This window comes from Phascolarctobacterium sp. (assembly GCF_045124115.1).
GTDB lineage: Bacteria > Bacillota > Negativicutes > Acidaminococcales > Acidaminococcaceae > Phascolarctobacterium_A.
In genome coordinates this window covers 1-57,671 of the sequence record NZ_JBGVLF010000022.1, presented here as the reverse complement: position 1 = coordinate 57,671, position 57,671 = coordinate 1, and the positions used below count along the sequence as shown (strand labels likewise).

Below are 57,671 nucleotides of genomic sequence, written 5' to 3'. Positions count from 1 at the left end.
ATGTTGGATAGATTGATTAAGCATCCGACTCCGGAAAAATTTATAGAAGGTTTGGTGGGCAAAACTATCAGCCATGTCGGTCGCAAAGGCAAGTATTTGGTACTGGAAACTGCACCTAACCAACAGCTAATCGTTCATTTGCGGATGACAGGGGCGCTTATAGCTCAAAGCAGTGAGCAGCCTGCACCTGCCTATGCCAAGATTAGGTTTGATTTGACCGATGGTGTTACCATGTGGTTCACGGATATCCGCACCTTTGGTACCCTATATCTGGTGACGGATCATGATGCGTATATCGAAGGCTACGAAACTTTGGGCCCTGAACCTTTAAGTGCAGGTTTAACTCTTGCTTATCTAGCACCTTTGGCTGCTAAAAGCCGTAAGCCTATTAAAACCTTTATTTTGGATCAACACATTATTGCAGGTTTAGGCAATATTTATGCTGATGAATGTTTAGCGCTTAGCGGCATTCTGCCAACACGTCAGGCAAATACTTTGACGCAGGTGGAGCTGGTAGCGCTGATTGATGCAATCAACGCAGTTATTGCCCAAGGCATTAAGAACCGCGGTACTACCTTCCGCGATTATAAGGATGGCGAAGGTAATAAGGGTGATAACCAAAATCATCTGCTGGTCTACGGCCGTGGCGGCGAGCCCTGCAAAAAATGCGGTGCTAAGCTGTGCACTACTAAAGTTGGCGGCAGAGGTACCGTGTATTGCGAACATTGTCAAAAATAGGAGTTAAGATATGATAGTTATAGGATTAACGGGAGGCATTGCTTCCGGCAAAAGTACCGTTTCTGCAGAGTTGCGCCGTTTGGGACTGCCTATTTTCGATGCGGACCAAGAAGCACGTGATGCGGTGGCTAAAGGTAGCAAGGGACTGGCACTAGTAGCGGAAACCTTTGGACAGGAGTACCTTACCGCAGAAGGAGAAATGGACAGAGCGAAAGTTTCCCAATTGGTGTTTAATGATAAAGATGCTTTGAAAAAATTGGAAGGCATTCTTCATAAAATTGTTTGGGAGCAGGCAAAAAACTTTTTAGAACGCTGTCATAGCGTAGGGCATCCGGCTGTAGTATTGGATGTGCCCCTGCTCATCGAAACAGGCTGGTACCACGAAGTGGACAAAGTATGGCTGGTAGCAGTAAGCCGCGATCAGCAGGTTAAGCGTGCCATGATTCGCAGCGGTATGAGTGCGGAAGAAGTAGAAGCACGTATTGAGGCGCAAATGTCCTTGGCAGAGAAGAAAAAATATGCTGATGTGGTTTTGGACAACAGCGGTAATCTAGAAGATACTTTGGCAGCAGTCCATGCAGAGCTGAAGAAGCTTTTGGGTGAAGACTGTGGCTGCTAAAAAAATTACTCGCAGTAGAAGGCGCAAAAAAGCCGGTGGCTGGAAAAAGTGGCTGCTGGTTTTGGCTGTGCTTTTGGCAGTGGTTGGCGCAGGCTGGCGCCTGTGGCTTAGCGATGCAGTACAGATGCGTTTTGTCTACATGTGGGACCATCAGCAGGATATTATTACCTATAGTAAGAAAAATAATATTGACCCGTTTCTTATTGCGGCAATTATCAAAAATGAGAGCAATTTTGAGCATAGGGCTGTTTCTAAAGCAGGGGCAGTGGGGCTGATGCAGATTATGCCGGACACCGGGCGTTGGATTGCAGAGCAAATGGGTTTAAAGGGCTACCAGGACAGCGATTTGTACCAAACGAAGACCAATATCCGCATGGGCTGTTGGTATATTGGCGAGCTGGAGCATGAATTTAAAGGCAACCTTGTTTTGATTATGATTGCCTATAATGCAGGGCGGGGACAGACCCACCAGTGGATGCAGCAATATGGTTGGGATTATGATTTCAACGATATTAAGGCTATTCCCTTTCCTGACACTAGGGAATACGTTGCCAAGGTATTGCAGGATAGGGATAAATATTATTTATATTACCGCGACCGGGTGCAGTAAAGTTTTTGTAAAAAAGTTATTGACAAATGCTGGTAGCTGTGCTATTATATCTATGTTGCTTATGACAGCAACAACTGAATAGGAAATGCGGTAGTGGCGGAACGGCAGACGCGCTAGCCTCAGGAGCTAGTGGGGGCAACCCCGTGGAGGTTCAAATCCTCTCTACCGCACCATTTTTATATTCGGATTTAATACCTCTCCGCGGTTGTGGTGGAACGGCAGACACGCTACTTTGAGGGGGTAGTGAGGGAGACCTCGTATGGGTTCAAATCCCATCAACCGCACCAAATGATAATGCAGACGTTAAGCTAAGGCTTGACGTCTTTTTTATTTACATAAGTAAAAGCCTAGCTCGCTGTAACAAGCGGGTTAGGCTTTTTGTGTTAATAGAGATAGTAATCGCCGGTCTGGTCGTATAGTACACTAGCGATTATTTCAATATCATAAATTCCTTCTTCAATGCACCAAGAGATGATTTTGTCTTTAATGGAAGCATCGGATAGATGGTAGCCCAAGGTCTCCAGCATTTCCTGTGTTTGTTGGATGGTAAGTTCCAACGCTAGACATAGACGGATAATTGTAGCTTTACTGGGCTTATAGCCTGTTTTACTCATGGAACGGATTTTAGAGAAACTGGCTCTAGTGATACCTGCTTTTTGGTAGAGCTCGACTTCTTTCAAATTTTTTTCATTGCAATAGTTGATGATTGCCGGATAGATATCCGGTTCCGTCTTTTCAAATTTTGGCAGCCTAAGGATAATAGATCCTAAATCCGGTGGACGACACACTGAGCCAATTCCGTCCACAAATATGCTTTCTAATATTGATTTTTTTATATATTCTGGGATTTTATATGTTGTGCTGATGAAGTCAAGATGTGTCTTTATATATTCCATTGTAGTCATGACAAGTTCCTTCTTTCTCAAATGATTCTTTCTGAGAAACCTATTTTGCTTGCACTTATTATATCATAGAAGCAGGGTGAAAAAGTGCAGATGCTGTTGCGCTTCATTTTATATTTATTGATAATTATAAAACTACACTATCAGTATAAAAACTAATACCACTGGTGAAAATAAGCTGAATGGAAAAGGAGTACAATAAAGCTAAAAGAGATTGTAATTAAGAATGCAAGAGGTGAAGAGAGTTGTTCGCTGTTGATATGAAGCGCATGGGTGCGAAGATAGTTTATTATAGAAAATTGCAGGGCGTTACCCAAAGTCAGCTGGCGGAAAAAGTGAGCATCAGTCCAAGCTATATGTCCAAAATAGAGCGGGGTGCTTCTGTACAGGGCGTACCTTTTACCATGTATCTGAAGATTGCTAAAGAATTGGGCGTTACGTTGGACGATTTGCTGAAGGGGTAGGAAGGCTTTTATCAACTACTTAGGTTTTTCATTATTGCTTTATAGATCTAAAGGAGGAATAGGCGATGTTTGACTTAAAGAAGAACTTGCAAAAAGCGGTGGAAGGAATTACTAGCAATGCTTCTCAGGAAATTTTGAAAAATGTATTGGCAGAAGCTACAGAATCAGTAAGTAGTATAGTTAATGATGTTTCAAAGGAATGCCAATTTCAAGCTGCTGATACCTCGAATGATACTAAACCTAGAAAAAAATCCAAAATGGACTTGAAATCTTTCCGTGAAGATAAATTGAAAATAAAAACGCAAGAAGAGTTTGCGGAATTTCTCGGTGTTTCTGTAGCTGATGTAGCAAGGTGGGAGAGTGCTCCAGACACTATTCCTTGGCAAGGAATACAATTAATTCTTGAAAAAACAGGCGTATCTATGGAAGAACTTACTGGGTGGGAGAAGCCTGTTCTTGAAGCATTAGAACCTAATGACACTTGGGAAGAAACAGAATTTACTAGAAGAACATTTACTGAATGCATTGCAAGTGCTTTAGAAAAAACGGAAATTCCGGACGAGTTCAAAAAAGTATATTTGAAAGAATTACAAGACAAAGTTATGGAAAAATTTGCTAAACCTAAGCTTGCTGTTGTGGGACGTTCTGATACAGGTAAGAGTACTCTTATCAACACGCTGCTTGGAGCAGATAAAATGCCAACTTCTTGGACTCCGACTACGTCTATAGCTGTTTACGTTAAGCATATTGATGATAAGCCTGCTTTTATTAAAGAAGATGCTTGGGTATTCACCAATAGAGTTAGGGAAGAAGTGTTGTGGGATGAAAAGAGACTACACGACGAAGAATATTGCAAAGCATGGAAGATTGCTGCAGGTGGAGTAGATATTTTGCGCTCTTTTGGTACTAGACAAGGTAATAACTATGATAAAGAGGCAGGCGCAGCTGTTTTATTTGTGGATTCTCCAATTTTGAAAAATTGTGATATTGTGGATTTGCCAGGTTTTGGCACCGAGACGGCAAGTGATGACAGTATTACTTACGCTACAGCTACTAAAGCTGATGTTATTATTTATTTATCTCAAGCAAATGGGTTTATGCGTATAGAAGACATTACCTATTTAAAAGGTAATATTGCAGGACTTGATGTATGGGAAGAGAAAGGGGAAAATGGCTTAAAGCCGCTTTCGAATCTTTTTGTAGTAGCTTCCCAAGCTCAGACTGTTAATAATGGTAATAGGGAACAACTAAAAACTATAATGGATGCGCAGTGCAAGAATTTTATAAAAACACTGCCGCCGGAGTATTGGGAGTATAGACAGGAAAAATCTGGGTATAAATACAGTGAAAATGGCTATGATGAACTTAGAGCACGCTTTTTCGCTTATACAACAGATATTCCGGATCTTTGCGAGCCCTTTAATAATGCTTTGAAAGAAGTGTTGGAGGCATTGCCTAAAATAATCGATAAGAAGGCAAAAGAATTTATTAAAGGTTATTTGAATAGTGGCAAGGAATATATTACAAAAGAGATCGTCCAATATAATGATATTATCTTAAATTGCGAGAAATACAAAAAACTGATTATTTCGATTGAAGAGAATGAACTTGCTAGGACAACTGATAATGAAAAGCGCAAGGATGATATACGTAATTATCTTGATGGATTGAAACAAGAATCATTAAGCGAGATTGGTGAGTTTTACACAAAAACAATCAATACAGATAACTTGGTAAACCTTATGGAAGAAAAGGAGACTCCGCTTGAGCAAGAAGGTATAGAATTGTTTGTAGGTCAGTTGCAAACCGAGTTCCAACTATACTGCGAGAATATTCTTCTTCAGAAATCTGATCTGCTTTCAGAAAGAATAAAATCATATATTGATTCCTATAAAGAAAGCATTGGTGTACAGTTTAGGGATGCTGGTGCTAAAATGAATTTTGACGGTGATTGGGCATATGATTTAGCTTTTTGGGGAGCGGCGACTGTATTGAGTTCTATTAGTTTTTTCATGTTCTCTCCTCTTATCGCAGTTATTATATATATAACGGGACTTGCATCTATTGGGGCTATTATAGATAATCAACTAAGGAAAAGTATTGCAAGAAAGATAGTTAAGGCTTTTGAGAAAAATCATTTTAGAGAAGAAATTTGCAAAGGCATCAGGGAATATTGGCAGAAGCGCGAAACCGAATTTAATGAAGCTGCGGATAATCTGGATAAAGAATGGGAAGACTATGTTTCTAATCTGCGTAAAACTGTAAATGAATGCGATGTTCAAGACATCAACAATAAAATTTCCGCATTAACATATTTGAATAACTTCTATGATGTTCTTCAGAAAAAAGTATTGAAGTAATCATGGTTATACAGGAGGGTTAAGCATGCTTAGTTTATTTGAGAAGTATAAAAACGAAAATAAAATTAGAGAAGCATTGTTAGTAGGACAAAATTTGTGTAACCAAAATCCTGCTGACGGAAAATGCTTTAGTGCGTATTTCTCTTATCTGTGTGATTTAGCTGAAAAGTTACCTTCTTTTGCAGATAGAGAAGGTTTTGCAGAACGTGCGAGTGTTGCTCTTGCGTTTTACTCGGAAAATGCTGTACTCACCAGTGAACAAGATGTAGATTCCATTTCTGATTATCAACGAAGACTGGGGACAATCCTTGATGAGCTAAATGACGAAAAAATGGATGAAATAGCTAAGCAGAAAGAAGCTATTAGGACGCAAAATATCCAAAATTTAAGTAGTTTGTATAGTCTTAAGAGCAAGATTAGAACATCTGCAACGCAAGAAACTTTTGAAAAGGTGATGCTTCAAATAGAAGATATTGATAATCAGCTTACTAAGGATTATTTTACCGAGGAGCAAAAAAAGAGTTACGAGTCTTTAACCAAAGAAATAACAGATATTACTACTCTGAAAATGCGAGAATTAGAGTACGCAAAAAATCTTGAATACAATAAAAAAGCAGCAGAGGCATTTGCAAAGGCGTTTAAAGAATTTAAGAGTGATGAAAGCAACTATAAGAATCAAACGCAGTTGTTTAATCTAGTTTCTAAAACACTTTTTGCCTTTGATGCATCACGCTTGTTCAATGAAACACTGATTTACTATAGCCATGTTTATTCCTACATCTTCAGTAAATTGGATGATGATGGCAAACTTGCACTGACTAGGTATTCATTTGAGTGTGAAAGAAAGCTGAAGTGATATTATGCTTACAAGTATAAAAAATAGGCGAAGCTTAACCTTTTACCAACATGGCCCAGTTGGAATTAATCATGTTAATGTTGGTAGTGTAGGAGCTGTAGCTGCTGTATCACTTACAGAAGTTGCTTTTGGTACAGCAATGACTACTGGTACATATAACTCTGATTTTCATAGTCGCTTAAGTAGATTAAATGATTTTAGAGTTAAAGATATTCAAAATTATGATTTAACTGTACCAAATAAAAATGCTCGTGATATGGGGGTTACTAGAAAATGGATGTATGAGCAAGCTGATATAGAAATGGGAGGGAGTGGTTCTGGAAATTGGACTGATGCACAGATAGAAGAAATAAGAAAATATGGAAAAGTTAATGGTGCAGAAGGGCATCATATAAATAATGTTGCTGATCATCCAGAATTACAGGCAAATCCTGATAATATAAAACTTTACGGTACTAGGGCTGAGCATCTTAAAGAAGGGCACAATGGGGATTATCGAAATGAAAGTAATGGCGCTTTGTTTGATAATAATAAAATGCTTGATAATACTAATTTCCGGCGTGTTTTCAGAAATGAAATGCTAGGCATTAGCAAAGCAGCTTTGATTGGTGCTGGGATAGGTTTTGCTATAGGATTTATAACTAGTCTCGCAAGAAACGGCATTTCACCAAAAACAGTGATGAGTGCTGCAGTTGAAGGTGCTGAACGGGGGGTTGAGTCATCAGCTATGTCAGTTGTAGGCTATGGCGTTAGTAGGATTACTACAACTGTAACTTCTAATGTTTTGGTTAGTACAGCTATTGTTGGGGTGTCTACAATTTTGCTTTTCTCAGCATATCAATTTTATAAACTGAAATGCAGTGGTGTTGATACTAGGGATGCTTTGTTACAGGTTGGTAAGCAAGCAGGATTTTCGCTATCGGTTTTAGCTGTATCAATGGCTGCAACGAATTATTTTGGCTTAATCGTTCCTCCGATAGTTACTGGGGTGATAGGAATAATTATGGTGACTTATATCTGGATGGATTATAAACAGCAACGAGAATTTGCAGACAAGGTTCGTGCATACACTATAGAGAAGTGTTATCCATCTTTTGCTGTATGATAACGTAGCGGTTCTTTGCTTAGTGTATGACTTAATATGCTAGATTTATCTTTAAAGTCTACTATGACAACAAATCATAGTAGACCTTTTCTTTTGGCAACATTTTCACTCTTTCTGTAAACAGCTTTTACGATTGTCTTATATTTGTCATAAATTTATCACGTAAAGTATATTTGACAAAACGGATGTTATAAAGTACAATAAAGGTAAAGGAGGCGATATCGTGAAGCTTAAATTTGTAGATTCTATGCTAGCAAACAGCTTGTCCGGCGGTCTTACTACGCTGGCGGAAACTGCAGCTAACGTCATAAATGAAGGTATCAAAGCACATAAGCCGGTAAAGAAATACGATAAGAATAGAGTAATTGCAACTTTTCAAAGTAATTTAGGCAATATCAGAATCATCGGTGACATCAAAATAGAAGCGCTGACCGATATTTTTGAGGTAAGTAGACAATCCATTTGGAATATCGAAACCGGCAAAACCAAGATGAATATGGCGCAGTTTTTGGCTTGGTACAGCGTATTTAACCAAAATCTAGAGGAATTAGAGAAGAATGGCGATCCCATTGCTAAAATTTTCAAAAGATGCCTGGAAATCTGCATCGACGAAAATGGCTCTTATTCTGACGAAGAGCTGGAAAAATACAGACTTATCATTGACCAAATTGCTAGATTGAAGAAGGCTGGTGTTGATCAGGATATCATCGACACCATAGCTAAAAACTTATTTGATTAAAATTAAATACTGATAGTGCTTTTTAGGAGACGTGCATTGCATGCCTCCTTTTTTTGATGTTTACTACAGCAATAGAAATCTTTTTAAATTTACTTTATAAATTTATGTAAAGAATACTTGACAAAGTAAATATAACGGTGTACAATAAAGACAATTCAAAGAGATGTTACAAAAATCAAACGAGTAAACTGAATGGCGACAATTCAGACGCTATTCGCTACTAAATAAATAGCTTATAAAAACACTAATTGTTTGGAGGTAATGAAATGGCTATCCCGATGTTATCTAAATCTTCTGTTCTTCTCAGACCCAAAGCAATCTTAATAGAAACTGTTATTGGAACTACAGCAACTGTAATTATTTCAGTAGCTAAAGAAAATGTTCTTCCCAATGCATCTTGGCAAAGAAAGGCTCCTGTAGCCGGTGATCATATTAGAGTTAAACGTTATGGCGGTGTCTATTGTCACCACGGCATCTACGTAGGCAATAACAAAGTTGTACATTTAGCTCCCATGTCCGGTAGCGAGGTGAAAGATAATCACCAATCCGTAGTTCATGAAACCACCTTAGAGAATTTCCTCAGAGGCGGGCAGCTGGAAGTACGTTGCTACAGCGAGGAAGAGCTCAAAGTAAAACATTCTGCTGATAGAATTGTTAAAGATGCATATAGATGCATAGGTATTAAAAATTACAGCTTTGTCTTCAACAACTGCGAGCACTTCGCTAGCTGGTGCGTAACCGGTAAGGCGCAAAGCCGACAAGTAGAGGTAGTTAAAACTTCTTTAAAACCCTGTTTTGCATAATATAAACTTAGATAATTTTTAAATGACGTAGTAAAAGAAAGAGGTAATTATCATGGCTGAAAAAAATATGACTATTGAACAGGAAAACCAATGCGAAATGGTTATTCATGCTGCAGCAGCTAGCTGTGCAGCAATCGGTGTTTCCCCTATCCCAGGATCTGATGCTCCACTGCTTATAGCAGCTCAAGTAACAATGCTTGTCGCGCTTAGCAGAGTATTTGATATTTCATTAAGTAAGAGTGTTGCAGAAAGTATGGCAAAGACAGCATTTGCAAGTAATATTGGTAAGGTTGCTGCTGGGCAATTTGCCAAAATGATACCGTTCTTCGGCAGTGTAATTAATGCAGGTGTAGCGTTTTCCATTACTGAGATGATTGGTTGGGATGCAGCAAGAGAGTTTGCAAAGCAGGCACAACAAGAGAATCTGTTAAGTGTAAATGTGTAAGTATCACAAAAGATGAAATAAGCAAATATAACTAATACAAGGGATATATAAATCTTATGTATAAATCAACCCCCAGTGGCTCTCACTATGAGAACCTACTGGGGGTTAATTCATTCTTGTTCAATTTCTTTTACAATATCACCAAAAGTGACAAGTACTACGTTGCCAAGCTCTTTAGCACGTTCTTTACAGCCATTTGTGAAACCTGTTTTAGCAAATAAATAAAGAGTTGTATGGTGATAATGAAATAGCTTGCTGCGATGAAGCAAGGTTTCCAAAACACCTAAATCAACTGCTTCGTTTGTCCATTTGCATTCGCCAAAGAGTGCAGTATCGTTGTCTTGTTCTCCCATAATGTCTATTTCGGTTTGACTCCTAGTAGTTGGATCTGTACCCCACCAACGTCCTAAATCGACAAAATCAACATGACTTTTTCCGGTTAATAACAAATGCCAAAGATATTGGGTACAGATTTCTTCAAAAATCTTGCCCATGTGATCGCTAATAAAGGGCTCGATACGTTTGTAGGCTAAATCAGCAGCACCGCGGGCAATGATGGAGGCGTATTTGGGGATGAAACGATACCAGAAGAGGAACATATTATCTGCAAGAGAATAAACAGATTTACGAGAGTTCTTTTCTCCGTAGGGAACTTCTTTTTTTACCAACCCAAGAGTAATGAGATTTTTTAAATAAGATGTGCAGATACTGGTATCTTCTCCTACTTTGGAAGCTATATCTGCCATGCGTGAGGAACCTGTAGCGATAGCTGTGATAATAGCATTGTATAGTGCAGGTTCTCGAACTTCCTGTTTAAGTAGATTTTCCGGTTCTTCATAGAGGGCAGAGGATGGATTTAGAAAAGTATTTTTTATATTATCTTCAATACTGAGGCTGTCATTTATCTGTAGCAAGTACTGAGGTGTTCCTCCTGTAATGCCGTAAATAATAGCTTTCTCTTCATTTGTGAAATGCGTAAAATATTTAAAAGTTGTAGCAAAATCAAATGGCAGTACTTTTATTTGCGCAGTCCTCCTGCCGTAGAGTGGTGCTTTGTAAGCTAATACATGATCCTCCATGTAGGACATAGAAGAACCGCAGAGAATTAGCATTAGTTTAGACTCTTCTTTATATTTATCTATTAATAGCTGCAGTGTGGATGCAAGACTTTTAGTAGAGCGGGCAACATAGGGATATTCGTCAATAACGAGTATAATACGTTCTGTTTTAGCAAGTTGAAAAGTATAGTCTAAAGCTGTTTGAAAAGATTCAAAAATACCTTCTGTTGGCAGATTTGTGGAATATTCTAAAATATTCTTGCTGAGATTTACAAGATTTTGTTTGGCGTTGCTTTCCACACCCATAAAGTAAATTGCTTTTTTCTCTTTTATGAAGTGAGTTAAGAGCGCAGTTTTGCCAACGCGGCGACGTCCATAAACTACTGCAAACTCAAATTTGTTAGAAGTATATAGTTTTTCTAATGCTGCCAATTCTTGCTGTCTGCCAATGAACATGATTTTGGCTCCTTTCTGCCCTAAATGACTACGTAACTTTACTATATCATGCTCATTATATTTAGTCAATCGTAAATTACTAAAGTATACATTACTAAATTACGATAGACTAAACCGTAATTCACTAAATAGCGTTTGGTGTTGCATATAAGCAAAAGCACCTCATTTGCTAAATTTTTGTGAAGCGCTTGTAATTTTATTGCCTAGCGGTTACAATACTTTTGAAAAGGCAAAAAGTCAAACAATAATGGTCTAGATGATTTATAGATAAGTGGTGAAAGGAAGAAGAATATGGCAGCACAAGAAGTTGAAAGTAAAGAATTGCAAAAGTACGAAGCACATTACAGCGAAAAAGGGCTAGGCGAAAAGGTGTTGAAGTATGCAAAAACCGCCGGCAAAGAAGTAGTATACAAGGTATTCCAACTGTGGTTCGTCCTGCAGAAACCGGAAGTTCCTACCAAAGTTAAAGCGGTAATCATGGGTACCTTGGGCTATTTTATCGCGCCTTTGGATTTGATTCCTGACGTGGCAGCAGGCGTTGGTTATACGGATGATGCTTCCGTCATCGCTTTCGCTTTAGTATATGCATCTATGTATATTGATGACGAAGTTAATGCTAAAGCTCAACAAAAGGTGGATAGTATTTTTGGTAACTAAATATTTACGCTAGACGTCGGATGTTCTGCCGACGTCTTTTTTATTAGCTGCTGTATAGTAACTATATAAGGCGATAAAATTTTTCGGTAGGTGTATTGTAACAATACAGTGAATTTCGTGATACAATAGGATTAAAGTATGTGAGCGGAATATTCAATTGGGAGGGGTAATAATGGATAATTTGATTGCAATCAGCGAAATGGCAAAACTGTATGGCATTACTAGGCAGACGTTAATTTATTATGATGAAATCGGTCTATTTAAGCCTGTGCAAGTTGATGAAAAAGGTTATCGTTACTACAGTGTCAGACAGGTACCTTATTTGCGAGAGATATGTTTTCTTAAATCAATTGGCGTAGGGTTAAAGGATATAGTGGAGCATTTTCGGGAGCGAAGCGCAAGTAAGGAAATGCAGCTTTTATTGGAGCAAAGAACGAAGATTCTACAGGAGCTCTCGCGTTTAAATAAGTTGCGCAACTCTATAAGCCAACGCATTAGGCTTTATGAGCAGTCTGTTGAGGCAGAAGCAGGTAAACTTCGGGAACCGTTTATGCATACCAGAACTCCGAAAAGAGTGCTTTTTAAGGAATATGTGCAACCAATAAATAGGGAAAACCTACACATTACAGTTATGACCTTGTGGCGACAGGTCTTTCAAAAGGAACTGGTACCATGCAGTGGTTTTGGTTCGCTCTTTCGCAAAGATGATGTGTTAAATCATCAGGCTTTAGCTAGTGCCGGTAGCTGCTTATTTCTACCTGTTTGGAATAACGATTATCCAGAGAGCTTTGTACTGGAACCCTGTGAATGTGCGTGCATGTATAAATACGGAATGCCCTATGATACGGAAAGCATAGAGATACTTATGGACTGGATTGATATGAACGGGTATGAGTTGTGTGGTGATATTTTAGATACTTGTTTGCTTGATACTACATTTTATAAAGATGAGACGACAATGGATTACTGCTTGCTGGAGGCACCTGTACGACCAAAAAGCTTGTAATGTAACCATAAGGGAGGACTGCTGCGGCAGTCCTTTTTATTTTCTCGCTAGTTACAATATAGAAACTTTACTTGATGTTTACACTTTTTCTCTAAAGTTAGCGCAAATGATGATGGTGAAACTATTGACTGTAAAGTTGCTTTACAGGATAGGCTATGACCATAGGAAGCGCAACCTAAGAATTAAAGAGAATTTCTAGTAACCAATCTAGTAAAGGAGGCCAAATAAAATGGCAAAAGAAATTATTGATTTAAGAACTGCGTTAGAAGCATTGGAAGAAATTCCCGGTCAATTAGTAAGTACTGATGTAGAAGTTGATCCCTCTGCTGAATTGGCTGGAGTTTATCGTCATGTTGGTGCAGGCGGAACTGTTGCTCGCCCGACTAAAACTGGTCCGGCCATGATGTTTAATAATGTTAAAGGTCATCCCGGTGCTAAAGTTGTAATCGGTATGTTGGCTGACCGCAAGCGTGTAGCAACTCTACTGAACACCAAACCGGAAAAGCTTGGCTTCCTGCTTCGTGATTCTGTGAAGAATACTATTGATCCTGTGGTTGTAGGTGCTGACAAAGCTAAATGTCAAGAAGTAGTTTATCGTGCTGAAGATGAAGGCTTTGATATCCGTAAGCTGATTCCTGCTCCGACCAATACTCCTGAAGATGCAGGCCCGTATGTAACTTTGGGTATGTGCTACGCTCATGATGTAGAAACCGGTGAATCCGATGTAACCATCCACCGTCTGTGCCTGCAAAGTAAGGACGAAATTTCTATGTTCTTTACTCCCGGCGCGCGTCATTTAGGCGCTATGCGTGAAAAAGCTGAGGCAATGGGCAAACCCTTGCCGATTTCCATTAGCATCGGTGTTGATCCTGCTATCGAAATTGCTGCTTGCTTTGAACCGCCTACCACTCCCTTTGGTTTTAACGAACTTTCCATTGCCGGTGCTATTCGCGGCAAAGCAGTGGAACTGGCTCCTTGCTTGACTATTGATGAAAATTGCATCGCAAATGCGGAATACGTAATTGAGGGCGAATTGCTGCCTAACGTGCGTGTACGTGAGGACCAAAACAGCAATACTGGCAAAGCAATGCCTGAATTCCCCGGTTACACCGGTCCTGCAGTACAAGAACTGCCTGTTATTAAAGTAAAATGTGTAACCACTCGTAAAAATCCCATTATGCAAACTTGCATTGGTCCTTCCGAGGAGCATGTAAATATGGCTGGTATTCCTACTGAAGCTTCCATTATTGATATGGTGGAACGCGCAATGCCCGGTCGTCTGCAGAACGTATATGCAGCTTCTCCCGGTGGCGGTAAATTCTTAGCTGTTATGCAATTCAAAAAGAGCGTTCCTTCTGACGAAGGCCGTCAACGTCAAGCTGCTTTGTTAGCCTTCTCTGCTTTCTCTGAGTTAAAACAAGTCATCTTAGTTGACGAAGACGTTGATATTTTCGACATGAATGATGTTATGTGGGCTATGACTACCCGTATGCAGGCTGATGTAGATGTAATTACCATTCCCGGTGTACGTTGCCATCCTTTGGATCCTTCTAATGATCCTAGTTGCAGTTGGACTATTCGTGACCACGGTATCGCTTGCAAAACTATCTATGATGCTACTGTTCCCTTTAAAGAAAAACATCGTTTCCACAGAGCTAAATTTATGGAAGTGGATCCCAAACATTGGCTCCCTGATTTCGAAGCGTAAGCGAGGTAGCAATCGATGGGAAAAAATAAAGGTATTATCGGTTTCGTGTTGGGGATCATCGTTGCCGTTGCCCTTTACTTCACTAATATCCCCGGTTTGAGTCATGAAGGTCATTTATGTTTGACCTTCTCTCTGATGACAGTAATATTTTGGGCTTTTGGTATTGCCCAACCGGGTTATACTTCCGGTCTGTACTTATTGCTTTTGGCGGTGTTCAAGGTAGCAGAGCCTACCTTGATTTTCTCCACTTGGACAACATCTATGATGTACTTAATCATAGGTGCATACCTGATAGCTGTAGCGGTAAAAGAATCTGGTTTGGGTGAACGCATTGCCTATTGGTATATCGGTAAGTATGTAACCAATTTTAAGAGCATTATTGTTTCAATTTTTGCTCTGACATTTATTTTGGCTTTGTTGATTCCGCATCCTTGGCCTCGTGCTTTTCTGATTATGTCCGTTATGGCTGTAGTTGTGAAAAGTGCTAATATTCCCCATGAAGATGCTGTAAAGATTGGCTTTAGCGTATTCACCGCTTCCATCCCTGTATCAATGATTTTCTTGACAGGTGATGCATCTATCAACCCCTTAGCTGCAGCAAGCTGTGCTCCTGAACCGGTTGGTTGGATGACTTGGTTTAAGGTTATGGGCGTACCTATGGCAGTAACCAGTCTGATTACCATGGTTATGATAATGTATCTCTTTAAACCTTCTAAAGAAGTATCCGTTAATAAGGCAGATATCGCTGCTAAACAAGCTGAAATGGGTCCTATGAGCGGTAAAGAAAAACGTACTGCATTCTGGGTTGTGTTGGCGATTATTTTGTGGATGACAGATACTATTCATGGTGTAGATATTGGTTGGGTAACGTTGTTTATTGCAGTTATGATGGCTATGCCTAAGGTTGGCGGCATCCTTACTCCGGGAAGCTGGGGCGGTGTACCTGTACAAACACTGTTATTCCTTACCGCTGCAGTAGCTGTTGGTCGTGTAGGCGGTGCTACCGGTATGAACGCATGGATTGCGAAAACCTTGCTTCCTGGCAGTGTTCCTGAGAATATGTTTGTACTGGCAGGCTTTATTACCCTGATTTCCATTGTCATCCATATGTGCTTTGGCAGCGTAATCGCAGTTATGGGTATCGTTATTCCGGCTATGCTGGCATTCACCCAACCTATGGGAATGACCACGATTATTCCGGTGATGATTGCCTATACTGCTATCAACTGTCACTTCATCCTTCCTTTCCACAATCTTGCGATTTTGGTTGGTATGGGCGAAGAAAATGGCATGTATTCTGAAAAAGAGTGTATTCGTTTTGGCGTTCCCTTTACAGTAGTTCTATTTATCTTGACCTGTATAATTGAAATTCCTTGGTGGAAGATTATCGGGTTGTGGTAAATTTTCCAAAGAGAAAGGAGCAGTTATATGCGTCTGATTGTAGGAATTTCCGGTGCCAGTGGTGTTGTGCTGGGCTATGAGATGCTCAAAGTATTGCGTCAGTTGCCTGATATTGAAATTCATTTAGTAGTTTCAGAAGGTGCAATTAAAAACTTTAAATGCGAAACAGACCTGCAGCTGGCGCAGGTGACTGCTCTGGCTCATTATGTACACGATAATAAAAATATGGCAGCCTCCATCTCCAGTGGGTCGTTTAAAACAGATGGTATGATTGTCATTCCCTGCAGTATGAAAACTGTGGCCGGTATTGCCGCTGGTTATGCAGATAATTTATTGCAGAGAGCAGTGGATGTCTGCTTGAAGGAAGGACGCAAAGTAGTGCTTGTCCCTCGGGAGATGCCTTTAAGCAGGATCCATCTGCGCAATATGAAGGAAGCAGCCGATTATGGCTGTATTATGGTCCCGCCTATGCTTACTTTTTATAATGGCGCAAATTCTGTAGAGAAGCAGGTGCAGCATATCGTCGGCAAAGTATTGATGCAGTTTGGTATTGATTATAAAGAGTTTGTGGCTTGGCAGGGGGCGGAATAAAATGAAAACCTACAGCTTTAGTAGCGGTACAGGTTCCCATAAAGTAGAGGGTCAGTTAACTTTATGCGGAAATGACATCTGCTTAAATATTGGTGGTGGGACATTGCACCATATTGGAGCAGTTGCTGTAGCAGAACCGCGAGAAAGTTTGAAAGGCAATGGCGAGCTTTCAGCTAGCTGTAGTACCTTGTGCATGCTGGGGCACAAAGACGATATGTTAGCTAGGGAGTGTGCTCTAAGTTTGGCAGCTTATACAGGTTGCCGTACAGTGGTTACTGTTGGACTGCATGTTGATAAGGCAGAGCAACAAGATATACAAATGCTTACAGAAAAATTTTGGCAGTTAGTAGATGAATGCAAACAGCTGTTGAAATAAAAATCCTCCTTTTTATGACGTCGGACGTTGAGGTGCCGACGTCTTTTTTTATTTATAGCCTTCGTAATGTAACGAGTGTTACAAAGAAAAGCTTTTTGCACGCTATGGAAAAAGAAAATTATGGCAGTTAGGCTATCTTTGTTTACATATCACCATAAACAGAGTAGAATAAAATAGAAGTAGTATTCATGAAATGCAAAGAAAAGCTTGCTTTAGAATAACCTATTAACGTAATGGGGAGAGATGTGTATGAAGCTAAAGGATGTACAGAAGCTGCTGGATGCTAAGGTACTGACAGGTGAAGATTTGTTAGAGCGCCCTGTTGAGTCCTGCTGTGGCAGCGATATGATGAGTGATGTACTGGCCTTTACCAAAAGTAATACCTTGCTGTGTACGGGACTAACCAATATGCAGGTAGTACGTACTGCCGAAATGACGGAGCTGAGCGCTTTAGTTTTTGTACGTGGTAAAGTTCCTGATGAAGATATTGTGGCAGAGGCTGCCGAAAATGGCTTTCCGGTATTGGTAACAGAGCACACTCTCTTTGAAGCGTGCGGTATTTTATACGCTGCAGGCATCAAAGGGTGCAGTAAACGAGGTAAATAACATGAGTGATACAAATTCTGTGAAATTGGCTTTTGACTGTGTGGGCGGAGATTTTGAGCGTGCAGGTGAAGCGTCCTCTAAAATCAAAAAAATGCTCCAACGCTTGGGTATTCCTGCGGACTGCGTCCGCCGTATTGCCATTGGTACTTACGAAGCGGAGATGAATGTTATTATCCATGCAGGCGGTGGTAATGTGGCAGCGGAAGTTTTCCCTGATAAGACAGTCATCACTGTTAGCGACCACGGCCCCGGTATCCCTGATATTAATAAAGCATTGCAGGAAGGTTGGTCCACTGCGCCTGATTATGTGCGCCAAATGGGTTTTGGCGCCGGCATGGGCTTGCCTAATATGCAAAAATGTTCCGATGATTTTGATATCCAGTCCCAAGTTGGTGAAGGCACGACCATCGTGATGAAATTCAATCACCAAAGTGAGGATTTATAATAGAGAGTGAGGTGATACGCATTGGCACCTGCAAAATATTATCATTCAGTACAGCTACAAAGCGATAAATGTCAGGGCTGCGTATCCTGCGTTAAATTATGTCCTACAGAGGCTATTAGGGTGCGGAACGGCAAAGCAGAAATTTTAGGGGATCGCTGTATTGACTGCGGTGCCTGCGCTGCAGGCTGTCCTTACCATGCCTTTACTGTGCAGACGGATACTTTGGAAGGTTTGGCACAATATGCTTATAATATTGTTTTGCCCGCTCCTTCCCTGTATTCTCAATTTCCTGCCAATGTGCCTTTAGAGGATATTTGGCAAGGGTTGCACAATTTGGGCTTTGACGAAATATTTGATGTTTCCTTGGCTTCTGAATATATTGCTAAAGAAATAGAAACGTATTTAAAAAATTATACAGGCGGACGTAAACCCTTGATTTCCAGCACCTGTCCTGCGGTAATGCGCTTGATTCAGGTCAAATTCCCGGAGCTTATTAAGCAGGTTGTGCCTGTGCTGGCACCGGCGGAGGCAGCAGCGGTTTACGTAAAAAGAGAGGCGGCAGCCCGCAAACATTTGCCGGAAGGATTGATTGGCGTTTGGTTCATTTCTCCCTGTCCCTCGAAAGAAACCAATATCCGCCAGTCCGTAGACGTACAGCAAACTGCTCTTAATGGTAGCTTCAGCTTGAGCGAAATTTACGGCTTGCTATTGAAAAATATGGGTGGCGACAAGGATCTTAATGTACGCACCGGTTCTTCCTATGGTTTAGGTTGGGGTGCCTATGGTGGCGAGCTTGCTTCCGCAGGTATTACCAACGGCCTTGCTGTTCATGGCATTGCTAATGTTTATGAAATTCTAGAGCAGATTTCCATGAACAAAATGCCCCAGCTGGACTATGTAGAATGTCACGCCTGCCAAGGTGGTTGCTTGGGCGGTATTTTGGCAGCGGAAAACAAATTTGTGGCAGAGTGCAATCTGCGCCAACGGATTACGAATTTGCGTAACCAAGAGCCTGCGTCCCGTCAGGAGACTATGGCTAAAACTATGGTTTTGGCAGATTTCCCTGCTTCCGCAGCTTATCGCAAAAAGCTAGTACCGCGTCCTATGATGCAGCTTGATGATGACATTATGGAAGCGATGAAGAAGTTTGAACGCATGGAAGAAGTGCTCTGCGCTCTCCCGGGATTGGACTGCGGTGCCTGCGGTGCGCCAAGCTGTCAAGGTTTGGCAGAGGATATAGTCCAAGGCAAGGCCCACGAAATTGATTGTATTTTTAAACTGCGCGCCAGCGTACATAAGCTTTCCCAAGGTATGTTGGAGTTGGCTAAGCAGATACCCATATACCACGAACCTAAGATTTTGAATAATACGGAGGATGATGATTATGAAGGTTAAAGAGATGATTGATGCTTTAAATTTAAAGCTGTTGACGAAGGATGTTTCTGAAGATGCACTGTATGCTGATGTGGAAGGCGGTTATGCTTCCGATTTGTTGAGCAATGCTATGGGCCAAGCAAAGCCCGGCGAAGTATGGGTAACCATGCAAGGTCATCAAAATGTGGCTGCAGTTGCTTCCCTGATCGGTTTGTCTGCCGTTATTGTTGCCGGTGACGGTCCCGTTGCTGAAGACACTCTGCACAAGGCTAATATGAATGATGTAGTAGTTTTAGCTACGGAAGAACCTGCTTTCAGCGTTATTGGCAAGTTGTATGATTTGGGCGTAGGCAAATAAAATGTTGCAGGTGTTGGCGGATTTTCATGTGCACACCTTGCTTTCACCCTGTGCTGAGGTGGAAATGACGCCCCATCATATATTATTGCGGGCAGCGGAGTTTGGCATTGGCGCTGTGGCCATTACGGACCACAATGCCAGCGCCAATGTTGCTGCAGCTATAGAGCTCAGTGAGCAGTATGGTGTTAAAGTTTTTCCCGGTATGGAGGTAGAGTGTGCCGAAGAAGCCCATCTGGTGGTGCTTTTCGATACGTTGGAGCAGCTTGCGTCTTGGCAGGCTGTGGTGGACAAGCACATGAACGGCATGATGAATGATGCTGATAAATTTGGTGCCCAATACGTGGTGGATGCTGAGGACGAATTAGTACGAGTAGAGGAGCGGATGCTGCTTGCTCCTTTGTGTCTTACGGCGGCTCAAGTAGTGGAAAAAGTCACTGCTTTGGGCGGATTGGTGCTTGCTGCCCATGTTGATAAGCCTGCCTATAGTTTGGTGGGGCAGCTGGGCTTTATTGAACCCGATTCCGGTTTAGCGGCAGCGGAGATTTCTACTGCAGGTTGGCAAAAGGGCTGCCAAGCACGTTGGCAGCGGTTGACAGGTTTTCTGCCTTTCGTTACCGATTCCGATGCCCATAATATTTTAGATTTTATTCAAGGCCCCAAAAATCTTTTGGCGGTGGAAGAGCTGACTATTGCAGAAGTACGCAAGGCTTTGCAGAGCAGCGAAGGAAGAAGTCTAACAGCAGGAAAATTTTCAGACTACTTAGAAGAATTGTTATAATAGTATATACTAAATATATTAAAACCACGTAAATAATGTTGTTTAAAATGTAATGTGATGTTATAATCTTTCTAGAAACCATATTCCTAGTTTGTTATGAGGAGGAACATTATGACTACAGATACCAATCGTTTGGAGCGTAAATGCAGCTGCTGTGGCGGAGATAATCCGGAAAAAGTGCGCATTGATGCTATTTTAGACAAGTACAAAGATGTTAAAGGGCCGTTGATTCCTATTCTGCAGGATGTACAGAACTTGTACAATTATTTGCCCAAGGATGTATTGGAGTACATTGCTAAGAAAACAGGGACGCCTATTTCTGAAATCTATGGCGTAGTAACCTTCTATTCTTTGTTCCACCTTAACCCCAGAGGTCGCAACATTATCCGCGTGTGTCAAGGTACTGCCTGCCACGTTCGTGGAGGCAAAACGATTCTGCAGGCGTTGGAAAAGCAGCTGGGTATTAAGGCTGGCCACACCACTGATGACCTGCGCTTTACTTTGGAAACAGTAGCCTGCATTGGTGCCTGCGGTTTGGCGCCTGTTATGCAGATTAACGAAGATACCCATGGCCGCTTGACTACGGATAAATTGGCAGGCATTTTGGAAAGGTATAAATAAAATGCGGGAACTGTCACTGCACATTCTAGACATTGCGCAAAATTCCGTCAGGGCGGGTGCCAAGCATATAACCATCAGCATCAATGAAAACGAGGGAGGCTTCTTCGTCTTCCGTATTCTTGATGATGGCTGTGGTATGGATGCAGATATGCTGCGTAAGGTGCGGGATCCTTTTGTAACTACGCGCACTACCCGTAAGATAGGTTTGGGGATTCCCTTTGTGGACATGGTTACGCAACAGTGCGATGGCCATTTGGATATAGCTTCCGCTATAGGCAAGGGGACGGAGATAGCTGCTTATTTTACAGCGGGGCATTTGGATATTCCTCCTATGGGGGATTTAGGCTCCAGCATGGCTGTGCTGTTGGCGGGAGCACCGAACATCGACTTGCGTTTTAGCTACACTTCGCCTGTAGGAAGTTTTACCTTTACTACGGAAGAAGTGCGGGAAGTTTTAGGCAGTGACTGCGATTTTGCCAATCCGGAGATTTTTACTTGGGTAGGTCAATATTTAAACCAACAGCTGCAGGCTGTGGCAAGGGGAGGAACAGAGTTATGAAAAGCTTAGCTGATTTGCACGCTTTGCGCGATAAATTAAAAGCAGATATTAAGCTGCGGAAAAATTCCGGTACGAAGATTATCGTAGGCATGGGTACATGCGGTATTGCAGCCGGTGCCAGAGAAGTTATGAAGGCTATATTAGAGGAACTGTCCAAGCGCCATTTGATTGATGTACAGGTACAGCAGACCGGGTGCATTGGTATGTGCGAAAAGGAAGTTCTGGTGGATGTAGTTCGTCCCGGCGAAGCACGCATTACCTACGGTAAGGTTAAACCGGAAGATGTGCCTAAAATTATTGCTGACCATGTGGTAAACGGCCGCATTGTGGAAGAATTGGTTGTAGGCAAAATCGAGCAGGAAGACTGACGGGAGATAGAGGAGGAGAATCATGCATCATATTAGAGCCCATGTACTGGTTTGCGGTGGCACAGGCTGTAAGGCTAACGGTTCCAAGGAAATCCAGTTGGTTTTTGCAAGGGAGCTGCAGCAAAAAGGTTTGTTGGATGAAGTTATGGTGGTAGAAACAGGTTGCCATGGCTTTTGTGAAAACGGTCCTTTAGTAATTGTTTATCCGGAAGGTACTTTCTATTGCAACGTTAAGCCTGAAGATGTACCGGAGATTGTAGAAGAGCATCTGTATAAAGGGCGTATCGTCCAACGTTTGCTGTACAAAGAACCATTAAGCCAGGATCAAATACCACGTTATGATGAGATTGGTTTTTATAAAAAGCAGCATCGTCTGGTTTTAGCCAACTGCGGTGCAATTAACCCTGAAGCTATTGAAGAATACATTGCTGTAGGCGGCTATGAAGCTTTGGCTAAAGCTGTTACGGAGATGACTCCTGAGCAGGTTGTGGATGAAGTTAAGAAGTCCGGTCTCCGCGGCCGTGGTGGCGGCGGTTTCCCCACCGGCATGAAATGGCAGTTTGCTGCTGCTTCCGTCAGCGACAAGAAATATGTCATCTGTAACGCTGACGAAGGCGACCCGGGCGCGTTTATGGATCGTAGCGTTTTGGAAGGCGATCCCCATCGCGTACTGGAGGGTATGGCTGTCTGCGGTTACGCTATTGGTGCGGATGAAGGCTATATTTACGTACGTGCGGAGTATCCTTTGGCTATTAAACGTTTACGTATTGCTATCGCCCAAGCGGAAGAAATGGGGCTCTTAGGCAAGAATATTTTTGGCAGCGGTTTTAGCTTTACTATCCACATTAAAGAAGGCGCAGGCGCATTCGTCTGCGGCGAAGAAACTGCTTTGATGGCTTCCATCGAAGGCAAGCGCGGTATGCCACGTCCCCGTCCGCCTTTCCCTGCGGTTTCCGGATTATGGGGCAAGCCCACTAACATCAACAACGTAGAGACTTTTGCCAATGTAGCCCAAATTATCGTTAATGGTGCAGATTGGTACTGCCAATTCGGTACGGAAAAATCCAAAGGCACGAAAGTTTTCGCCCTTACAGGCAAGATTAATAACACTGGTTTGGCAGAGGTGCCTATGGGTATTACCATGCGTGAGATTATTTACGATATCGGTGGCGGCATCACTAATGGCAAAAAGTTCAAGGCTGTCCAGATTGGCGGTCCTTCCGGTGGCTGTCTGCCTGAAAATATGCTTGATCTGCCGGTTGATTACGATTCCTTGATTGCTGCAGGCGCTATGATGGGCAGTGGCGGTTTGGTAGTTATGGATGAGGATACCTGTATGGTGGATGTAGCTAAGTTCTTCTTGAACTTTACCCAATCCGAATCCTGCGGCAAGTGTACTCCCTGTCGTGAAGGTACCAAGCGTATGTTGGAAATCCTGACGCGAATTACAGAAGGTCAAGGGCGCGAAGGAGATATTGAGCTTTTGGAAAACTTGGCGAAAAACATCAAAGAAACTGCTTTGTGCGGTTTAGGGCAGACTGCGCCTAACCCTGTATTGTCTACTTTGAAATACTTCCGCCATGAATATGAGGCGCATATTAAAGAAAAACGCTGTCCCGCAGGTGTTTGCGAAAAGATGGCAAAATATACTATCTCCGACGCTTGCCGTGGTTGCGGTCTTTGTGCACGCAACTGCCCTGTTCAAGCTATCAGCGGCAAAGTTAAGGAAAAACACGTTATTGATGAAACCAAATGCATTAAGTGTGGTGCCTGCATGGCAGCGTGTCCGTTTAAGGCAATTGTAAAAGGTTAAGGAGGGTCTGAAGATGAAAATGGTAAATTTAACAATTGATGGCCGTCAGATTCAGGCTCCGGCAGGCAGCTCTGTTTTAGAGGCAGCCCGCGCTGCAGGCATTTATATTCCTACTTTGTGCTACCATCCTGATCTGCGTCCTGAAGGCGCTTGCCGTTTGTGCATGGTAGAAGCCAGTGGTGCCTGTACTTTGGTGGCTTCCTGCGTATATCCCGTCAGCGAAGGCATGGTAGTAAAGACTAATACTAATAAAGTACGCGAAGCACGTAAAACCGTCATTGAGCTTTTGCTCACCAACCATCCCAAGGATTGCCTTTGCTGCCAAAAGAGCGGTGATTGCGAACTGCAAAAGATTGCTGCTGATTTGGGCGTACGCAAACTACGCTTTGAGGGCGGTGAAAGCAAGACACGTACCATTGACAACAGCAATCCTTCCTTAGTACGCGACCAAGAGAAGTGTATTCTTTGCGGCCGTTGCATCCGCGTTTGCCGCGATGTCCAAGGGATGAATGTCTATAGCTTTGCAGGACGCGGCTTTAACACTATTGTTTCTACAGCTTTTGAGCATGACTTGCTCAATTCCCAATGCAGCTATTGTGGCCAATGTGCCAGCGTTTGTCCTACAGGCGCCATTGTGGAGAAGGATGACACGGATAAGGTTTGGAATGCCATTAACGATGATAGCAAAGTTGTTATTGTCCAAACTGCGCCTGCAGTACGTGTAGCCTTGGGCGAAGAATTGGGTCTGCCTGCAGGCTCCATCGTTACCGGTAAAATGGTAACTGCACTGCGCCAACTGGGCTTTGACAAAGTATTCGATACTAATTTCTCCGCGGATTTGACCATTATGGAAGAAGGGCATGAGTTCCTCCAGCGTTTGCAAAATGGCGGGGTACTGCCTATGATTACTTCCTGCAGCCCCGGTTGGGTCAATATGATTGAGATGAAGTATCCTGAGTTGTTGCCACATCTTTCTACTGCTAAATCACCCCAGCAGATGTTTGGCGCTGTAGCAAAAACTTATTATGCTGAACATGCAGATATTGATCCTGCCAAGATTTTTAGTGTATCCGTAATGCCATGTACAGCGAAAAAGGCGGAAGCTGCTAGGGAAGAAATGTGCGCTAGCGGTTATCGCGATGTGGACGTGGTTATTACTACCCGCGAGCTGGGGCGTATGATTCGCGAAGCAGGTATTGATTTTGCTTCTTTACCCGAAAGTCAATATGATTCTCCTTTAGGCACAGGTACCGGTGCAGCAGTGATTTTTGGCACCACTGGTGGTGTAATGGAAGCAGCGTTGCGTACAGTGGCAGATGTAGTTAGCGGGGAAGACCTGCCTAAGCTGGAATATCACGAAGTGCGCGGTATGGAGCAGACTCGTGAAGCTGTGGTGGATGTAGCAGGTACTCAAGTAAAATTAGCAATCTGCCACACTCTTGGCGCAGCCAAAAAGATGTTGGACCGTATCAAAGCAGGTACTGCCGACTACCATTTTATTGAGGTAATGGCTTGTCCGGGCGGCTGTATTGGTGGTGGCGGCCAACCGATTCCGGTAGACGCATCCATCAGAAAACAGCGCCGTGAAGCCCTGCTTACCTGCGATAGTACAAGCGAATTACGAAAATCGCACGAAAACCCCGAAATAAAAACTCTTTATGATACTTGGCTTGGCGAACCTCTCTCTGAGAAATCACATCGTTTACTCCATACGCACTATAAGCCGCAAAATCGCGATTAGTCCTGCCTATACAAGACAAAAAAACGAAGAAATAAAGGGTAAACTAGAGAGAAATAAAAAAATTGTAAAGAAAAAGCTTGCCACGTTACAATTTTATTGGTATTATATATCTCGTTGGGCGTTGTCCTCCGACGTATACCTTGGCCTTGCCGAGCTGGCAAGTAGGAATTTTTTTCCGAAAACTGGTGAATTTGTTGACAAAATGTGTTATAATTGTAGCAGAAAGGCAAGGAAAAATAATAAAAATAATTCCTCAGATAGCAGGAGATTTTCTTGCTATGTCGAAAAGACTATATAGTCAAGTATGAAGCTTTTGTGAAATGCTTGGCGCAAGGCAATACCTTGTCTGGGGTTTCTGAACGGGAACTGCAGGCGAGTTATACGCAAAGGGGAAACCCTTATAAAACAATGTCCTAATTATAAGGAGGAAGGTAAAAATGATCGACATTAAAGATCGCATTTGTGACGCAGTAGCTGGTCTGGTTACTACCGCTGAAGCTGCTGCAGAATTAGTAAAAGATGGTGACAACGTAGGTACTTCCGGCTTTACTCCGTCCGGCTATCCGAAAGCTGTTCCTCTGGCACTGGCTGAAAAAGGCAAAAAAACTCCTTTCAAAATCAACGTTTGGACCGGCGCATCTGTAGGCCCCGAAATGGACACCGCAATGACCCAAGCAGGCATCGTTGACCGTCGTATGCCCTATCAAACCAACAACGATATGCGTAAAGCTATCAATGCTGGCCAAGTAAAATACACCGACTTGCACTTGAGCCATGTTGCTCAATTGACTCGTTATGGCTTCATGGCTAACCGTCGCGACGTTGATGTTGCAATCGTAGAAGTTTGCAAAATCATCGACTTGGGCGAAGGCAAAGTTGGTCTGATCCCGACCACCTCCATGGGCAACAGCTCTTCCTATGTTCAATCCGCTAAGACTGTTATCGTAGAAGTTAACACCACTCAACCGGTTGCTCTGGAAGGCATGCATGACTCCTATGTTCCTCTGGATCCTCCGAACCGTCAACCTATTCCTCTGACTCGTCCGGAAGATATCATCGGCACTCCGTACATCCCCTGCGAAATCGCTAAGATTGGTGCAGTTGTTCCTTGCGACATCACCGATAAAGTTCGTCCTCTGGGCGAAATCGATGAAGACGCTCAAAAGATGGGCAAAAACCTGGTAGAATTCTTCAAAGCTGAAGTTGCTGCCGGCCGTCTGCCGAAAAACCTGCTGCCGTTGCAATCCGGCGTAGGCTCCGTTGCTAACGCTGTTATCAATGGCCTGGTTAACTCCGATTTCGAAGACCTGACCGTATTCACCGAAGTTATCCAAGACGGTATGTTTGACCTGATCGACTGCGGCAAACTGCGTGTATGCTCCGGCACCGCACTGAGCCCGTCTCCTGAATGCCTGAAGAAATTCTACGCAAACGTAGACAAATACAAAAAATACATCATCCTGCGTCCGCAAGAAATCGCTAACAGCCCGGAATTGGCTCGTCGTATCGGCGTTATCGCTATGAACACCGCTATCGAAGTTGATATCTATGGCAACGTTAACTCCACCCATATCTGCGGCACCAAACTGATGAATGGTATCGGCGGCTCCGGCGACTATGCTCGTAACGGCTTCCTGACCGTATTCTTCACCACTTCCTTGGCAAAAGGCGGCAAGATCTCCTCTGTTGTTCCGTTCTGCAGCCATATCGACCACACCGAACATGACGTTGACGTTATCGTTTCCGAACGTGGCGTAGCTGACCTGCGTGGTCTGTCCCCGAAAGAACGTGCTCTGGTTATCATTGATAAGATCGCTAACCCGAAATATCAACCGATGCTGCTGGATTACTTCCATCGTGCATGCGAAGCTTGCGGCAACAGCCAAACTCCGCATATCCTGAGCGAAGCTTTCTCCTTCCATACCCGTTTCAACGAAACCGGTACCATGGAAAAATAATTCAAAAACTTGCAAATTAACACTTGAGAAGTTTTTGAAAATAGGTTAAACTATGTTATGTGCTTGGCGGTAGGTGTGAGTCCTATCGCCAAGTATAATAAAAATGTTGACGAAGCCGCAAGGCTTTGCCATATACCGTCTAATGACGGACACTCTCACCGTAATTTCGGATCCGTCCAATCCGGAATATGCAAACCAAATATTTAAGGAGGATTTGAGAATGGCATTTGAAGAAATTAAAGCTGGTTTAGCACAATATCATGCTGACGTAGAAGCTAAACTGGTAAAAAACCCTGAACGCGCAAACTTGGTTCCTAACAGACTGTACACCCCGGTTGATCTTGGTGAAGATTTTGACTACATGACCAAATTGGGCTTCCCCGGTGAATATCCTTACACTCGTGGCGTACAACCCACCATGTATCGTGGCCGTTTCTGGACCATGCGTATGTATGCTGGTTTCTCCACCGCTGAAGAATCCAACAAACGTTATCGTTACCTGCTGGCTAACGGTGGTTCCGGCCTGTCCTGCGCATTCGACCTGCCGACCCAAATCGGTTATGACTCCACCGATCCTATGGCTGAAGGCGAAGTTGGTAAAGTAGGCGTTGCTATCGACTCTCTGGCAGATATGGAAATCCTGTTTGACCAAATCTCTTTGGACAAAGTTTCCACTTCTATGACCATCAACGCTCCTGCATCCGTACTGCTGGCTATGTACATTGCAGTAGCAGAAAAACAAGGCGTTTCCGCTGACAAACTGCGTGGTACCATCCAAAACGATATTCTGAAAGAATATGCTGCTCGTGGCACCTACATTTTCCCGCCGAAACCCTCCATGCGTTTGATCACCAATATTTTCGAATATTGCTCCAAAAACGTACCCCTGTGGAACACCATCTCCATTTCCGGTTACCACATCCGTGAAGCTGGTTCCACCGCTTCTCAAGAAATCGCATTCACCATCGCTGACGGCATCGCTTATGTAGAAGCTGCTATCAAAGCTGGTCTGGACGTTGACGCTTTCGCTGGTCGTCTGTCCTTCTTCTGGAATGCTCACAACAACGTATTGGAAGAAGTTGCTAAATTCCGTGCTTCCCGTCGTGTATGGGCTAAAGTTATGAAAGAACGTTTCGGCGCTAAAAAAGCTAAATCCATGATGCTGCGCGTACATACCCAAACCGCTGGCTCCATGCTGACTGCTCAACAACCGAACAACAACATCGTTCGTGTTGCTCTGCAAACTGCTGCTGCTGTAATGGGTGGTACTCAATCCCTGCACACCAACTCCAAGGACGAAGCTTTGGCTCTGCCGACCACTGAATCCGTAACCATCGCTCTGCGTACTCAACAAATCGTTGCTTACGAATCCGGCCTGGCTGACACCGTTGACCCGTTGGGCGGTTCCTACTATGTAGAAGCTCTGACCGACAAGATCGAAAAAGAAGCTTGGGAATACATTGAAAAGATCGACGAAATCGGTGGCGCTCCTGAAGCAATCGCTAAAGGCTACATCCAAAAAGAAATCCAAGACTCCGCTTACAAATGGCAAATGGAAATCGAAAAAGGCGACCGCATTATCGTTGGCGTTAACAAATTCACCCAAGAGGAAGAACCTCCGAAAAACCTGCTGCGCGTAGATGGCTCTGTAGGCAAACTGCAAGCTGAAAAGATCGCTGCTCTGAAAGCTCGCCGTGACAACGCTAAAGTTGCTGAAACTCTGGCTGCTCTGGAAGCTGGCTGCGCAGACGAATCTGTAAACCTGATGCCTTTGATCCTGGATGCAGTTCGTGCATACGCTACCGAAGGTGAAATCTGCGGCGTTATGAGAAAAGTATTCGGCGAATACCAACCTCATACCACTCTCTAATTCCTAATAACTAACAATACGGAGGTATTTTACAATGGCTAACGTTAAAGTTTTAGTTGCTAAACCGGGTCTGGACGGCCATGACCGCGGTGCTAAAGTTGTAGCTCGTGCTCTGCGCGACGCTGGTTTCGAAGTTATCTACACCGGTATCCGTCTGACCCCGGAACAAATCGCTGAAGCTGCTCTGCAAGACGACGTAAACGTTGTTGCTCTGTCCCTGCTGTCCGGCGCTCACAACACCCTGTTCCCGAAAGTAGTTGAACTGCTGAAAGAAAAAGGTCTGAACGACGTTCTGGTTATCGGCGGCGGCGTTATTCCTGACGCTGACATCCCTGGCCTGAAAGCTGCTGGCATCGCTGAAGTATTCACTCCTGGCACCCCGACCAGCAAAATCGTTGACTTCATCAACGCTAACGTTAAATAATTTTATCCCCTTAAATATAAGTAGCAGACCGGGCTTGTCCCGGTCTGCCTTATAAAATATTCACAATTTGACAAGGCGGTGTGAATTATGGAAATAGTAGATAAATTATTAAGTCATTCTCGTCTTGCATTATCTAAAGCAATCACTGCTGTTGAAAATGAATATGATGACGCTGTCAAGATTATGACAGAAATCTATCCTCATACTGGTAATGCTTATGTAATTGGTATCACTGGCCCTCCGGGTGCTGGTAAAAGTACTCTGACAGATAAACTCGCTAAAGAATACCGTAAACGCGGTAAAACAGTAGGCATCGTAGCGATTGACCCCACTAGCCCGTATTCCGGCGGCGCTATCCTTGGCGACCGTATCAGAATGATGGACCTCATGGCGGATGAAGGTATTTTCGTTCGTTCTATGGCTACCCGTGGCAGCCTTGGCGGCCTGTCTCAAAAAGCAGGTGACGCTGTAAAATTAATGGATGCTTTTGGCATGGACGTAATTATCGTTGAAACCGTAGGCGTAGGCCAATCTGAAGTTGACATTGTTAAGACTGCAGATACTACCATGGTTGTTGTTATCCCTGGTATGGGCGACGATATCCAAGCTATTAAAGCAGGTATACTTGAAATCGGTGACCTTTTCACGATTAACAAAGCTGACCGTGAAGGTACAGACAAGCTCAACATTGAGATTGAAATGATGCTCGAATTAAATCCCGAACATGTTGGCTGGCGTCCTCCGATTAACAGGACCATTGCTAGCAAGGGTGAAGGTATAGAGGCTGTTGTGGACTCCATTGAAGCTCACAAGGCATATTTGATTGACACCGGTAAATTGACTGACATTCGCAAGAAACGCATTAAAAATGAAGTTGAAGCTATGCTCAATGACCGTGTAAATCGCTACATCGACAAGAACGTCATTCAAACGGAAGAATTTGACAACTTGGTTGTTAAAATGCAATCCCGTGAGATTGAGCCGTACTCTGTCGTTGATGATATTGTTGGTAAAGTTTTAAAATAAAACCACCAAAATTGATTTTTTAGGAGGAATTTATTATGGCATTCAAAACTATTTGTGTTGACCATCTTGGTATCGCTTGCGCTGGTACCCTGGAAGAAGCTGCTAAACTGTACACTGAGGTTCTGGGCTTGACCTGCACCGGTACTGAAGAAGTTAAAGAACAAGGCGTTGCTACCGTATTCGTTCCCTGCGGCGAAACCCTGATCGAACTCCTCGTTGACATCACCGAAAACAACGACGGTCCTATCGGCAAATACGTTGCTAAAAACGGCCCTGGCATCCAACATATGGCTCTGCGCGTTGATGACATCAAAGCTGCTATTGCTGACCTGCAAGAAGCTGGCATCAAAATGATCGACAAAGCTCCTCGCAATGGCGCTGGCAAGATGAAAATTGCTTTCGTTCATCCGAAATCTGCTGGCCTGCTGCTCGAACTGTGCCAACCGGCTGCTACCTACGTTGACTAATTAATAGCCTGAGGCTGTTAACATTTAACGTAATTTAACTTAATACTAACGCTGGGGACGTACAAGTGATATGTCCTCAGCGTAGTATATATTTTTCTCCCAAATATGATGGAGGTGTAAGATTTGTCTACTCAAGAAAAAATTGAGAAAATGCTCAAAAAGTCCGAAGTAATTCTGGCTGCTGGCGGCGAAAAACGTGTTGCTAAACAACATGAATCCGGCAAAATGACTGCTCGTGAAAGAATCGCTGCACTCCTCGACGAAGGTTCCTTCGTAGAATTGGATCGTTTCGTTCGTCATCGTTGCACTAACTTCGGTCAAGAAAAGAAAGAACTTCCGGGTGAAGGCGTTACCACCGGTTACGGCACCGTTGATGGCCGTCTGGTTTATGTATTCGCTCAAGACTTCACCGTAGAAGGCGGCTCCCTTGGCGAAATGCACGCTGCAAAAATCGTTAAAGTTCAACGTCTGGCTCTGAAAATGGGCGCTCCGTTGGTTGGCTTGAACGATTCCGGCGGTGCTCGTATCCAAGAAGCTATCGACGCTCTGGCTGGCTATGGTAAGATTTTCTTCGAAAACACCATCGCTTCCGGCGTTGTTCCTCAGATCTCCGCTATCATGGGCCCCTCCGCTGGCGGCGCTGTATATAGCCCTGCTCTGACCGACTTCATCTACATGGTAAAGAACACTTCCAAAATGTTCATTACCGGTCCTGCAGTAGTTAAATCCGTAACCGGCGAAGATGTTACCCAAGAACAACTGGGTGGCGCTATGACCCACAACTCCACTTCCGGTGTTGCTCACTTCGCTGCTGAAAACGACGAAGACTGCCTGCAACAAATCCGTTACCTGCTCTCCTTCCTGCCTTCCAACAACATGGAATCCGCTCCGATCGTAGAAACCGGTGACGACCCGATGCGTACCGACGACAGCCTGAACACCTTGCTGCCGGACAACTCCAACCAAGCATACGACATGTATGATGTTATCAAATCCATCGTTGATAACGGTGAATACTATGAAAACCAAAAATATTGGGCTAAAAACATCATCACCTGCTTCGCTCGTATGGATGGCCAAACCATCGGTATTATCGCTAACCAACCGAAAGTAATGGCAGGTTGCCTGGATATCAATGCATCCGACAAATCCTCCCGTTTCATTCGTTTCTGCGACGCATTCAACATTCCTCTGCTGAACCTGGTTGACGTTCCTGGCTTCCTGCCCGGCTGCAACCAAGAATACGGCGGCATCATCCGTCACGGCGCTAAGATGCTGTATGCTTACTCCGAAGCAACTGTTCCTAAAATCACTCTGGTAACCCGTAAAGCTTACGGCGGTTCCTACTTGGCAATGTGCTCTCAAGACTTGGGCGCTGACCAAGTTATCGCATGGCCGACCGCTGAAATCGCAGTTATGGGTCCTGCTGGTGCTGCTAACATCATTTTCCGTAAAGATCCTGATGTTGAAGCTAAAACTAAAGAGTACATCGACAACTTCGCTACTCCGTACCAAGCAGCAATGCGCGGCATGGTTGACATGGTTATCGAACCGAAAAACTCTCGTCCCACCATCATCAACGCTCTGCAAATGCTGGAAAGCAAACGCGAAACCCGTCCGGCAAAACGCCACGGCAACATTCCTTTGTAATTCGCGAGTCGCTTAGCGCTTAAAACCTATTTTAAGATAAGATGAGGTGAAATAAATGGGTCCTGTTACTACTAATCCTTGGCTGATCGCACTGATCAACATGACCATCGTATTCGGCGTTCTGATTGCTTTGGGCTTCTTGATTACCGCTATTCAGCTGATCGATCCCACTAAAAAAAAAGTTGCTAAACCGGCAGTAGCTCCTACCCCGGCAGCAGCTCCCGCTCCGGCAGCAGCTCCTGCTCCGGTACAAGATGACAGCGAAATCATCGCTGTTATCGCTGCAGCAGTTGCAGCTTGCGGCGTTTCCGCAGACCAAATCGCTTGCGTTCGTCGTCTGCCTAACGCTTCTTGGACTGTAAATGCTCGCGTTGAAGCTATTAGCGTTCGTAAAGAATGCTTCTAATGCATTAAGTTTTGCAATTTAATTAAAATAACGAGATTTTAAGGAGGATTATATCCATGAAAAAGTATACTATCACCGTTAATGGTACCGCATACGAAGTTGAAGTTGAAGAAGCTGGCGTTGTAGCTTCTGCTCCGAAAGCTGCTGCTCCGAAAGCTGCTCCGGCTCCCGCTCCGGCTCCGAAAGCTGCTGCTCCTGTTGCTGCAGGTGCTACCACCGTTTCCGCTCCGATGCCCGGCAAAGTTCTGTCCGTTAACGTTAAAGTTGGCGACGCTGTTAAATCCGGCGACGTTCTGATGATTCTGGAAGCTATGAAAATGCAAAACGAAATCATGGCTCCGGCTGACGGCACTGTATCCGACGTTCGCGTTTCCGCAGGCCAAACCGTTGGTACCGGCGACGTTATGATCGTTATGTAATTTTAGCCTCTAGCTAGAATTATAACCTTAATTAACTAATCCTAGATCCTTGGAAGGCTCTGGTCGCACGGAGCCTTCCAAAAATTGAAAATTGGGAGGATATTAAATGGAAGCATTTCTCGTTGCTTTGTCTTCCGTATGGGCAGATTCCGGTTTCTCCGCTCTGACTGGCGGTCATGTAATCATGATCGTTGTAGGTCTGATTCTGCTGTATATGGCTATTGGTAAAGGTTTCGAACCTTTGCTGCTTTCCCCTATCGCTTTCGGTTGCGTACTGGCTAACATTCCTAAGAATGGCTTCGACGCTCCTGGCGTTATGTCCGTTATCATGTATGGTATTCACCACGAAGTATTCCCTCCGCTGATCTTCTTGGGCGTAGGCGCTATGACCGACTTCGGTCCCCTGATTGCTAACCCCAAAACTCTGCTGTTGGGTGCTGCTGCTCAAGGTGGCGTATTTATCGCTCTGTTGGGCGCTATGCTGCTTGGTTTCTCCGTACAAGAAGCTGCTGCTATCGGCATCATCGGTGGTGCTGACGGCCCGACCTCCATCTACCTGGCTGCTAAAATGGCTCCCCAACTGTTGGGCGCTATCGCTGTAGCTGCTTACTCCTACATGTCTTTGGTTCCACTGATTCAGCCCCCTATCATGATGCTCTGCACCACTGAACATGACCGCAAGATCGTTATGCAACAGCTGCGTCCTGTAACCAAATTCGAAAAGATCGTATTCCCGATCATGTGCACCATCGTTATCTCCTTGCTGTTGCCTTCCGTAACCGCATTGATTGGTATGCTGATGCTGGGTAACCTGTTCAAAGAAGCTGGCTGCTTGGATCGTCTGTCCGATACCGCTCAAAACGCATTGATGAACACTGTAACCATCATGCTGGCTACCGGTACTGGTCTGACCATGAGCGCTGAATCCTTCCTGAACTACCAAACCATCCTGATCATTTGCTTGGGTCTGGTTGCATTCGTAGCAGGTACTGCTATGGGCGCTATCTTCGGTACCCTGATGTGCAAATTTGACGGTGGTCAAACCAACCCGCTGATCGGTTCCGCAGGCGTATCTGCAGTTCCGATGGCTGCTCGTGTATCTCAAAAAGTAGGTCAAAAATGCAACCCTGCAAACTTCCTGCTGATGCACGCTATGGGCCCCAACGTAGCAGGCGTTATCGGTACTGCAGTAGCTGCAGGTACCATGCTGGCTATGATCGGTCCTGTTGGCAAATAATTTTTGCTTAATTAAGAGCTCACCTTTTGGTGGGCTCTTTTTTTATGTATAGAAATAAATTGATAATAAGGTTAATATGTGTTGCAACGAACATGAAAAATTTCTTTGAACCTATCCTCTAAGTAGGATTTTTGTTGTATAATGAAATAAAACTTTCTTTTTTATTGAAAATAAGTCAGAAACTAATTAAGTAATAGAAGGTGTTATTTCAGTGTATAAATTTTCTTTATCAAAACAATTCTTTAAAGATGTATGGTATCTTACCAAAAGCTATTGGCAGTCCGAAGAAAAGAAGAAGGCTTTTTTCCTTTTAGGATGCATTATTGCTCTAACACTTGGCATCGTCTATATGCTGGTGTTGTTAAACCAATGGAATAACAGCTTCTATAGTGCTCTGCAAAACTATGAGACTGACAAAATCTATGACGAATTAATACATTTCTCCTGGTTAGCTGCTATTTATATTATTATGGCTGTGTATTCTTATTATCTACAACAAACCTTAATTTTAAATTGGCGTCGCTGGCTGACTACGCGTTTTATTGATATTTGGTTAAAAAACAAAACTTATTATCAATTACAGATGTTTGGCAAGGATACAGATAACCCGGACCAACGTATTTCTGAAGACGTGCGCCTCTTTGTTGAAATGACATTGAGTTTTAGCGTAGGTATTTTAAAATCTTTCTGCACGTTTGCTTCTTTTGTTGTGATTCTTTATCGTCTATCCGGACCATATACTTTCCAAGCTTTTGGTCAGACATGGACCATTGAAGGTTATCTTTTCTGGGCAGCACTAGTTTATTCCATTATTGGTACCTATATTACTCATATCGTAGGTCGCAAGCTAGTTAGTTTGAATTTCGTACAACAACGTTACGAAGCTGACTTCCGTTTCAGTATGATTCGTTTGCGTGAAAGTGCGGAAAGTGTCGCTTTCTATCGCGGTGAAGCGCAAGAAGGTTTAGTTTTCAAAGAGCGTTTTAAATTATTATTGGAAAATTTTTGGCGCCTTGTTAATAAGCAGAAACAGCTTGTGTGGCTGAACTCCGGTTATTCTCAAATCGCCATTATTTTCCCCTTTGTCGCAGCTATGAGTCGTTATCTAAAGAGAGAATTCACTTTAGGTGGGTTGATGCAGGTATCCAGTGCTTTCGGCAATGTACAGGGGGCACTTTCTTACTTTGTTGATATGTATACCAGTATTGCTGCTTGGCAGGCTGTTGTAATGCGTTTGACTTATTTCGGACGCCATATGCAGGAGGTTTCTGCTGAAGCTGAACGTTTCCACTTGGAACGTTTTGCTACTTCTTCCGCAGTCAGTGCAGAAGGAATGCAGGTCAATCTGCCTGACGGCACACCGCTTTTGCAAAATATTTGCTTTACTCTGAAACCTGGGAAAAATGTATTGATCAAAGGTGTCAGTGGTAGCGGTAAAAGTACCTTGCTGCGTGCTATTGCAGGCATTTGGCCTTTTGTAGACGGCAAAATCAATCTACCTGAAAGTGATAAGCTGATGTTTATTCCACAGAAGCCTTATATTCCTTTGGGAACATTGCGTGAAGCTTTGCTTTACCCGGGTACTAAGCCCATGACGGATGCAGCATTAAAGAAACTCATGGAAACCTGTCAAATAGGCTATTTGCAGGACAAGTTGGATCTTGTAGCTGATTGGAGCCATGTTTTATCCGTAGGCGAGCAGCAGCGCCTTGCGTTTGTTCGTGCCCATATCCAAGAACCTGCATGGCTTTTCTTAGATGAAGCAACATCTGCTTTGGACGAAGAAACAGAAGCCATTATGTATAAGCTTTTGGCTGAACGGCTTTTGCGTACTACCGTAGTCAGCGTTGGACATCGTAGTACATTAAACAAATTCCACGAAAATGTTTTATTGCTGAACAAACAGGAAAAAAGCGTTACCTTGGAGAATTTATAAGTATAATCTGAATTTCTTTAAATGAGGAGGAAGTACAATGCAACCTATACAAATAGTTCCTGATATTTATGATGTTGGTGTACAGGATTGGGCTGTACGTGATTTTCATGGTTATAAAACAGAGCGCGGTGCAACCTATAACTCCTATTTGATTATGGACGAAAAGATTACCCTTGTGGATACAGTGAAGGCGCCTTTTGCTGAGGAGTTACTGCGCAACATCGGCCAAGTAGTAGAGCCTGAGAAAATTGATTACATTATTATTAACCATGTTGAACCTGACCACTCCGGTGCAATGCCTGCATTGGCGAAGGCTTGCCCCAATGCCAAATTTATCATTACTATGGCAGGCAAGAACGAAGCTATCCAACATTATGGTGATATCTTTAACTTTGAAGTAGTAAAAGATGGTGCTTCTTTGTCCATCGGTAAACGTAATCTGGTCTTTGCTATGATGACCATGCTCCATTGGCCTGATAATATGGCAACCTACTGCCCGGAAGAAAAGCTGCTTTTCTCCAACGATGCTTTTGGCGAACACTATGCAACTAGCAAGCGTTTTGATGATGAAGTGGACAGGGCGGAACTTTTCTACGAAGCACGTAAATATTTTGCTAATATCCTGTGGCCTTATGCGCGTTTGGTTGGCAAAGCCTTGACTAAGGTTGGTGGTCTGGATATTGCTATGATTGCCCCCAGTCACGGTGTAGTATGGCGTACCTATATCCAAGAAATCGTTGATTGCTATGCTAAATGGGGTCAAGGCGTAAGCGACGGTAGTCTTGTTATTGCTTATGACAGCATGTGGGGTGGCACGGAAAAAATGGCTCGCGCTATTGCTCAAGGTGCGCAAAAAGCTGGCGTAGTAGTAAAGGTTTTCAAACTGAGCCAAACTCCCAACAGCACTATTGCTGCAGAAATATTTACTGCCAGTGGTTTCTTAGTTGGTTCTCCCACTCTTAACTGTGGTATGATGCCTTCCATGGGTGCTTTGCTTACTTATTTGAAGGGGTTGTGTCCTACAGGCAAGAAGTGTGCAGCCTTCGGTACTTTCGGTTGGGCAGGAGGTGCCCAAAAGGATATGGAAGAAATGTTGGGCAAATTCTGTAGCGAAATGTTGCCGGGTCATAATTGTAAATGGACTCCTCAAGAACCAAATTTGCAGGCTGCTGAACAATTCGGTTATGATTTTGCTAAAAGTCTGCAAGCATGAATCCGGTAGATGTAAAATATTTTAAAAATCATATTTTGAAAGTTAATATATAGTTCCCCTTATGGGGGAATTAGTGTATAATATATTCAAGAAAACTGAAAGTGAGGTCCTTATAATGAATATTAAGGCTGAAAAATTTACTAAATTCCTCAATGACAGAAACATCAACGTTTTCCAAATCCAAGAAGTAGAAGGCGATATGAACCCTGTTGTTTATCGTTCTGCTATGGAAGTTAATGGTCAAAACCTGCCGACCATGCTGGTTATTGATGACAGCATTTATGTAATGCTGCAAGTTCGCGTTGGCGCAGGCTTGGTTAAAGATAAAAACAGAGCAGCTGTTATGGCTCATCTGAACAGCTTGAACGAAAACTACAAAGTTTTCAAATATTATGCTAATGACAACGGCGATATCGTTATCGAAAGCTGCATTCCTACTACCGACAATGAATTCATGCCGGAACTGGTGCACGCAGTAATCGATGTAGTGTTGAAACACCTGCAAGACGAATATGCTAAACTGATGAAAACTGTTTGGGCTGACTAATTTCATAATCTCCATTAATAAAGGGAGTAGCCGGCGCAGGTAGCTGCGTTCGCATTACCGTCAGTACGGTTCTCACGGGAACCCGGATTGCGACTAAATGGCGAGACTTTGTTATAGTATTTGATGTACTATAGCATGGTCTCGCCTTTTTATTTTAGCAAAAGAAAGGAGCTCAAAATGAAAAAATATGGTTTAACTACTGCTGAGGCGGAAGCTTCTCGTGCTAAGCATGGCAGTAATGCACTAAGTGGAGCTAAGAAGATTACTTTTACAGAAAAGTTGTGGGATAATTTTCAAGATCCTATTATACGCATTCTATTAGTGGCATTACTTGTTAATGTAGTTTTTGTCTACACCGGTCATGGTGATTGGGTAGAAACAGCTGGGATTTTTGTAGCTATTATGTTGGCAACTTTAGTTGCTACCTGGTCTGAGTATAGCAATGAAAATGCTTTTCAGAAACTGCAGGAGGAAGCATCACGGATTTATTGCCGTGTATGGCGTGATGGGGAGCCTGTAGAACTGCCCATTGATGAGATCGTTGTAGGTGATGCCGTTATTTTGGCAGCAGGGGACAAAGTACCGGCGGATGGAATTATGCTAGAAGGGAGTCTAGCTGTAGACCAAGCTGTTTTAAACGGTGAAAGTGAGGAAGCTGAGAAAGCGCCTGCCGAGAATACTACGCCTTGGGATGCTATGCCTATTGATTTGTTGGCAAAAAATAGATTGTATCGTGGCAGTGTAGTTACTTCCGGGCAAGGCATTATGGAAGCAGTAAAAATTGGTGATGCCTCCATGTATGGACAGTTAACTCAAGAACTGAAGACGGAAGAAAGGGATAGTCCGCTTAAGTTGAAGCTAAAGCACTTGGCACAGCAGATTAGCAAATTAGGCTATGCAGGCAGTGCTTTGATTATCTTAGGTACTATGCTGCACAAGCTGCACCTGGCCGGTGGTTTTACAAACTATGTAGCGCAGCCTGCTACCGTAGTCAGCGATTTACTGCAGGCGATCATTTTGGGCATCATTATTATCGTGATGGCAGTACCGGAAGGACTGCCTTTGATGATTGCTATAGTTTCTTCCCTAAATATGCGCAAGATGTTGAAGGACAATGTCCTTGTACGTAAGCTGGTAGGTATTGAAACTGCTGGTAGCTTGAATCTATTGTTTACGGATAAAACAGGCACTATTACGAAAGGCAAATTAGAGCTGGTAAATTATCTCACCGCTGACGGCAGGGAGTATAGCAGTGTAGCAGAACTGCCTGCTTTACAAAAGGAATTGTTATGCCAACAAGTTTTACTTAATACTTCTGCAACCGTAACAGCAGACAGGATTGTAGGGGGCAATATGACGGAAACTGCTTTGAGCAATTTTTTAGGCGCTGTGCGCCCTGAGTCTGTTACTGAACGCATTGCCTTTATACCCTTCAATAGTACGGCAAAATATTCTGAAGCTGTGGTACGTAATCAGGGCGCAGAGTATGCTTTACTGAAAGGCGCACCGGAAAAACTTTTGCTTCAAGCAAGTTTTTATCTTACTGCTACAGGTATGCGGGAAAAATTCACTGAGGCGCGAAGAGAAGCGCTGGAGCGGAAAATGGATGCGTTGGCAAGCAAAGCCATGCGCCTGTTAGCGTTATGCGTGCGTTATAAGGATGAACCGTTGACGTTGATGGCAGTAGTAGCCATTCGTGATGAAGTGCGTCCGGAAGCAGTGGCTGCCATTGCAGGCGTACAGGGCGCAGGCGTGCAGGTAGTAATGATTACCGGCGACCGCAAAGAAACGGCTACCGCTATTGCACAGGACGCAGGTTTGCTGCAGAAGGATACGGATTTGGTGCTGGCTTCGACAGAATTGGCAGCATTAAGCGATGCGCAAGTGAAAGAGCTTCTGCCTAAATTGCGGGTAGTAGCCCGTGCTTTACCTACGGATAAAAGCCGTTTAGTACGCTTGGCGCAGGAGTTGGATTTAGTAGTGGGCATGACAGGCGACGGCGTAAACGATGCACCAGCTTTGAAAAAAGCAGATGTTGGTTTCGCCATGGGCAGTGGTACGGAAGTAGCCAAGGAAGCAGGGGATATTGTAATTTTGGATGACAATTTCTTGAGTATTCAGAAGGCAATTCTCTACGGGCGTACTATCTATCATTCTATTTGTAAGTTTATCGTCTTTCAATTAACTATAAATTTTGCTGCTGTAGGAATTAGTTTTATTGCACCCTTTTTAGGTATCGATAAGCCATTGACCATTACCCAGATTTTATGGATTAATTTAGTCATGGATACTTTGGCTGCCATGGCATTTGGCGGAGAACCTGCTCTGCAGGCTTATCTTGAGGAGTGTCCCCGTCAGCGTACTGCGCCTTTGGTAAGCCGTAAAATGCTGGGGCAGATTGTTACTGCAGGTGCCTATATGACGATAGTGGGCATTGTCTTCTTCCAAAGTAGTTGGGTAGATCATCTTTTCCGTGATGCAGCGGACCATATCTACACTTATACAGGTTTTTTCTGCACCTTTATCTTTATGGCGATTGCCAATGGCTTCAACGTGCGTGCTGATGGTAAAGGCTTGACTAATAATCTAGCAGGTAAGAGCAGCTTTGTAGAAGTTATGACCCTAGTGGCGGCAATTCAAATTGCACTTACATTCTTTGGAGGAAAGATACTGCGTACTGCACCGCTCCTGTGGCAGGAGTGGTTGGTTGTAGCAGGTTTTGCGGCAAGTGTTATCATAGTGGAGAAAATTCGTAAGATTATACAGTAATGGTAATGTATATTCATGTATACATTATATCTTTGCGGCAGCTATTGCATTTTTTTTAGTAATATAGTACAGTATTAGTTAATGAAAAAGGATATCCACTCAAGGAAAGGTGTGTGTGTTATGAATTTGAAGAAATTTGCTAAAGCAGCTCTGTGCTGCATGATGGTTGGCGCAATGGCCATTATGGCTGGCTGCGGTGGCAGCGACAAAAAGGCTGAAGCTCCGAAAAAAGTATTGAAGGTTGGTATGGAATGCGGTTACGCTCCTTACAACTGGTCTCAAACCTCTGCTGAAGGTGGCGCGGTTAAAATTGCCGGCTCCAACGAATATGCTTATGGCTATGACGTAATCATCGCTAAAAAATTGGCTGATTCCATGGGTGCAACTTTGGAAGTACATAAGATTGAATGGGACGGTCTGCCCCCTGCAGTTGTAAGCGGCAAAATCGATGCTGCTATCGCAGGTATGTCCATTACCTCCAAACGTAAAGAAACTGTTGACTTTACCAAACCTTACTACTATGCAACTGTAGTAGCACTGGTTAAAAAAGATTCTCCCCAAGCACAAGCTAAGAGTGTTGCTGATTTGAAAGGCTCCATTGCTACTTCTCAAATCAACACCATTTGGTATGACCAAATCGATCAAGTTCCCGAAGTTAAAAAGCTGCCTGCTATTGATACCGTTCCCGGTATGATCGTAGCTTTGAAATCCGGCAAAGTTAACCTGATTGTAACTGATATCCCGACTGCAAAAGCTGCTGCTTTTGCTAACCCTGAGTTGGCAATGGTAACCTTCCCTGAAGGCAAAGGCTTCAAAACCTCTCGTGAAGACGTAGAAATCGGCGTTGCAGTTAAGAAGGGCAACAAAGAATTGGTTGATGCTATGAACAAAGTTCTGGGCTCCATGACTGAAGCTGACTTCAACAAGATTATGGACGAAGCAATTAAAAAACAACCCTTGGCAAAATAAGGCGTAACTTTTTGGGGGCGGCAGCTTGTCGCCCCTTTTTTCACAAGTTGATAAAGTTGATTTTAAGGTGGTGTAATTGATGCCAGAAACATTTTTTGGCTGGGTAGTGTATTTGATGCATGAATATGGTCACGTACTGCTGAAGGGCGCAGCTGTAACCTTGCTGCTAGCAGTGGTAGGTACCATTATTGGTTGCTTGATTGGTTTGGTAGTAGGCGTAATCCAAACTATTCCTATGGAAGATAACGATAGTGCTTTCAAAAAAGGCTGTGTACGCTGCGTACAACGTATTTTGGACGCTTATGTAGAAGTTTTCCGTGGTACGCCTATGATTGTACAGGCTATGGTTTGTTACTATGGCGCTATGAGCATGTTCAATATTGATATGTCTCCTATGTTTGCAGGTTTCTTCGTTGTTTCTATCAACACCGGTGCCTACATGGCAGAAACTGTACGCGGTGGTATTGAGTCCGTTGACCCCGGTCAAAAGGAAGCAGCTATTGCCATTGGTATGGACCATTTCCAAACCATGCGTTGTGTAATCCTGCCTCAAGCATTGCGTAACGTAATGCCGCAGTTGGGCAATAACTTGATTATTAATATTAAAGATACCTCTGTATTGAACGTAATCTCTGTAACCGAGCTGTACTTTGCTTCCAAATCTGCAGCAGGCGTTTACTACAAATATTTTGAGATTTTCTTCATTACCTGCGTAATTTATTTCATCATGACATTTACTGCTTCCCGTCTGCTCCGTTGGGCAGAAAGCAAGATGGATGGTCCTAAGGATTATCAACTTGTAACTTATGACCCCATGATGGATCCCTGTGGTGCAGTTCCTCTGCCCACCAAGAAGCAGAAAGGACGGTATTAAAAATGGAAAAAGAATTGCTTGTATCCGTCCGTGATTTGAAAAAATCTTTTGGCGAAAGAGAAATTCTCAAGGGTATCAGCTTTGACATTCATCGCGGCGATGTAGTCTGTATCATCGGTCCTTCCGGTAGCGGTAAATCTACCCTTATTCGTTGCGTAAACTATTTGGAGCATCCCACTGCTGGTAATATTGAATATCGTGGACAGGATGTTCATGAGGCTTTCAAAAAGCTGACTTTGTTCCGTACCAAAGTGGGTATGGTATTCCAATCCTTCAACCTGTTTAACAACATGACTGTTTTAGAAAACTGCATGGTTGGTCAGGTAAAGGTTTTAGGTAAAAGCAAGGAAGAAGCTAAAGCTACTGCCTTGAAGTATTTGAAGCACGTTGGCATGGACAGCTATGTTAATGCTAAACCTCATCAGCTGAGCGGTGGTCAAAAGCAACGTGTGGCTATTGCCAGAGCTTTGGCGTTGGAGCCGGAAGTGCTGTTGATGGACGAACCCACTTCCGCACTGGATCCGGAAATGGTAGGCGAGGTACTGCGCGTTATCCGTACTTTGGCTGATGAAGGCTTGACCATGGTTATTGTAACCCACGAAATGGCTTTCGCTCGTGATGTATCTAACCGCATTATCTTTATTGATCAAGGCGTTATTGCTGAGGAAGGCGAGCCCAAGCAGCTTTTTGGCAATCCCAAAAACCAACGTACTCGCGACTTCCTTTCCCGTTTCCAAAACAATTAAAAGACGGAAGCAATTATTATTTTAATTTAATAGAGGAAAAAATACCTTGATTGGCGAAATATCCAATTAGGGTATTTTTGTTTTAAGGAGAGTCTGAAAAATGAAGGCTTTACGTATTCTCTTTTTTGTCGCTATATTGCTTTTGACCAATAGTGCATGGGCTGCAAAGGGAACCATTCTTTACGTCCCTATGGATAATCGCCCTGTGTGTCTTGATTATACTGTGCAAACTATGCGTGGTGCAGGATGGGATGTGCAAACGCCTCCTGCGGAGCTGCTTGCAAACCATTTACAGGATGGCAATCCGGAAGCACTGTTTGACTGGCTGGAAGATAATGTTGAGGAGTCTGTTGCTGTAGTAGCTTCTTCCGATGCACTTATCTATGGCGGGCTTGTTGCCAGCCGTACTCATGAAATTCCTATGTCTGTTTTGGCACAGCGTGCAGAACGGTTAGTTAATTTAAAACGTGATTATGGTGGTAATAAAATCTATATCTTTACTACTATTATGCGTTCTCCCAAGGCAAGCAGTGCTCCTGTAGAGCCTGCCTATTATAAAGAGTGGGGGCCGAAGCTTTTCCGTATGGGTGCTTTAGAGGATAAACTGGAGTTAAAGCAGATCGAACGTCGAGAAGTACAGGAGTTGGCAGATTTACGTAGAGAAATTCCTCCGGCGGTGCAGGAGGATATGTACCAACGTCGCGCTAACAATATCCGTGCGACCGAGCTTTTGCTCCATGGCGTGGAAAGTGGCGATTTTGATTATCTGCTTATTGGTCGTGATGATACTGCGCCTTTTTCCCAAGCACATCGGGAAGCACGTGTTATGGATATTTTAGTTAATGAACTGCCGAAAGAGCGCATTCGCTTTTTCTCCGGTGCGGACCAATTGGGCTTGTTGCTCTTGAGTCGTGCTTCCAATAGGCTGCAGTACGAACTGCCCTTGGTCAACGTAACTTATGCTGTCGGTAAAGGTGGTGCTACTGTGCCTACTTACGAAGATGATACAGTAGCGGAAAGCGCTAAGCAGCATATTTTTGCAGCAGGTGGTTTCCCTGCTAAACTGCGCAAACGCGCTGATTTGATTTTGGCAGTTAACACACCAAAAGATGGTATAACTTTAGAAGCAGCTAATGCTGTCAACAACTATGTAGTACCCAAGGAAACTACTAATTTTGTTCACAAGGTAGAACGCCTCCTTGCTAATGGTCATAATGTGGCAGTGGCAGATATTAAATTTGGTAATGGTGCCGATAATGCTTTAGTAAAAGAGCTGTGGACTAAAGGTGTTGCTCACAAAGTGGCTGCGTATGGTGGCTGGAATACTGCTGGCAATAGCTTGGGCTTTGCTTTGGCGCAAGGCTTACTGAATGATATGTATTTGCCGGGGGTACGGGAGCAATTGTTGAATCAGCGCTATCTTGATGATTGGGCATATCAAGCGAATGTACGCATGCAAGCTTATACCAAGTTGGTTTGGCCTAACTATTGGCCTAATAGCGGCTTGAATGACGAACAACGTACTGCAGCAGAAAACTTTATTACCCGGGAAATAAAACAGGTAAGCGCTCCTTACATGGGCGCTATTGCCGATGATTTTACGTATATACTGCCATGGAGCAGAATGTTTGAAGTGGAGGTAATACCTAATGAATGAAGAAATACAGGTGCGTCCTGCTACCGTAGCGGACGCAGAAAAATTATTGGCGATTTATAAGCCTTACGTAGTTAGTGAAGACAGAACTTTCAGCGATGTATCCTTTGAATATGAACTGCCTTCCGTGGAGAAGTTCGCCGAAAGAATTGCTTCCATTAGCAAAAGATTTCCCTATCTTGTCTGCCAGCGTGGGGAAGAGATTCTAGGCTACGTCTATGCTCATCCCTTTATTGAGCGTGCTGCTTACCAATGGGGGGCAGAAGTAACCATCTACTTAGCACCTGCAGGCAAAGGCTGGGGGTTAGGCAAAGTCCTTTATACAGCGTTGGAGCAAATTTTGGCATTACAGCATGTAGTACATGCTTATGCGTGCGTAACTAAGAGCAATCTCCATAGCGTAGGTATGCATAAAAGCCAAGGCTATAAGGTAATCGGTGATTTTGAGAATACAGGGTTCAAACATGGCCATTGGCTGGATATGGTGTGGATGGGCAAAACCATAGCTCCATTGCCGGAAACACCTCAGTTTGTCATTCCGTGGCAACAGGTGCCTGCGTTGCAGGTGCAGGCAGTGCTGGCGGAAGCAAGCGCAAAAGTTGAAAACTTATTAAAGTAGTAGAGGTATTCTATGGATTTAAAACATTATGGGGATAAGCATCCTCATCGTTCTACAGCGGAAGAAATTCTGCGCTATATCGGACCGGGACTGCTGATTACCGTGGGCTTTATCGACCCAGGTAACTGGGCGTCTAATTTAGCGGCAGGTGCGGACTATGGCTATGTGCTGCTCTGGATGGTAACCTTGTCCACTATTATGCTGATTATCCTGCAGCATAATGCAGCCCATTTGGGCATTGCCACAGGCTTATGCCTTAGCGAAGCGGCAACTGCCTATTTGCCCAAGTGGATTTCCCGTCCCATTCTGCTTTCTGCCGTTATGGCATCGGTAGCGACATCTTTAGCAGAAATTTTAGGCGGTGCCATTGCCTTACAGCTGTTATTTAACATTCCTTTGTGGTTGGGAAGCATTATTATGGCGGCGTTATGTTCTTGGCTGTTGCGCTCCAATTCCTATAGCAAGCTGGAAAAGATTATTATTGGCTTTGTATCTTTAATCGGTCTATCCTTCTTAGCAGAAATTTTGATGGTGCCTTTAGACTGGGGTGCGGCGGTAAAAGGTTGGGTAACGCCTGCCGTTCCTCATGGTTCGCTTTTGGTTATTATGAGCGTGTTGGGTGCGGTGGTTATGCCCCACAATCTTTTCCTCCATTCGGAAGTAATCCAAAGCAGGCACTGGAATTTGGAGGATGATAATGTTATCCGCCGTCAGTTAAAGTTTGAATTTCTGGACACGCTGCTGTCCATGAGTATTGGTTGGGCGATTAACAGTGCCATGATTTTGGTGGCGGCAGCGGTGTTTTTTGCCAACAAAGTACAAGTAAACGACTTGGCGCAGGCAGTAGATTTGTTGGAGCCCTTGCTAGGAAATAGCGCGGCAATTCTTTTTGCTGTAGCTTTGCTCTTTGCAGGTATTTCTTCCACCGCTACCGCAGGTATGGCAGGTGCCAGCGTTTATGCCGGTATTTTTGGCGAAAGCTATGATGTACAGGATCCTCACTCTTGGCATGGTGTGCTTCTTACCTATTGGCTTGCCGTGCTGATTATCCTGTTTATTGATGATCCCTTTACGGGGCTGATTTATTCCCAAATGGCGCTGAGTGTGCAGCTGCCTTGGACGATTGGTGTGTTGATTTATTTGACCTCTTCCAAGAAGGTTATGGGTAAATTTGCCAATAGCACTCGCTTGAATATTACGCTGGGTATTATTGGCGTCATCGTCATCGTGCTGAACATTATGCTGCTTTTGGAATCCTTCGGGATTATGAGCTTCTAAAAACAAAAGCCTAGACTGCGTTAGACGTAGCCTAGGCTTTTTATGTATTTACTTTTTCTTCGAGCCGAAGATGGCACTGACAATCATTTTGGGAAGTGCTAAAAGTCCTTTGCCGATGTGGTACCAAGTGTTGTTTACTTGGTTGATGGCTGCACGGGTGCGTCTAGCTTTTTGTTCCGCTAACTCCTTTTGCTCCATATAATCGCGATATTTTGCTTCAAAATCTACTATCCAGTAGCAAATCTTTTCCATGGCGATCCAACAGGTATGGGTGGATTTATCAATGTTTCTGTTCCTGTTGCTGCCGTAATGGACGGAATTGTTGCCGTTGATGCGAAGGGTGTGCATTTCCCCAATAATGTCACAACCGGGAGCAGTGCGTAGAATCGGAGGGATAGCCTGCTCCAAAATCTTGATGTTCTCCAAAGTGGAGTTGTTGGGAGCGCTGTCTTTATTGGTGATTTCCAATAGTTGGGCGATAATCATTTCCAATGCATAGCGCAGTTTAAGGCAGCAAGCAGATTTGTCAACAGCGTAAAGTTTTTTAGCTTGCACGAGGGCGCTATAAACTTTTTTATAGCGAGTGTTTTTAAGAATATCGATATTTATTTTCTTCACATTAGTGTTGTAATTTTTGCTCTTACGATAAAAAGCCATGTAGTAATTTCCTCCACATTTTACAAATGCTACACCTATTATACCATAAAAAGGAGGGTAGGTGGGGGAATTTCTGGCAGTGGCAGGTAGTGGCTTTTCATATTATTATAGATATAAAAATTCCCTGCCGCCGTTTCGGTAGCAGGGAAACATTAGCTTTACCTTATTGCTTCCAGTTGTTAACAGGAGCGCCTACAGGCCAGAAAGTACGGCCGTAGAAGTTGTTGAGGAAGGATGCGCCTGCGCCATAAAGGGACAGGAGGGAGATGCCCATTTCTGCATAAGCAGCAATAGCGTGGGGAGCGTGACCGCCAATGCCCCAAGCATCCAGCGCCAAGCACAGGAGCAGTACGTCTATAAGAACCATGTCGCTGAACAGGAACAGGTTCGCGGAAGAGGCAGCAATGGTACCAATGCAAGCAAAGAGGAAGTACGCAAAGAATGCGAAACCAATAGCTTTACCATCAACTCCGGCAGCAAGTGCAGTACCAAAGGTTCCGGCTTTAATCATCCAGCTCATGCCAACTGCAGACCAGAAGAAACCAAAAGCACAGAAGATAGTACCACCAAAAATATTCTTATGGCAGTAATCGAGAATGCCCGCTAAAATTTGGGCAAAAGAACCGCACATCAGCGCCCAAGGCAGCACCCAGGATACATCAGAAACGATTCCCATTTTTTGGGCAGAAGCTACCATAGTAACTACTGCAAGACCGAACAGACCAAGGGGAGTCGGGTCAGCCAAAGAAATTTGAACATGTTGCGTAGAGTTGTTAGTACTCATAATACGCCTCCTTTATAATGGATTTGTGGTGCGTGTGCACCATATGTAACAAATATAACAGATATTTGCAATATGTGTCAAGATGGTTTTTACTATAGTTTTATTATTTAAGGAAATTAAAAGATTTCTTAAACAATAAGGAATGTCACGCTTTTGCTTAGCCTGTGTATAGCAAATGTGTAAGCCATATTACAAGTGTTGTTTGCAAAAGATATAGCAGAGTTTTGTGCGTATAGAAGCAACACCAATCTTTTCTTTAACGGGGACCCATTACAAAGCAAAAAAGTTATTTTACGATAAAAAATTTTAAGCAAATGAATAACGCCCTGTACATTCTAGAGGAATAGTAGCAGGGCGTTTTGTCGATTTTACATTACTAATTTAGTATTAAGGGTTTGCGCGAGTTCTTGTAGCTTTTCTGTAGTAACTTGAGTATATTTTTGAATCATGCTTACAGGTAGACCATCTTTGATCATTTTTGCAGCAGTTGCCAAATTAGCTCTTGCTTCTGCACGCTCTTGTAAAACTTTAACTGCGGGACCTAAAGACATTTTTGAGTTACCTCCCTTCAGATTACGAAGACTATCAGCTAATACTCTGTTGTGCATAGTATTCGGCACACTATTTTGAAAATCCTGCATCAATCTACCTATGGTATCATTTTCTTTATATTCTCCATTAACATAGATGATGTGTGAACGATCGTTAAAAAGAGCATTGTTCATTTGCTTTATGGTGCGGTCAATATTATAAAGAGGAAATCCACCGCCCATTACATCATGTTGAGTAATAAAAATAACATAGGTCGTAGGTATATCTTTTGCTTTATCACCTTTGAGTAAGGCATGGGTATCCATATTACTGCTGTTTAAGCGAGCTCGTTCGGGAATAGCTCCTCGATTATCTTTTTGAATTTCAATATTGTAAAGAGAACCTGCAGAGTCTTTGGCATAAATATCTAATCGGACATTGCGATGGTTGTGATTGAGTAGTTTATGTTCTGTGTCTACTGCTACTACTTTTAAATCAGATCGTTCTAAAACAGTGTTTATTACTACTTGCGTACATTCTTTATCCTGAAAAACTAGTTTCATGATTTCATCATCCATCAATGTTCCGTTTTCAGATATATCATAGCTCACGATAGATTTTAATTCATTATCGGAGAGACTGGTATATTTTTCTTTTAGTGTTTTCACATATTGCACCACTTTCATTATAGATTGATACAACAAAGCGCTTTATCTACCGAGGATAGTATAACACAAGCAAAGGATAATTACAAGAATAATCTGAAAAATCAAACAGATACCTACTGCTTCTTCCTGCCTTGGAAAGAAACAGTAGGTTAAAAGTATTATAACTTGCTTTACACGTGTTTAAGAAAGAAACGATAGAGCAGAAAGCTTACAGCAGTAGTGATGGTCTCCGTTACAGGGAAGGTACACCAGAACCAGTTTAAGCCGTATTGGGCAAAGAAGTAGCCTAAAGGAACAAAAAGAACGATAGTACGCAGAACGGTGAGCACACTACTGGTAACGCCGAAGCCGATAGCTTGGAAGAAGGTGGGAAAGAGTAAGGATGTTACCAGTGGTGCAAAACTGATGGCGATAATGCGGAAACCAGTGGCACCAATCTCATAAACTAAGGGGTCGGAACTGAAGACAGCTAATAAAGGCACGGGAATAAGTTCAAAGATTAAGGTGCCGATAAGCATCAGACTCAAGCTGGAATAGGTAGCTACACGCATAGTTTCTTTACAGCGATTGATATTTTTCGCAGCGTAGTTAAAACTTATAATAGGTACTATACAGGTTAACATTGCCATTAAAGGGATAATGAGAAAAGTCTGCCATTTGTAGTATAAGCCTAACACTGTGACTGCTTGGTCAGAGAACATAGCTAAAATAAGGTTTAAGCCAAGGATATAGAAGGTGCAGGTCATCTGCATAAGCATATTGGGTACACCTAAACGGAAGATGGTCAAGGTGTGACTGAGGTAGACGCTATATCCCGGGGAAGGGCGATAGCCTTGTTTGAAGACTACAAGGGCAGCAATGGCTTGACCGATTACAGTGGCGATGGCTGCACCGGCAATGCCTAAACGAGGGCTGCCACATAAGCCAAAAATCAGAATAGGATCCAAGACGATATTGGTTACGGCCCCGGCAATTTGGGCATACATGGGTGTTTTCATATCACCTTCTGCTTGGAGTACCTTGGTCCAAATGCTTTCTAGAAACAAGCCGATGCCAAAGACGCAGACAATACGTCCGTAGGTAATAACATCTTCAATAACAGCGGGGGAAGAAGTGGAGATATAGGCATAACTAGGCATAATAAACCAACTGGCAACAGCAACCAGCAGCCATAACAGCAACGCTAAGGGCGTACCTATACCTGCATAGACATTAGCTTCTTTTACCAACTTTTTGCCTAAGCAGGAGGCCATAATGGTATTGATGCCAACGCCTGTGCCAACAGCTAGAGCAATCATCAACAGCTGCAGGGGGAAGATAATGGACAGGGCGGTTAGACCATTTTCTCCGTATTGTCCGATAAAGAAGCTGTCTACGATATTGTAGACAGCTTGGATAAGTTGGGCCAGCATTACGGGTGGAGCCATTTTTAATAACAATTTGCTAATTTTTTCAGAGCCGAAATTTGTATTTGTATCCATGATGAAATTAATTATTACCTCGAGATGTTGTAAAACGTGTTAATTTTTCCAAGGCACTACCTTCTTTTCCAACCTTTGCAAGAGTAGGTTGAAAATCAAGCCCAAAAGGGAAAGGACTATAACGCCTGCCATAAGGCGGTCAGTAATCATCAAATCGCCATAGTGGAGGATGAGGGCGCCGATACCTACTTGGGCAGCAATCATTTCTGCTGCTACCAAAAGAAGTAGGGAAGTACCTGCTGCCAAGCGCAAGCCTGCGAAAATCATGGGCAGAGCATTGGGCAGAACTACGCTTTTCATGGTTTTCCACCAGCTGGCGTTGAAGCTTACTGCTACTTTGATAAGCAGTGTATCCACATTTTTTACGCCGCTATAAGTATTCATCGCTACGGGGAAGAATACGCCAAGGGCGATAATCGTTACTTTAGAAAGTTCGCCAATGCCTAGCCACAGGATGAACAATGGTAACAATGCAATCTTAGGAATGGGGTAAAGGGCGTTGACGATGGGGTTGCCAATCTTATCTGCCAAAGCGGAGGTGCCTGTTACTAGGCCCACAGCAAGACCGATGGCGCTGCCAACTACGAAACCTACTAATATACGATACATACTAGCTGCTAAGCTTAGACCGATTTCACCGTCACCAATCATGGTGAACAGGGAGAGGATGATTTGGCTGGGTGCAGGTAAAAACAAGGAAGAAACTAAACCTGCGCGGCAGACTAATTCCCAAATAATCAACAGGCAAAAGATGGATAGCACGCTTATCCAGTGGGGATATGTCTTTTGCCAATGAGTCATACGGTTGCGGACTACATATTCATGGGTTTGCTTATCCGTCATTATTCTTCCACCTCCATCAAGGCTGCACGGGCATCTTTGGCAATGTGCTCCCAAATAATACGGATAAACTCCGCAATTTCCTCCGCATGTTCAGGTTTATCCCTATCTGCACGGGGAATGTTAATAGTAAGGATTTTGCTGACTTTGCCGGGACGACGGCTGAGCAGGACAACTCTATCTGCTAGCATTACTGCTTCCTGAATATTGTGGGTAACATAAAGGGTGGTCAGTCTTGTCTTCTCCCACAGGGTAACAAGTTCTTCCTGCATAATAGTGCGGGTTTGGGCATCCAAAGCACTGAACGGTTCGTCCATTAGCAGCAGGTCCGGTTCGATAGCCAAAGCGCGGGCGATGCCTACGCGTTGGCGCATACCACCGCTAAGTTGGTGAGGAAAGGAGTTTTCAAAGCCTTTGAGGCCAACGAGTTCAATATAATGTTTAATGCGTTCTTCTCTTTGAGCAACGGGCATACCCGCAGTTTCTAAGCCGAAAGCAATATTGTCATGGACATTGCGCCAAGGGAAAAGCCCTGTTTCTTGAAAGACGATGCTCATGCGGGGGTGATAGCCTGCGGCTACTTCCGTAAATTTTACGGTGCCGCTGGTAGGCTCCAGCAAACCGCTGGAAATATTGAGCAAGGTGGATTTGCCACAACCGGAGGGACCTACCAAAGCTACAAATTCTTCTTCCCTCACGGTAATGTCGATATCCTGCAGTACGGGCAGTGCCTTACCGCGACCATCAGTAAATTCTTTACAAATTTTATCGATTACTAGTTTCATAGACTTCTCCTTAAAAAGTAAGGCTGAGGGTGTAATGCCCCAGCCTTAGCTTAGTGTATGTGTTTATTTTGTTGCGGCTTCTTGGAAGGAAGTGTTGACAACGTCTTTAGCTTCCAGTTTACCGGAAATCATCTTATTGGCAGTGTACCATTTGATTTGGGTTTCAATATCGCTAGCCAACAGTTGACCGTTTTTATCAAGATAGGGCAGACCAGCTTTAATATCTTCTGCAGGGGCTTTTACATATTTGGAAGTAATAGCAACCACTTCGTCAAGCTTTTTAGCATCCTTGCGTTCGATTGCTGCTTCATAATAGTAGTTGCAAGCTTTTACATAGGCTTTCATAAAGCGGGTAGCAGCATCTTTGTTCTGCATGAATTCAGGAGAATAGAAGATGGCGGAAGTTTGGTAGGGGATAAGGTCGCCAACCTGTACAACCAATTTGCCATAGCCTGCTTTTTGTACTTTGCCGATGTTGGGTTCGTTGAGGATGCAGCCATCAATTTGCTTGCTTTCCAAAGCTGCCATAACGGCACTTAATTTATTTAAAGGAACGATTTCTACGTCGTTGAGGCTCATGCCTTGGGTTTCCAGCATACGGCCTAACATATAATGGAAGGTAGAACCTTTTTGGGTAATACCAATGCGTTTGCCTTTGATGTCTTTTAAAGATTTTACGCCTTTGTTAAAGTTATCGGTGGTTACCAAAAGTGCGGAAGAAGAATAACCTTTTTGTTCGCGGCCTTTATCGGCTACGATGCCCAGTTTTTGGCCTTTAGCTGCCATGTTGTAGAGGCTGGCAGTGATGCCGGTAGCACCTACATTTACCTTAGAGGAGGCAGTGGATACGGCAATGGGGTGGGCCGCATCAAACCATTGGGGTTCGATTTCAATGCCTTCTTCAGCAAAGAAGCCTTTATCCATAGCGATAAAGAGCGGTGCACTGCTGGTCAAACGCAGCATGCCGAGGCTGACTTTAACTTTTTCTTTGGGTGCTGCTTTTTTGGCGTCGTTGCCACCGCAGCCGGCCAGCACAAGCATCATGCACATGGCCATGAGTAACGCGATAATCTTTTTCATAACTATACTTCCCTTCTACCATACTACAAAGTTGGTGAAAATTTGTAATAATATTGTACACTAAATATAAGAAAAAAGCATTACTTTTTGGAGAAATTTTGCGAAAAAGTAGAAGATGTGTAAAATATCTGTGCTTTGCTATATTCTAAGTGTTAATAATGTTATAATATATGTGTAAAGAATTTTTGCTGGCTACTACAGCTATGCTTTTTGAAGGAGAAAGGACGGGTACTTGTGAGAAAGTTTTTATATAGTCAGCTGGCAGCAGTAGCCTGCGCTATGATAGTGAGTGTGCCGGCACTGGCAGCGGAAACTCTTTTGGGGGAAACGGAACTGCAGCTAGCGCAAGGCAGTGCTACTGTTCAACTGTGGGGGGAACGCTTGCCCAACGGTTATGCCGATGATCTGTTGTTGATGGTGAATGCTGCAGACGGCACGCTTATAACAGCCTGCAAGCCTTCTATTAAGGGCGGCTACAATCCTTTACTGGCAGCAGTGCAGGTGCAGCCCAAGTCTGCGGAGGCAGGGGAGCAGCTTTTAGTCAGCCTTGGCCAAGGCGATTGGAGTGCACCGCGGGAGTTCCGTATTCTCGACTTTGCTAAGCCTAAACAGGTGGAAGAAATTTTTAGCTCTGCCGATAGTATGGGGATTGTAAGTAAGGCGCATATAAAGGAAGATAATCTGCTAGTGACTTTAGTTGATGGCAAGGAAAACACCGTACCCATGCGCGAAGGGGTGGAATTGCAGGGCAGGGTGGAGTACGGCGGACTTCATGCTTTAACCGTCCATGATGTGGACGGCGATGGCCAGCAGGAACTGTTTAGCTGCCAACAATTGGGGAACCGTAGCAAGCAGTGGGCTGATGTAGGTGCAGTGTGGCGCCTTGCTGGAGTAGATACTGCAACGGACAAGCAAACTCAGGAAGAACAGCTGAAACAAAAAAAATGGCTTCACGGTTCTTTAACCATTATGACAGCTCCGCCTGCAGATAAAAATAATACTATTAATGATGGTTATGAGTTTGCAGCAGGAACAATCCTTCCTTATAAAATGGTGTTGCCAGGTGGTGAAGCGACCTATCCTGTTTTTGCTTCCCAAAATTTAGAGTTGCAAAAGAAGATCAACGAGCTTCTTGCTGAGGAAAATACTGATTATCTGCAAATGTTTTACGCCGGTGCTGCGGATATGGCGTTTAAGGTAATCACCGCAGATGCACGGGTATTGAGCTTACAGCTTATTAGCGGTAAGAGCGACTTTGTTCATCATCACGTCAACATCGACCCTACTACCGGGGAAAAACTTGCTTTGAAAGACGTTCTGCACGTTGATGATAAAGATTTATTAGCTTTGTTAAAAGTACTTTGCACCAACAAAACCATGTCTTGGGATTCTTTGCCGCGAGAATGGTACATTGAAGGGAAAAATCTTTTCTTGATGGAACGTGTGGATGGTAAGGATGAAGTTGCTGGTTTCGCTTTAGGCAATCTGCATAAGTTCCTCAAAGATAAGAAATGGCTAGGAAACTGACTGGTCAGTCAGTTTTGCGTGAAAGCTAGAGAAAACAAGAGTATTTGCGAGTAAAGTGGTTATAATCTCAAATAATCAAGTTTGCTTTTCTGATTTCTGTTGCGTATAATAGTATTATTCTGAAACTGGGTCATAGTCTATTCTGATTATAATAAATGTGATAGTTTCTGAAGTGAGGATAAGGAGGTTTTTATATGTTTAGTTTTATCCGCTCCGGTCGCGGGAAGAAGGCTTTGGCTGCTTCCTTGGCTGTAGCAGTAATGCTGACGGTGGCAGGCTGTGCTAAAAAGCAACAAGCTGCTCCCCAAGCAACCTTGGTAAAGACCATGCAGGTAATCAAGCGCGATACTCCTATCGTTTATGATTACACCGGTTCTGTAGAGGCGACTCAGGAAATGGAGCTGCGTTCCCAAGTTACCGGTCAGATTACCGGCAAATTCTTTAAAGGTGGCGACAAGGTTGTAGCAGGCCAAACCCTGTACACCATCGACCAACGTACCTATCAAGCAAACCTGCTCAATGCTCAAGCTAATTTGGCTAACGCTCGCGCAGCATTAGCTAACGCAGCTATGGATGCAGAACGCTATACCAAGCTGTATGCTAATAATGCAGTTTCTAAACAAGTTATGGATAATGCTGTTATGCAGCGCGACCAAGCTGCTGCTGCTGTAAGCGCTCAAGAAGCATTGCTGCAAAACGCTCAAACCAATATGAGCGAAACCTGCGTAACTGCTCCTTTCAGCGGCCGTATTGATACCACTTCCATGGAAGTAGGTAACTATGCTACTGCAGGTCAGACTGTGCTGACCAAAATTTCTAACACTGACCCCGTATACATCAAATTCAGCATCGCTGAACCTGAATATCTGACTTTGTCAAAGACTAACAGCGCCGGTGGTGCAGCTTTGGATAACTTGACTGCAGTCCTCAGCGATGGCAGCACCTATGACTTGAAAGGCCGTGTTGCCGAAGTTAACCGCGGTATGAGCGATAATACCGGTACTTTGACCATCAAAGCTACCTTCGCTAACCCGGATCGTCGCTTGCTGCCCGGCATGTTTGCCCATGTTCAGGCAACCGGCGGTATTGCTGAAAACGCTATTTTGGTTCCCCAACGTGCTGTTACCGAAATGCTCTACAAGAAATTCGTTTATGTTGTAGGCAGTGATAACAAAGTTACCATGAAAGAAATCACACTTGGTCCCGCAGTTGGCCGCCTGTATGTAGTTAAGAGCGGTCTGAACGGCGATGAAACCGTTGTTGTTGAAGGCACCGGCAAGATTCGTCAAGGCTCCGAAGTAAAAGCGCAGCCCATGACTGAGGCTGACTTGGAAACAGGAACCAAAGCGGAAGGCGCACAAAAATAAGGAGGTAAGCTAAATGGCTCGTTTTTTCATTGACCGTCCGGTCTTTGCCATAGTGCTGGCTATCCTGATTACTCTGATGGGTGTCTTAGCCGGTTTGAGCTTGCCTATTGCCCAATATCCCCAGATTACCAAGCCCCGTATTTCTGTTGAAACAATGTATGTAGGCGCTAGTGCCGATACAGTTGAGGAATCCGTAGCTCAGGCAATCGAACAGAAGGTAATGGGCGTAGAAAACATGCTGGACATGAATTCTACCAGCACTAGCTCCGGTCAGTACAATCTGAAAGTACAGTTCAACCTGGAAAAAGATGCCGATATCGCATCCGTAGAGG

General features: G+C 43.6%; 57 protein-coding genes and 2 tRNA genes (1 of these 59 running past the window's edge). 50 read left to right on the top strand and 9 right to left on the bottom strand.

Features of this window, described 5'->3' with window-relative positions:
• From mutM to ACJMM4_RS03515, 5 genes are all read left to right on the top strand, one after another.
• Positions 1-738 carry the 3' portion of a bifunctional DNA-formamidopyrimidine glycosylase/DNA-(apurinic or apyrimidinic site) lyase gene (gene mutM / locus ACJMM4_RS03535; RefSeq protein WP_405383098.1) on the top strand. The gene continues 84 nt to the left of window position 1, outside the view, so the window shows 738 of its 822 coding nt (coding positions 85-822); the start codon falls outside the window, past its left edge; it ends in the stop codon at positions 736-738.
• A 10-nt stretch (positions 739-748) separates the two neighbouring features.
• Positions 749-1,357 (top strand): dephospho-CoA kinase, encoded by a 609-nt coding sequence (coaE, locus tag ACJMM4_RS03530; RefSeq protein ID WP_405383096.1) that lies wholly within the window; start codon positions 749-751, stop codon positions 1,355-1,357.
• Positions 1,347-1,967: a lytic transglycosylase domain-containing protein gene (locus ACJMM4_RS03525; RefSeq protein WP_405383094.1), complete on the top strand. Its 621-nt coding sequence runs from the start codon at positions 1,347-1,349 to the stop codon at positions 1,965-1,967. The genes coaE and ACJMM4_RS03525 overlap by 11 nt, the downstream gene beginning before the upstream one ends.
• 87 nt (positions 1,968-2,054) lie before the next feature.
• Positions 2,055-2,140: transfer RNA gene (locus tag ACJMM4_RS03520), tRNA-Leu, on the top strand.
• A 28-nt stretch (positions 2,141-2,168) separates the two neighbouring features.
• Positions 2,169-2,254, top strand: a tRNA-Leu gene (locus tag ACJMM4_RS03515).
• A gap of 96 nt (positions 2,255-2,350) precedes the next feature.
• Here ACJMM4_RS03515 and ACJMM4_RS03510 read toward each other — a convergent pair.
• Entirely contained in the window at positions 2,351-2,872 is a 522-nt protein-coding gene (locus ACJMM4_RS03510; protein ID WP_405383092.1) for a helix-turn-helix domain-containing protein, read from the bottom strand.
• Between the two features lie 242 nt (positions 2,873-3,114).
• On the opposite strand from ACJMM4_RS03510, the gene ACJMM4_RS03505 reads away from it, so the two are divergent.
• The 7 genes from ACJMM4_RS03505 to ACJMM4_RS03475 all read left to right on the top strand — a co-directional run bounded on the left by ACJMM4_RS03505 (position 3,115) and on the right by ACJMM4_RS03475 (position 9,641).
• Positions 3,115-3,333, top strand: a complete 219-nt coding sequence (locus ACJMM4_RS03505) for a helix-turn-helix domain-containing protein (RefSeq protein WP_405383090.1) — start codon at positions 3,115-3,117, stop codon at positions 3,331-3,333.
• Between the two features lie 65 nt (positions 3,334-3,398).
• Positions 3,399-5,693 (top strand): dynamin family protein, encoded by a 2,295-nt coding sequence (locus ACJMM4_RS03500; RefSeq protein ID WP_405383088.1) that lies wholly within the window; start codon positions 3,399-3,401, stop codon positions 5,691-5,693.
• A 25-nt stretch (positions 5,694-5,718) separates the two neighbouring features.
• The gene (locus ACJMM4_RS03495; RefSeq protein WP_405383086.1) at positions 5,719-6,549 is read left to right on the top strand and encodes a hypothetical protein; all 831 of its coding nucleotides are present in this window, start codon (positions 5,719-5,721) and stop codon (positions 6,547-6,549) included.
• A 4-nt stretch (positions 6,550-6,553) separates the two neighbouring features.
• Positions 6,554-7,654 (top strand): hypothetical protein, encoded by a 1,101-nt coding sequence (locus tag ACJMM4_RS03490; RefSeq protein WP_405383084.1) that lies wholly within the window; start codon positions 6,554-6,556, stop codon positions 7,652-7,654.
• 223 nt (positions 7,655-7,877) lie between these two features.
• Positions 7,878-8,393, top strand: a complete 516-nt coding sequence (locus tag ACJMM4_RS03485) for a hypothetical protein (protein WP_405381712.1) — start codon at positions 7,878-7,880, stop codon at positions 8,391-8,393.
• Positions 8,394-8,659: 266 nt separating this feature from the next.
• Positions 8,660-9,196: a lecithin retinol acyltransferase family protein gene (locus ACJMM4_RS03480; protein ID WP_405381710.1), complete on the top strand. Its 537-nt coding sequence runs from the start codon at positions 8,660-8,662 to the stop codon at positions 9,194-9,196.
• Between the two features lie 52 nt (positions 9,197-9,248).
• The gene (locus ACJMM4_RS03475; RefSeq protein ID WP_405383082.1) at positions 9,249-9,641 is read left to right on the top strand and encodes a hypothetical protein; all 393 of its coding nucleotides are present in this window, start codon (positions 9,249-9,251) and stop codon (positions 9,639-9,641) included.
• A 110-nt stretch (positions 9,642-9,751) separates the two neighbouring features.
• On the opposite strand, the gene ACJMM4_RS03470 is transcribed toward ACJMM4_RS03475, so the two are convergent.
• Positions 9,752-11,155, bottom strand: a complete 1,404-nt coding sequence (locus tag ACJMM4_RS03470; protein ID WP_405381706.1) for an ATP-binding protein — start codon at positions 11,153-11,155, stop codon at positions 9,752-9,754.
• Positions 11,156-11,446: 291 nt separating this feature from the next.
• On the opposite strand from ACJMM4_RS03470, the gene ACJMM4_RS03465 reads away from it, so the two are divergent.
• The 35 genes from ACJMM4_RS03465 to ACJMM4_RS03295 all read left to right on the top strand — a co-directional run bounded on the left by ACJMM4_RS03465 (position 11,447) and on the right by ACJMM4_RS03295 (position 47,619).
• Positions 11,447-11,812, top strand: coding sequence for a YkvA family protein (locus ACJMM4_RS03465; protein WP_405383080.1), 366 nt, complete (start codon positions 11,447-11,449; stop codon positions 11,810-11,812).
• 172 nt (positions 11,813-11,984) lie between these two features.
• On the top strand, positions 11,985-12,818 hold the full coding sequence (locus ACJMM4_RS03460; protein WP_405383078.1) for a MerR family transcriptional regulator: 834 nt from the start codon (positions 11,985-11,987) through the stop codon (positions 12,816-12,818).
• Between the two features lie 229 nt (positions 12,819-13,047).
• Positions 13,048-14,526, top strand: a complete 1,479-nt coding sequence (locus ACJMM4_RS03455) for a UbiD family decarboxylase (RefSeq protein ID WP_405383076.1) — start codon at positions 13,048-13,050, stop codon at positions 14,524-14,526.
• A gap of 15 nt (positions 14,527-14,541) precedes the next feature.
• Positions 14,542-15,927: an SLC13 family permease gene (locus tag ACJMM4_RS03450; RefSeq protein ID WP_405383074.1), complete on the top strand. Its 1,386-nt coding sequence runs from the start codon at positions 14,542-14,544 to the stop codon at positions 15,925-15,927.
• Between the two features lie 27 nt (positions 15,928-15,954).
• Positions 15,955-16,518 (top strand): UbiX family flavin prenyltransferase, encoded by a 564-nt coding sequence (locus ACJMM4_RS03445; protein ID WP_405383072.1) that lies wholly within the window; start codon positions 15,955-15,957, stop codon positions 16,516-16,518.
• A gap of 1 nt (position 16,519) precedes the next feature.
• A complete protein-coding gene (locus ACJMM4_RS03440) occupies positions 16,520-16,894 on the top strand; it encodes a hypothetical protein (protein ID WP_405383070.1) in 375 nt (124 codons plus the stop codon).
• Positions 16,895-17,143: 249 nt separating this feature from the next.
• Positions 17,144-17,500 (top strand): DRTGG domain-containing protein, encoded by a 357-nt coding sequence (locus tag ACJMM4_RS03435; RefSeq protein ID WP_405383068.1) that lies wholly within the window; start codon positions 17,144-17,146, stop codon positions 17,498-17,500.
• Position 17,501: 1 nt separating this feature from the next.
• Complete coding sequence (locus ACJMM4_RS03430) at positions 17,502-17,945, top strand: ATP-binding protein (protein ID WP_405381700.1); 444 nt, start codon at positions 17,502-17,504, stop codon at positions 17,943-17,945.
• A 21-nt stretch (positions 17,946-17,966) separates the two neighbouring features.
• A complete protein-coding gene (locus tag ACJMM4_RS03425) occupies positions 17,967-19,340 on the top strand; it encodes a [Fe-Fe] hydrogenase large subunit C-terminal domain-containing protein (RefSeq protein WP_405383066.1) in 1,374 nt (457 codons plus the stop codon).
• The gene (locus tag ACJMM4_RS03420; RefSeq protein ID WP_405383064.1) at positions 19,330-19,677 is read left to right on the top strand and encodes a serine kinase; all 348 of its coding nucleotides are present in this window, start codon (positions 19,330-19,332) and stop codon (positions 19,675-19,677) included. Before ACJMM4_RS03425 ends, ACJMM4_RS03420 begins: the two co-directional genes overlap by 11 nt.
• 1 nt (position 19,678) lies before the next feature.
• A complete protein-coding gene (locus tag ACJMM4_RS03415) occupies positions 19,679-20,455 on the top strand; it encodes a PHP domain-containing protein (protein WP_405383062.1) in 777 nt (258 codons plus the stop codon).
• Positions 20,456-20,566: 111 nt separating this feature from the next.
• Positions 20,567-21,076, top strand: coding sequence for an NADH-quinone oxidoreductase subunit NuoE (gene nuoE, locus ACJMM4_RS03410; RefSeq protein WP_405383060.1), 510 nt, complete (start codon positions 20,567-20,569; stop codon positions 21,074-21,076).
• A gap of 1 nt (position 21,077) precedes the next feature.
• The gene (locus tag ACJMM4_RS03405) at positions 21,078-21,635 is read left to right on the top strand and encodes an ATP-binding protein (protein WP_405383058.1); all 558 of its coding nucleotides are present in this window, start codon (positions 21,078-21,080) and stop codon (positions 21,633-21,635) included.
• Entirely contained in the window at positions 21,632-22,003 is a 372-nt protein-coding gene (locus ACJMM4_RS03400) for a (2Fe-2S) ferredoxin domain-containing protein (RefSeq protein ID WP_405383056.1), read from the top strand. The genes ACJMM4_RS03405 and ACJMM4_RS03400 overlap by 4 nt, the downstream gene beginning before the upstream one ends.
• A gap of 22 nt (positions 22,004-22,025) precedes the next feature.
• Positions 22,026-23,816: an NADH-quinone oxidoreductase subunit NuoF gene (gene nuoF / locus ACJMM4_RS03395; protein WP_405383054.1), complete on the top strand. Its 1,791-nt coding sequence runs from the start codon at positions 22,026-22,028 to the stop codon at positions 23,814-23,816.
• 13 nt (positions 23,817-23,829) lie between these two features.
• Positions 23,830-25,557: an NADH-dependent [FeFe] hydrogenase, group A6 gene (locus ACJMM4_RS03390; protein ID WP_405383052.1), complete on the top strand. Its 1,728-nt coding sequence runs from the start codon at positions 23,830-23,832 to the stop codon at positions 25,555-25,557.
• A gap of 437 nt (positions 25,558-25,994) precedes the next feature.
• Complete coding sequence (locus tag ACJMM4_RS03385) at positions 25,995-27,515, top strand: succinate CoA transferase (RefSeq protein ID WP_405383050.1); 1,521 nt, start codon at positions 25,995-25,997, stop codon at positions 27,513-27,515.
• Positions 27,516-27,735: 220 nt separating this feature from the next.
• Positions 27,736-29,385, top strand: a complete 1,650-nt coding sequence (locus ACJMM4_RS03380; RefSeq protein ID WP_405383048.1) for a methylmalonyl-CoA mutase — start codon at positions 27,736-27,738, stop codon at positions 29,383-29,385.
• 34 nt (positions 29,386-29,419) lie between these two features.
• On the top strand, positions 29,420-29,809 hold the full coding sequence (locus tag ACJMM4_RS03375; protein WP_009145655.1) for a cobalamin B12-binding domain-containing protein: 390 nt from the start codon (positions 29,420-29,422) through the stop codon (positions 29,807-29,809).
• A gap of 87 nt (positions 29,810-29,896) precedes the next feature.
• Positions 29,897-30,835 carry a methylmalonyl Co-A mutase-associated GTPase MeaB gene (gene meaB / locus ACJMM4_RS03370; RefSeq protein ID WP_405380860.1) on the top strand — a complete coding sequence of 313 codons (939 nt, stop codon included), beginning with the start codon at positions 29,897-29,899 and terminating at the stop codon, positions 30,833-30,835.
• Positions 30,836-30,870: 35 nt separating this feature from the next.
• Complete coding sequence (gene mce / locus ACJMM4_RS03365) at positions 30,871-31,302, top strand: methylmalonyl-CoA epimerase (protein ID WP_405380864.1); 432 nt, start codon at positions 30,871-30,873, stop codon at positions 31,300-31,302.
• A gap of 150 nt (positions 31,303-31,452) precedes the next feature.
• A complete protein-coding gene (locus ACJMM4_RS03360) occupies positions 31,453-32,952 on the top strand; it encodes a carboxyl transferase domain-containing protein (RefSeq protein WP_405383104.1) in 1,500 nt (499 codons plus the stop codon).
• A 55-nt stretch (positions 32,953-33,007) separates the two neighbouring features.
• Positions 33,008-33,358 (top strand): OadG family protein, encoded by a 351-nt coding sequence (locus tag ACJMM4_RS03355; RefSeq protein ID WP_405379455.1) that lies wholly within the window; start codon positions 33,008-33,010, stop codon positions 33,356-33,358.
• A 56-nt stretch (positions 33,359-33,414) separates the two neighbouring features.
• Positions 33,415-33,777 (top strand): biotin/lipoyl-containing protein, encoded by a 363-nt coding sequence (locus ACJMM4_RS03350; protein ID WP_405379456.1) that lies wholly within the window; start codon positions 33,415-33,417, stop codon positions 33,775-33,777.
• Between the two features lie 106 nt (positions 33,778-33,883).
• Positions 33,884-35,014 carry a sodium ion-translocating decarboxylase subunit beta gene (locus ACJMM4_RS03345; RefSeq protein WP_405379457.1) on the top strand — a complete coding sequence of 377 codons (1,131 nt, stop codon included), beginning with the start codon at positions 33,884-33,886 and terminating at the stop codon, positions 35,012-35,014.
• Positions 35,015-35,225: 211 nt separating this feature from the next.
• Positions 35,226-36,950: an ABC transporter ATP-binding protein/permease gene (locus tag ACJMM4_RS03340; RefSeq protein WP_405379458.1), complete on the top strand. Its 1,725-nt coding sequence runs from the start codon at positions 35,226-35,228 to the stop codon at positions 36,948-36,950.
• 37 nt (positions 36,951-36,987) lie between these two features.
• On the top strand, positions 36,988-38,163 hold the full coding sequence (locus tag ACJMM4_RS03335; RefSeq protein WP_405379459.1) for an FprA family A-type flavoprotein: 1,176 nt from the start codon (positions 36,988-36,990) through the stop codon (positions 38,161-38,163).
• Between the two features lie 115 nt (positions 38,164-38,278).
• Positions 38,279-38,710, top strand: a complete 432-nt coding sequence (locus tag ACJMM4_RS03330) for a YbjN domain-containing protein (RefSeq protein WP_405379460.1) — start codon at positions 38,279-38,281, stop codon at positions 38,708-38,710.
• Positions 38,711-38,887: 177 nt separating this feature from the next.
• A complete protein-coding gene (locus tag ACJMM4_RS03325; RefSeq protein ID WP_405379461.1) occupies positions 38,888-41,479 on the top strand; it encodes a calcium-translocating P-type ATPase, PMCA-type in 2,592 nt (863 codons plus the stop codon).
• 126 nt (positions 41,480-41,605) lie between these two features.
• Positions 41,606-42,448: a transporter substrate-binding domain-containing protein gene (locus ACJMM4_RS03320; protein WP_405379509.1), complete on the top strand. Its 843-nt coding sequence runs from the start codon at positions 41,606-41,608 to the stop codon at positions 42,446-42,448.
• Positions 42,449-42,527: 79 nt separating this feature from the next.
• The gene (locus ACJMM4_RS03315) at positions 42,528-43,322 is read left to right on the top strand and encodes an amino acid ABC transporter permease (protein ID WP_405379462.1); all 795 of its coding nucleotides are present in this window, start codon (positions 42,528-42,530) and stop codon (positions 43,320-43,322) included.
• Between the two features lie 2 nt (positions 43,323-43,324).
• Complete coding sequence (locus tag ACJMM4_RS03310; protein ID WP_405379463.1) at positions 43,325-44,068, top strand: amino acid ABC transporter ATP-binding protein; 744 nt, start codon at positions 43,325-43,327, stop codon at positions 44,066-44,068.
• 100 nt (positions 44,069-44,168) lie between these two features.
• Complete coding sequence (locus ACJMM4_RS03305) at positions 44,169-45,725, top strand: DUF4127 family protein (protein WP_405379464.1); 1,557 nt, start codon at positions 44,169-44,171, stop codon at positions 45,723-45,725.
• Entirely contained in the window at positions 45,718-46,341 is a 624-nt protein-coding gene (locus tag ACJMM4_RS03300) for a GNAT family N-acetyltransferase (protein ID WP_405379465.1), read from the top strand. The genes ACJMM4_RS03305 and ACJMM4_RS03300 overlap by 8 nt, the downstream gene beginning before the upstream one ends.
• 12 nt (positions 46,342-46,353) lie before the next feature.
• Positions 46,354-47,619, top strand: a complete 1,266-nt coding sequence (locus ACJMM4_RS03295) for an Nramp family divalent metal transporter (RefSeq protein ID WP_405379466.1) — start codon at positions 46,354-46,356, stop codon at positions 47,617-47,619.
• Positions 47,620-47,667: 48 nt separating this feature from the next.
• Here the strand turns inward: ACJMM4_RS03295 and ACJMM4_RS03290 are convergent, their stop codons facing one another.
• From ACJMM4_RS03290 to ACJMM4_RS03260, 7 genes are all read right to left on the bottom strand, one after another.
• Positions 47,668-48,276, bottom strand: a complete 609-nt coding sequence (locus ACJMM4_RS03290; protein WP_405379467.1) for a hypothetical protein — start codon at positions 48,274-48,276, stop codon at positions 47,668-47,670.
• 163 nt (positions 48,277-48,439) lie between these two features.
• On the bottom strand, positions 48,440-49,060 hold the full coding sequence (locus ACJMM4_RS03285; protein WP_405379468.1) for an acetate uptake transporter: 621 nt from the start codon (positions 49,058-49,060) through the stop codon (positions 48,440-48,442).
• Positions 49,061-49,428: 368 nt separating this feature from the next.
• Positions 49,429-50,259 (bottom strand): PD-(D/E)XK nuclease family transposase, encoded by an 831-nt coding sequence (locus ACJMM4_RS03280; protein ID WP_405383046.1) that lies wholly within the window; start codon positions 50,257-50,259, stop codon positions 49,429-49,431.
• Between the two features lie 170 nt (positions 50,260-50,429).
• On the bottom strand, positions 50,430-51,671 hold the full coding sequence (locus ACJMM4_RS03275) for an MATE family efflux transporter (protein ID WP_405379470.1): 1,242 nt from the start codon (positions 51,669-51,671) through the stop codon (positions 50,430-50,432).
• Positions 51,672-51,779: 108 nt separating this feature from the next.
• Positions 51,780-52,583: an ABC transporter permease gene (locus ACJMM4_RS03270; RefSeq protein WP_405379471.1), complete on the bottom strand. Its 804-nt coding sequence runs from the start codon at positions 52,581-52,583 to the stop codon at positions 51,780-51,782.
• A complete protein-coding gene (locus ACJMM4_RS03265) occupies positions 52,583-53,365 on the bottom strand; it encodes an ABC transporter ATP-binding protein (protein WP_405379472.1) in 783 nt (260 codons plus the stop codon). Before ACJMM4_RS03265 ends, ACJMM4_RS03270 begins: the two co-directional genes overlap by 1 nt.
• Positions 53,366-53,428: 63 nt before the next feature.
• Positions 53,429-54,445: an ABC transporter substrate-binding protein gene (locus ACJMM4_RS03260; RefSeq protein WP_405379473.1), complete on the bottom strand. Its 1,017-nt coding sequence runs from the start codon at positions 54,443-54,445 to the stop codon at positions 53,429-53,431.
• Between the two features lie 234 nt (positions 54,446-54,679).
• On the opposite strand from ACJMM4_RS03260, the gene ACJMM4_RS03255 reads away from it, so the two are divergent.
• The 3 genes from ACJMM4_RS03255 to ACJMM4_RS03245 all read left to right on the top strand — a co-directional run.
• A complete protein-coding gene (locus ACJMM4_RS03255) occupies positions 54,680-55,972 on the top strand; it encodes a hypothetical protein (protein ID WP_405379474.1) in 1,293 nt (430 codons plus the stop codon).
• Positions 55,973-56,166: 194 nt separating this feature from the next.
• On the top strand, positions 56,167-57,339 hold the full coding sequence (locus tag ACJMM4_RS03250) for an efflux RND transporter periplasmic adaptor subunit (RefSeq protein ID WP_405379475.1): 1,173 nt from the start codon (positions 56,167-56,169) through the stop codon (positions 57,337-57,339).
• A 13-nt stretch (positions 57,340-57,352) separates the two neighbouring features.
• Positions 57,353-57,671, top strand: a 319-nt coding sequence (locus ACJMM4_RS03245; RefSeq protein WP_405383044.1) for an efflux RND transporter permease subunit, incomplete at its 3' end; no start/stop codon positions are given.

Excerpts from the sequence above, each read along its gene's own strand:
- ACJMM4_RS03295 (WP_405379466.1), top strand. The coding sequence starts at position 46,354 with ATGGATTTAAAACATTATGGGGATAAGCATCCTCATCGTTCTACAGCG.
- ACJMM4_RS03455 (WP_405383076.1), top strand. The coding sequence starts at position 13,048 with ATGGCAAAAGAAATTATTGATTTAAGAACTGCGTTAGAAGCATTGGAA.
- ACJMM4_RS03315 (WP_405379462.1), top strand. The coding sequence starts at position 42,528 with ATGCCAGAAACATTTTTTGGCTGGGTAGTGTATTTGATGCATGAATAT.
- ACJMM4_RS03300 (WP_405379465.1), top strand. The coding sequence starts at position 45,718 with ATGAATGAAGAAATACAGGTGCGTCCTGCTACCGTAGCGGACGCAGAA.
- ACJMM4_RS03355 (WP_405379455.1), top strand. The coding sequence starts at position 33,008 with ATGGGTCCTGTTACTACTAATCCTTGGCTGATCGCACTGATCAACATG.
- ACJMM4_RS03290 (WP_405379467.1), bottom strand. The coding sequence starts at position 48,276 with ATGGCTTTTTATCGTAAGAGCAAAAATTACAACACTAATGTGAAGAAA.
- ACJMM4_RS03400 (WP_405383056.1), top strand. The coding sequence starts at position 21,632 with ATGAAAAGCTTAGCTGATTTGCACGCTTTGCGCGATAAATTAAAAGCA.
- ACJMM4_RS03330 (WP_405379460.1), top strand. The coding sequence starts at position 38,279 with ATGAATATTAAGGCTGAAAAATTTACTAAATTCCTCAATGACAGAAAC.
- ACJMM4_RS03445 (WP_405383072.1), top strand. The coding sequence starts at position 15,955 with ATGCGTCTGATTGTAGGAATTTCCGGTGCCAGTGGTGTTGTGCTGGGC.
- ACJMM4_RS03350 (WP_405379456.1), top strand. The coding sequence starts at position 33,415 with ATGAAAAAGTATACTATCACCGTTAATGGTACCGCATACGAAGTTGAA.
- ACJMM4_RS03360 (WP_405383104.1), top strand. The coding sequence starts at position 31,453 with ATGCTCAAAAAGTCCGAAGTAATTCTGGCTGCTGGCGGCGAAAAACGT.
- ACJMM4_RS03450 (WP_405383074.1), top strand. The coding sequence starts at position 14,542 with ATGGGAAAAAATAAAGGTATTATCGGTTTCGTGTTGGGGATCATCGTT.
- ACJMM4_RS03345 (WP_405379457.1), top strand. The coding sequence starts at position 33,884 with ATGGAAGCATTTCTCGTTGCTTTGTCTTCCGTATGGGCAGATTCCGGT.
- ACJMM4_RS03385 (WP_405383050.1), top strand. The coding sequence starts at position 25,995 with ATGATCGACATTAAAGATCGCATTTGTGACGCAGTAGCTGGTCTGGTT.
- ACJMM4_RS03305 (WP_405379464.1), top strand. The coding sequence starts at position 44,169 with ATGAAGGCTTTACGTATTCTCTTTTTTGTCGCTATATTGCTTTTGACC.
- ACJMM4_RS03265 (WP_405379472.1), bottom strand. The coding sequence starts at position 53,365 with ATGAAACTAGTAATCGATAAAATTTGTAAAGAATTTACTGATGGTCGC.
- ACJMM4_RS03470 (WP_405381706.1), bottom strand. The coding sequence starts at position 11,155 with ATGTTCATTGGCAGACAGCAAGAATTGGCAGCATTAGAAAAACTATAT.
- ACJMM4_RS03500 (WP_405383088.1), top strand. The coding sequence starts at position 3,399 with ATGTTTGACTTAAAGAAGAACTTGCAAAAAGCGGTGGAAGGAATTACT.
- ACJMM4_RS03270 (WP_405379471.1), bottom strand. The coding sequence starts at position 52,583 with ATGACGGATAAGCAAACCCATGAATATGTAGTCCGCAACCGTATGACT.
- ACJMM4_RS03510 (WP_405383092.1), bottom strand. The coding sequence starts at position 2,872 with ATGACTACAATGGAATATATAAAGACACATCTTGACTTCATCAGCACA.
- ACJMM4_RS03480 (WP_405381710.1), top strand. The coding sequence starts at position 8,660 with ATGGCTATCCCGATGTTATCTAAATCTTCTGTTCTTCTCAGACCCAAA.
- ACJMM4_RS03250 (WP_405379475.1), top strand. The coding sequence starts at position 56,167 with ATGTTTAGTTTTATCCGCTCCGGTCGCGGGAAGAAGGCTTTGGCTGCT.
- ACJMM4_RS03335 (WP_405379459.1), top strand. The coding sequence starts at position 36,988 with ATGCAACCTATACAAATAGTTCCTGATATTTATGATGTTGGTGTACAG.
- ACJMM4_RS03310 (WP_405379463.1), top strand. The coding sequence starts at position 43,325 with ATGGAAAAAGAATTGCTTGTATCCGTCCGTGATTTGAAAAAATCTTTT.
- ACJMM4_RS03490 (WP_405383084.1), top strand. The coding sequence starts at position 6,554 with ATGCTTACAAGTATAAAAAATAGGCGAAGCTTAACCTTTTACCAACAT.
- ACJMM4_RS03420 (WP_405383064.1), top strand. The coding sequence starts at position 19,330 with ATGAAGGTTAAAGAGATGATTGATGCTTTAAATTTAAAGCTGTTGACG.
- ACJMM4_RS03465 (WP_405383080.1), top strand. The coding sequence starts at position 11,447 with ATGGCAGCACAAGAAGTTGAAAGTAAAGAATTGCAAAAGTACGAAGCA.
- meaB (WP_405380860.1), top strand. The coding sequence starts at position 29,897 with ATGGAAATAGTAGATAAATTATTAAGTCATTCTCGTCTTGCATTATCT.
- ACJMM4_RS03475 (WP_405383082.1), top strand. The coding sequence starts at position 9,249 with ATGGCTGAAAAAAATATGACTATTGAACAGGAAAACCAATGCGAAATG.
- ACJMM4_RS03275 (WP_405379470.1), bottom strand. The coding sequence starts at position 51,671 with ATGCTGGCCCAACTTATCCAAGCTGTCTACAATATCGTAGACAGCTTC.
- ACJMM4_RS03390 (WP_405383052.1), top strand. The coding sequence starts at position 23,830 with ATGAAAATGGTAAATTTAACAATTGATGGCCGTCAGATTCAGGCTCCG.
- nuoF (WP_405383054.1), top strand. The coding sequence starts at position 22,026 with ATGCATCATATTAGAGCCCATGTACTGGTTTGCGGTGGCACAGGCTGT.
- ACJMM4_RS03430 (WP_405381700.1), top strand. The coding sequence starts at position 17,502 with ATGAGTGATACAAATTCTGTGAAATTGGCTTTTGACTGTGTGGGCGGA.
- ACJMM4_RS03325 (WP_405379461.1), top strand. The coding sequence starts at position 38,888 with ATGAAAAAATATGGTTTAACTACTGCTGAGGCGGAAGCTTCTCGTGCT.
- ACJMM4_RS03405 (WP_405383058.1), top strand. The coding sequence starts at position 21,078 with ATGCGGGAACTGTCACTGCACATTCTAGACATTGCGCAAAATTCCGTC.
- nuoE (WP_405383060.1), top strand. The coding sequence starts at position 20,567 with ATGACTACAGATACCAATCGTTTGGAGCGTAAATGCAGCTGCTGTGGC.
- ACJMM4_RS03375 (WP_009145655.1), top strand. The coding sequence starts at position 29,420 with ATGGCTAACGTTAAAGTTTTAGTTGCTAAACCGGGTCTGGACGGCCAT.
- ACJMM4_RS03495 (WP_405383086.1), top strand. The coding sequence starts at position 5,719 with ATGCTTAGTTTATTTGAGAAGTATAAAAACGAAAATAAAATTAGAGAA.
- ACJMM4_RS03415 (WP_405383062.1), top strand. The coding sequence starts at position 19,679 with ATGTTGCAGGTGTTGGCGGATTTTCATGTGCACACCTTGCTTTCACCC.
- ACJMM4_RS03440 (WP_405383070.1), top strand. The coding sequence starts at position 16,520 with ATGAAAACCTACAGCTTTAGTAGCGGTACAGGTTCCCATAAAGTAGAG.
- coaE (WP_405383096.1), top strand. The coding sequence starts at position 749 with ATGATAGTTATAGGATTAACGGGAGGCATTGCTTCCGGCAAAAGTACC.
- mce (WP_405380864.1), top strand. The coding sequence starts at position 30,871 with ATGGCATTCAAAACTATTTGTGTTGACCATCTTGGTATCGCTTGCGCT.
- ACJMM4_RS03435 (WP_405383068.1), top strand. The coding sequence starts at position 17,144 with ATGAAGCTAAAGGATGTACAGAAGCTGCTGGATGCTAAGGTACTGACA.
- ACJMM4_RS03260 (WP_405379473.1), bottom strand. The coding sequence starts at position 54,445 with ATGAAAAAGATTATCGCGTTACTCATGGCCATGTGCATGATGCTTGTG.
- ACJMM4_RS03460 (WP_405383078.1), top strand. The coding sequence starts at position 11,985 with ATGGATAATTTGATTGCAATCAGCGAAATGGCAAAACTGTATGGCATT.
- ACJMM4_RS03285 (WP_405379468.1), bottom strand. The coding sequence starts at position 49,060 with ATGAGTACTAACAACTCTACGCAACATGTTCAAATTTCTTTGGCTGAC.
- ACJMM4_RS03380 (WP_405383048.1), top strand. The coding sequence starts at position 27,736 with ATGGCATTTGAAGAAATTAAAGCTGGTTTAGCACAATATCATGCTGAC.